The 57,671-nt window shown below is 65.7% G+C and carries 49 protein-coding genes (1 of these 49 cut by a window edge); 38 read left to right on the top strand and 11 right to left on the bottom strand.

Annotated features, from left to right (window positions below; translation table 11 throughout):
• The 6 genes from AC2CQI_RS26570 to AC2CQI_RS26545 all read right to left on the bottom strand — a co-directional run.
• Positions 1 to 765, bottom strand: partial view of a response regulator gene (locus tag AC2CQI_RS26570; RefSeq protein ID WP_484578378.1) — the 5' portion only. The gene continues 1,512 nt to the left of window position 1, outside the view; only the first 765 of its 2,277 coding nucleotides appear in the window; it begins with the start codon at positions 763 to 765; its stop codon lies beyond the left edge, outside the window.
• Positions 762 to 1,421, bottom strand: a complete 660-nt coding sequence (locus AC2CQI_RS26565) for a chemotaxis protein CheW (RefSeq protein WP_484578377.1) — start codon at positions 1,419 to 1,421, stop codon at positions 762 to 764. The genes AC2CQI_RS26570 and AC2CQI_RS26565 overlap by 4 nt, the downstream gene beginning before the upstream one ends.
• A complete protein-coding gene (locus tag AC2CQI_RS26560) occupies positions 1,418 to 2,674 on the bottom strand; it encodes a CheR family methyltransferase (RefSeq protein WP_484578376.1) in 1,257 nt (418 codons plus the stop codon). Before AC2CQI_RS26560 ends, AC2CQI_RS26565 begins: the two co-directional genes overlap by 4 nt.
• Positions 2,671 to 3,186: a chemotaxis protein CheW gene (locus tag AC2CQI_RS26555; protein ID WP_484578375.1), complete on the bottom strand. Its 516-nt coding sequence runs from the start codon at positions 3,184 to 3,186 to the stop codon at positions 2,671 to 2,673. Before AC2CQI_RS26555 ends, AC2CQI_RS26560 begins: the two co-directional genes overlap by 4 nt.
• A 7-nt stretch (positions 3,187 to 3,193) precedes the next feature.
• Positions 3,194 to 4,816: a methyl-accepting chemotaxis protein gene (locus tag AC2CQI_RS26550; protein ID WP_484578374.1), complete on the bottom strand. Its 1,623-nt coding sequence runs from the start codon at positions 4,814 to 4,816 to the stop codon at positions 3,194 to 3,196.
• A gap of 138 nt (positions 4,817 to 4,954) precedes the next feature.
• On the bottom strand, positions 4,955 to 5,638 hold the full coding sequence (locus AC2CQI_RS26545) for a tellurite resistance TerB family protein (protein ID WP_484578373.1): 684 nt from the start codon (positions 5,636 to 5,638) through the stop codon (positions 4,955 to 4,957).
• 371 nt (positions 5,639 to 6,009) lie between these two features.
• Between AC2CQI_RS26545 and AC2CQI_RS26540 the strand changes: the two genes are divergently transcribed.
• From AC2CQI_RS26540 to AC2CQI_RS26475, 14 genes are all read left to right on the top strand, one after another.
• A complete protein-coding gene (locus tag AC2CQI_RS26540) occupies positions 6,010 to 6,405 on the top strand; it encodes a hypothetical protein (RefSeq protein WP_484578372.1) in 396 nt (131 codons plus the stop codon).
• A 114-nt stretch (positions 6,406 to 6,519) separates the two neighbouring features.
• The gene (locus AC2CQI_RS26535; protein WP_484580670.1) at positions 6,520 to 7,386 is read left to right on the top strand and encodes a transporter; all 867 of its coding nucleotides are present in this window, start codon (positions 6,520 to 6,522) and stop codon (positions 7,384 to 7,386) included.
• A gap of 12 nt (positions 7,387 to 7,398) precedes the next feature.
• Positions 7,399 to 8,136: a DUF2092 domain-containing protein gene (locus tag AC2CQI_RS26530; protein ID WP_484578371.1), complete on the top strand. Its 738-nt coding sequence runs from the start codon at positions 7,399 to 7,401 to the stop codon at positions 8,134 to 8,136.
• Between the two features lie 302 nt (positions 8,137 to 8,438).
• The gene (locus AC2CQI_RS26525) at positions 8,439 to 8,696 is read left to right on the top strand and encodes a hypothetical protein (protein WP_484578370.1); all 258 of its coding nucleotides are present in this window, start codon (positions 8,439 to 8,441) and stop codon (positions 8,694 to 8,696) included.
• A 229-nt stretch (positions 8,697 to 8,925) separates the two neighbouring features.
• Positions 8,926 to 9,903, top strand: coding sequence for an AAA family ATPase (locus AC2CQI_RS26520; RefSeq protein WP_484578369.1), 978 nt, complete (start codon positions 8,926 to 8,928; stop codon positions 9,901 to 9,903).
• Between the two features lie 10 nt (positions 9,904 to 9,913).
• Positions 9,914 to 10,864 (top strand): DUF58 domain-containing protein, encoded by a 951-nt coding sequence (locus tag AC2CQI_RS26515; RefSeq protein ID WP_484578368.1) that lies wholly within the window; start codon positions 9,914 to 9,916, stop codon positions 10,862 to 10,864.
• The gene (locus tag AC2CQI_RS26510) at positions 10,861 to 11,340 is read left to right on the top strand and encodes a DUF4381 domain-containing protein (RefSeq protein ID WP_484578367.1); all 480 of its coding nucleotides are present in this window, start codon (positions 10,861 to 10,863) and stop codon (positions 11,338 to 11,340) included. Before AC2CQI_RS26515 ends, AC2CQI_RS26510 begins: the two co-directional genes overlap by 4 nt.
• Positions 11,327 to 12,322 carry a vWA domain-containing protein gene (locus tag AC2CQI_RS26505; RefSeq protein ID WP_484578366.1) on the top strand — a complete coding sequence of 332 codons (996 nt, stop codon included), beginning with the start codon at positions 11,327 to 11,329 and terminating at the stop codon, positions 12,320 to 12,322. Before AC2CQI_RS26510 ends, AC2CQI_RS26505 begins: the two co-directional genes overlap by 14 nt.
• Positions 12,312 to 13,823: a VWA domain-containing protein gene (locus AC2CQI_RS26500; RefSeq protein WP_484578365.1), complete on the top strand. Its 1,512-nt coding sequence runs from the start codon at positions 12,312 to 12,314 to the stop codon at positions 13,821 to 13,823. Before AC2CQI_RS26505 ends, AC2CQI_RS26500 begins: the two co-directional genes overlap by 11 nt.
• A complete protein-coding gene (locus AC2CQI_RS26495; protein ID WP_484578364.1) occupies positions 13,820 to 14,845 on the top strand; it encodes a hypothetical protein in 1,026 nt (341 codons plus the stop codon). Before AC2CQI_RS26500 ends, AC2CQI_RS26495 begins: the two co-directional genes overlap by 4 nt.
• Positions 14,842 to 15,849, top strand: a complete 1,008-nt coding sequence (locus AC2CQI_RS26490; RefSeq protein ID WP_484578363.1) for an HAD family hydrolase — start codon at positions 14,842 to 14,844, stop codon at positions 15,847 to 15,849. Before AC2CQI_RS26495 ends, AC2CQI_RS26490 begins: the two co-directional genes overlap by 4 nt.
• A 69-nt stretch (positions 15,850 to 15,918) precedes the next feature.
• Entirely contained in the window at positions 15,919 to 17,493 is a 1,575-nt protein-coding gene (locus AC2CQI_RS26485) for an arylsulfatase (RefSeq protein WP_484578362.1), read from the top strand.
• Between the two features lie 186 nt (positions 17,494 to 17,679).
• Positions 17,680 to 20,187, top strand: coding sequence for a spermidine synthase (locus AC2CQI_RS26480; protein ID WP_484578361.1), 2,508 nt, complete (start codon positions 17,680 to 17,682; stop codon positions 20,185 to 20,187).
• Positions 20,188 to 20,235: 48 nt separating this feature from the next.
• Positions 20,236 to 22,470, top strand: a complete 2,235-nt coding sequence (locus AC2CQI_RS26475; protein WP_484578360.1) for a tetratricopeptide repeat protein — start codon at positions 20,236 to 20,238, stop codon at positions 22,468 to 22,470.
• Positions 22,471 to 22,625: 155 nt separating this feature from the next.
• Here AC2CQI_RS26475 and AC2CQI_RS26470 read toward each other — a convergent pair whose 3' ends face one another.
• The gene (locus AC2CQI_RS26470) at positions 22,626 to 23,405 is read right to left on the bottom strand and encodes a PAS domain-containing protein (protein ID WP_484580669.1); all 780 of its coding nucleotides are present in this window, start codon (positions 23,403 to 23,405) and stop codon (positions 22,626 to 22,628) included.
• A 447-nt stretch (positions 23,406 to 23,852) separates the two neighbouring features.
• Here AC2CQI_RS26470 and AC2CQI_RS26465 point away from each other — a divergent pair, with 447 nt between their 5' ends.
• The 5 genes from AC2CQI_RS26465 (at position 23,853) to AC2CQI_RS26445 (ending at position 30,453) form a co-directional block, all read left to right on the top strand.
• On the top strand, positions 23,853 to 25,475 hold the full coding sequence (locus tag AC2CQI_RS26465; RefSeq protein WP_075806283.1) for an APC family permease: 1,623 nt from the start codon (positions 23,853 to 23,855) through the stop codon (positions 25,473 to 25,475).
• A gap of 61 nt (positions 25,476 to 25,536) precedes the next feature.
• Complete coding sequence (locus AC2CQI_RS26460; protein ID WP_484578359.1) at positions 25,537 to 26,463, top strand: 4-hydroxyproline epimerase; 927 nt, start codon at positions 25,537 to 25,539, stop codon at positions 26,461 to 26,463.
• Between the two features lie 139 nt (positions 26,464 to 26,602).
• The gene (locus AC2CQI_RS26455; RefSeq protein WP_484578358.1) at positions 26,603 to 27,550 is read left to right on the top strand and encodes a dihydrodipicolinate synthase family protein; all 948 of its coding nucleotides are present in this window, start codon (positions 26,603 to 26,605) and stop codon (positions 27,548 to 27,550) included.
• A 59-nt stretch (positions 27,551 to 27,609) separates the two neighbouring features.
• Positions 27,610 to 29,187, top strand: coding sequence for an aldehyde dehydrogenase (NADP(+)) (locus AC2CQI_RS26450; RefSeq protein ID WP_075806286.1), 1,578 nt, complete (start codon positions 27,610 to 27,612; stop codon positions 29,185 to 29,187).
• 3 nt (positions 29,188 to 29,190) lie between these two features.
• Entirely contained in the window at positions 29,191 to 30,453 is a 1,263-nt protein-coding gene (locus AC2CQI_RS26445) for an NAD(P)/FAD-dependent oxidoreductase (RefSeq protein WP_484578357.1), read from the top strand.
• A 125-nt stretch (positions 30,454 to 30,578) separates the two neighbouring features.
• Here AC2CQI_RS26445 and aphA read toward each other — a convergent pair whose 3' ends face one another.
• Positions 30,579 to 31,220: an acid phosphatase AphA gene (gene aphA / locus AC2CQI_RS26440; protein WP_484578356.1), complete on the bottom strand. Its 642-nt coding sequence runs from the start codon at positions 31,218 to 31,220 to the stop codon at positions 30,579 to 30,581.
• A gap of 266 nt (positions 31,221 to 31,486) precedes the next feature.
• Here aphA and AC2CQI_RS26435 point away from each other — a divergent pair, with 266 nt between their 5' ends.
• The 14 genes from AC2CQI_RS26435 to AC2CQI_RS26370 all read left to right on the top strand — a co-directional run bounded on the left by AC2CQI_RS26435 (position 31,487) and on the right by AC2CQI_RS26370 (position 46,101).
• The gene (locus AC2CQI_RS26435) at positions 31,487 to 31,894 is read left to right on the top strand and encodes an ExbD/TolR family protein (protein ID WP_075806289.1); all 408 of its coding nucleotides are present in this window, start codon (positions 31,487 to 31,489) and stop codon (positions 31,892 to 31,894) included.
• Positions 31,895 to 31,897: 3 nt separating this feature from the next.
• Positions 31,898 to 32,662 (top strand): energy transducer TonB family protein, encoded by a 765-nt coding sequence (locus AC2CQI_RS26430; protein ID WP_484578355.1) that lies wholly within the window; start codon positions 31,898 to 31,900, stop codon positions 32,660 to 32,662.
• A gap of 126 nt (positions 32,663 to 32,788) precedes the next feature.
• On the top strand, positions 32,789 to 35,089 hold the full coding sequence (locus AC2CQI_RS26425) for a TonB-dependent receptor (protein ID WP_484578354.1): 2,301 nt from the start codon (positions 32,789 to 32,791) through the stop codon (positions 35,087 to 35,089).
• 57 nt (positions 35,090 to 35,146) lie between these two features.
• Positions 35,147 to 35,788, top strand: coding sequence for a MotA/TolQ/ExbB proton channel family protein (locus AC2CQI_RS26420; protein WP_484578353.1), 642 nt, complete (start codon positions 35,147 to 35,149; stop codon positions 35,786 to 35,788).
• Positions 35,789 to 35,804: 16 nt separating this feature from the next.
• A complete protein-coding gene (locus tag AC2CQI_RS26415) occupies positions 35,805 to 37,514 on the top strand; it encodes a bifunctional metallophosphatase/5'-nucleotidase (RefSeq protein WP_484578352.1) in 1,710 nt (569 codons plus the stop codon).
• Positions 37,504 to 37,920 (top strand): cytidine deaminase, encoded by a 417-nt coding sequence (locus tag AC2CQI_RS26410; protein ID WP_075804574.1) that lies wholly within the window; start codon positions 37,504 to 37,506, stop codon positions 37,918 to 37,920. Before AC2CQI_RS26415 ends, AC2CQI_RS26410 begins: the two co-directional genes overlap by 11 nt.
• 64 nt (positions 37,921 to 37,984) lie before the next feature.
• Complete coding sequence (locus AC2CQI_RS26405) at positions 37,985 to 39,244, top strand: NupC/NupG family nucleoside CNT transporter (RefSeq protein WP_484578351.1); 1,260 nt, start codon at positions 37,985 to 37,987, stop codon at positions 39,242 to 39,244.
• 32 nt (positions 39,245 to 39,276) lie between these two features.
• Positions 39,277 to 40,053, top strand: coding sequence for a deoxyribose-phosphate aldolase (gene deoC, locus AC2CQI_RS26400; protein ID WP_484578350.1), 777 nt, complete (start codon positions 39,277 to 39,279; stop codon positions 40,051 to 40,053).
• Positions 40,053 to 41,375, top strand: a complete 1,323-nt coding sequence (gene deoA, locus AC2CQI_RS26395) for a thymidine phosphorylase (protein ID WP_484578349.1) — start codon at positions 40,053 to 40,055, stop codon at positions 41,373 to 41,375. Before deoC ends, deoA begins: the two co-directional genes overlap by 1 nt.
• Complete coding sequence (locus AC2CQI_RS26390) at positions 41,372 to 42,580, top strand: phosphopentomutase (protein WP_484578348.1); 1,209 nt, start codon at positions 41,372 to 41,374, stop codon at positions 42,578 to 42,580. Before deoA ends, AC2CQI_RS26390 begins: the two co-directional genes overlap by 4 nt.
• Positions 42,580 to 43,305, top strand: coding sequence for a purine-nucleoside phosphorylase (gene deoD / locus AC2CQI_RS26385; protein ID WP_075804569.1), 726 nt, complete (start codon positions 42,580 to 42,582; stop codon positions 43,303 to 43,305). Before AC2CQI_RS26390 ends, deoD begins: the two co-directional genes overlap by 1 nt.
• Entirely contained in the window at positions 43,295 to 44,269 is a 975-nt protein-coding gene (locus tag AC2CQI_RS26380) for a S1/P1 nuclease (RefSeq protein WP_484578347.1), read from the top strand. Before deoD ends, AC2CQI_RS26380 begins: the two co-directional genes overlap by 11 nt.
• A 9-nt stretch (positions 44,270 to 44,278) precedes the next feature.
• The gene (locus AC2CQI_RS26375; RefSeq protein ID WP_484578346.1) at positions 44,279 to 45,352 is read left to right on the top strand and encodes an endonuclease/exonuclease/phosphatase family protein; all 1,074 of its coding nucleotides are present in this window, start codon (positions 44,279 to 44,281) and stop codon (positions 45,350 to 45,352) included.
• A gap of 128 nt (positions 45,353 to 45,480) precedes the next feature.
• Positions 45,481 to 46,101 (top strand): TetR/AcrR family transcriptional regulator, encoded by a 621-nt coding sequence (locus tag AC2CQI_RS26370; RefSeq protein WP_075804566.1) that lies wholly within the window; start codon positions 45,481 to 45,483, stop codon positions 46,099 to 46,101.
• A gap of 113 nt (positions 46,102 to 46,214) precedes the next feature.
• On the opposite strand, the gene AC2CQI_RS26365 is transcribed toward AC2CQI_RS26370, so the two are convergent.
• Entirely contained in the window at positions 46,215 to 47,126 is a 912-nt protein-coding gene (locus AC2CQI_RS26365; RefSeq protein WP_484578345.1) for a LysR substrate-binding domain-containing protein, read from the bottom strand.
• Positions 47,127 to 47,254: 128 nt separating this feature from the next.
• On the opposite strand from AC2CQI_RS26365, the gene AC2CQI_RS26360 reads away from it, so the two are divergent.
• On the top strand, positions 47,255 to 50,773 hold the full coding sequence (locus AC2CQI_RS26360; protein ID WP_484578344.1) for an indolepyruvate ferredoxin oxidoreductase family protein: 3,519 nt from the start codon (positions 47,255 to 47,257) through the stop codon (positions 50,771 to 50,773).
• Positions 50,774 to 50,892: 119 nt separating this feature from the next.
• On the opposite strand, the gene AC2CQI_RS26355 is transcribed toward AC2CQI_RS26360, so the two are convergent.
• Positions 50,893 to 51,789 (bottom strand): LysR substrate-binding domain-containing protein, encoded by an 897-nt coding sequence (locus AC2CQI_RS26355; protein ID WP_484578343.1) that lies wholly within the window; start codon positions 51,787 to 51,789, stop codon positions 50,893 to 50,895.
• Between the two features lie 96 nt (positions 51,790 to 51,885).
• Between AC2CQI_RS26355 and AC2CQI_RS26350 the strand changes: the two genes are divergently transcribed.
• From AC2CQI_RS26350 to AC2CQI_RS26335, 4 genes are all read left to right on the top strand, one after another.
• On the top strand, positions 51,886 to 53,832 hold the full coding sequence (locus tag AC2CQI_RS26350) for an aconitase family protein (protein ID WP_484578342.1): 1,947 nt from the start codon (positions 51,886 to 51,888) through the stop codon (positions 53,830 to 53,832).
• Positions 53,829 to 54,311 carry a ribonuclease E activity regulator RraA gene (gene rraA / locus AC2CQI_RS26345; protein ID WP_075804561.1) on the top strand — a complete coding sequence of 161 codons (483 nt, stop codon included), beginning with the start codon at positions 53,829 to 53,831 and terminating at the stop codon, positions 54,309 to 54,311. The genes AC2CQI_RS26350 and rraA overlap by 4 nt, the downstream gene beginning before the upstream one ends.
• A 65-nt stretch (positions 54,312 to 54,376) precedes the next feature.
• On the top strand, positions 54,377 to 55,693 hold the full coding sequence (locus AC2CQI_RS26340) for an MFS transporter (protein WP_484578341.1): 1,317 nt from the start codon (positions 54,377 to 54,379) through the stop codon (positions 55,691 to 55,693).
• A 53-nt stretch (positions 55,694 to 55,746) separates the two neighbouring features.
• On the top strand, positions 55,747 to 56,961 hold the full coding sequence (locus AC2CQI_RS26335) for an OprD family porin (protein WP_484578340.1): 1,215 nt from the start codon (positions 55,747 to 55,749) through the stop codon (positions 56,959 to 56,961).
• Between the two features lie 148 nt (positions 56,962 to 57,109).
• Here the strand turns inward: AC2CQI_RS26335 and AC2CQI_RS26330 are convergent, their stop codons facing one another.
• On the bottom strand, positions 57,110 to 57,352 hold the full coding sequence (locus AC2CQI_RS26330; RefSeq protein WP_075804558.1) for a hypothetical protein: 243 nt from the start codon (positions 57,350 to 57,352) through the stop codon (positions 57,110 to 57,112).
• Positions 57,353 to 57,671 lie beyond the last annotated feature (319 nt).

The raw sequence follows: 57,671 nt of genomic DNA, 5'->3' as shown, positions 1-57,671 counted from the left end.
ACCGAGCAGTTGCTGGGTCAGGGCCAGGGCCTCGCGGACGTCATCGCCCTGCTCGCCGGCGTCGAGCTGCGCCTTGAGCCCGTCGAGGGCGCGCAGGCCCTGGCCCTGTACGCGCTTGAGGCGTTGCAGGGTGGCGAGGAACGGCTTGAAGCGCTGGGTTTCCACCAGGGCCTTGCTGGACAGGTCGAGGAGGCTGTTGAGGCGCTCGGCGGTGACCCGCAGGACGCGCTCGCCGCCCTCGGTCGTCTTGTTCTTGCGGGCGGGGCGCGGTTCCGGCTCGGGTTCGGCTTCCGTCTCCTCAAGGACAAGCGGCGCGGCTGCGACGGGCGCGGGCTCGACCACAGGCGGCACGACGGGCGCGGGAGCCGGCGCAGCACCCGGCTGCAACAGATTGGCCACCTGCACCAGGTACGCCTGCACCGCCGCGTCCACCGTGGCATCCCCCGGCGTGGCGATGCGCATCAGCAGGTCGGTACCCTGCAGCAGCGCATCGATATGTTCCGGACGCAAACGCAGGCGTCCTTCCTGGGCTTCCACCAGGCAGTCTTCCATGACATGGGCAACGCTGACCCCGGCATCGATGCCGACGATCCGTGCCGCGCCCTTGAGCGAGTGCGCGGCGCGCATGCAGGCCTCGAGCTGGTCGGCCTGGGTCGGATTGCGCTCCAGCGCCAGCAACCCGGCGCTGAGCACCTGGGTCTGGGCTTCGGCTTCGAGGCTGAACAGCTCCAGCAACGAGGCGTCGCGCATTTGCTCTGGGGTCATGAAAGGCTCCGTTCGACAGCGGACAACACCTGGTCTTCGTCCAGAATTCGCACGCTTCGCCCGCGCCATTGCAGGACCTGGCGGGTGAAGCGGTTTTCATTGCCGGCCTCGCCCTGCAGGCGCAGGTCGAGGGCGTGGATGCCGTCCACCTCGTCCACCGGCAGCACCACCGCACCGCCCTTGGCGGCGAGGATCAGCATGCGTGGCATGACCCGGGCCGAACTGGCTGGCGCCTCGGTCAACTCCAGGCCGAGCAGGTCGCTCAAGGACAGGCACGGCACCAGCGCGCCACGCACATTGGCCACGCCCTGCAGCATCCGGGAGCGCTGGTGCGGCAGCGAATGCACCGGCTGCACCGGCGCCACTTCGGCCAGGCAGCGGGTGGCCAGGGCCAGCCACTCCTCGCCAAGGCGGAACAGCAGCAACGACGGCCCCTGCACCACCTGCTCCTCGACGGCCTCGCGGACATGGGCGTCCTGGGCCAGGGCATAGCGATCCAGCAGGCGCGTGGCCGCTGCGGCATAGACCGCGCAGTTGCGGCAATGCACGTGTTCTTCGAGCAACGGGCAGCTCTTGTCACCGTGCACGCCGATGCGGTTCCAGCAATCGTCGATACGCTCGACATCGCCGGTCAGCACATTGATTTCATCGATCATCGGTCAGCCTCCCGCTCGCGTCGCGCAGCCCGCTCCTGCAAGCGCCGGGCGCCGGCCGTGTCGCCCTGGGAAGCCAGCAGCACCGCCAGGTGAACCAGGGCCTCGGGATGTTGCGGTTCCAAATAGAGCGCCTTGCGGTACTGGCTGATGGCGTCAGCGCTGTCACCGGCGGTATCGCTGAGCAAGCCGAGCCAGTAGAACACCTGGGCCGACGGCTCGAATTGCTGGAGGTAACGCTGGCAGGCGGCGCGGGCTTGCTCGCTGTGGCCGCCGTTGGCCAGCACGGCGATCTGCGCCAGCAACTCGCCGGCCTGCTCGTTGCGGCCGTGCTGCGGGATACGTGGCACCGGCGGCGCGATGCTGCGCCGCGTCGGCGCCGCAGGAGCCGGCGGGCGCACGACCGGGGCCAGCGGCGCAGCCACGGCCACAGCCTTGGGCAGCGCCGGTTTCGCTTCCGGCGCCTGGCGCACATAGGCGAACGACTGCGGGATGCCCAATGGCCGCATGCCCATGCGCGCCAGCAGGCTGCCCTCGGCCGGGCCGATGAACAGCACGCCATCGGCATGGGTCAGGTTCTTCAGGACCTCGAACACCCGTTGCTGGGTCGCCAGGTCGAAATAGATCAGCAGGTTGCGGCAGAACACGAAGTCGTAGCTGCCCTGGCGGCTCGACAGGGTCGGATCGAGCACATTACCCACCTCGAACTGCACCTGGCGCTGCACCCGCCCGTCGAGCAACTGGCCCTCCTCGCTTTCGCTGAAATGCCGCTCGCGAAACGCCTGCTCCGGACCACGGAACGAATTGCGCCCGTACAGCGCGCGCTGGGCGCGGCCGATGGAGTTGGGGCTGATATCCATGGCATCGACCTTGAACGCCTGGGGCAACAGCCCGGCATCGAGCAAGGCCATGGCAATGGAATAGGGCTCCTCGCCGGTGGAACAGGGCAGGCTGAGGATCCGCAGCGGCCGCGTGCCGCCCAGTTCGGCCTGGCGCTTGCGGGCCAGGTCCACCAGCGCGGTGAACGATTCCGGATAACGGAAGAACCAGGTCTCGGGAACGATCACCGCTTCGATCAGCGCCTGCTGTTCGGCATGGGACTGCTGCAAGCGCACCCAGTAATCGTCGAGGTCATTGGCCGACAGCGCCGCACTGCGCTGGGCCAGGGCGCGCTCGACCATCTGCTCGCCGACCGAGGCGACGTCCAGGCCGATGCGTTCCTGCAGGAAGCGGAAGAACCGCCGTTCAATGGTCATGCCAGCACCCCGTCAAGCGGGAACAGCAAGGCACGCACCTCGTCGTTGAGCAGGTCCTGCACGCCGATCCACTGCAACAGGCCCTCGGCATCCTCGCGCACCGGGCCGAGGTACGGCGCGTCGCGATTATCGACGCCATAGGGGCGGAACTCAGCCGGGTCGCAGCGCAGCGTATTGCTCGCCTGCTCAAGGATCAGGCCGAGCAGCAGGTCAGGACGCCGCGGATCGAAACGGTAATGCACCAGCACCAGCCGCGTGCTGGTGCGCTGCGGTGCCGGAGCACCGAAGCTCAGGGCGCTGACATCGATCACCGGCACCAGCGCACCGCGATGGGCCAGCACTCCGGCAACGTAGTCGGGCGTGCGCGCCAGCGGCTTGAGCGGCAGGCGCGGCAGCACCTCGGCGATCTCCCGGGTATCCAGGGCGAAGCGCTCGCCGCCGACGCGGAACACCAGGAACAGACGTCCCTGGCAGCCCGCGTCCTGGCTGCGGCGAGGCGTGGAGTCGGTCATCGCCACGTCAGACTTTGAACCGCGACACACCGCCGCGCAGACCGACCGCCACCTGGCTCAGTTCGTCGATGGCGAAACTGGCCTGGCGCAGCGATTCCACGGTCTGGCTGCTGGCATCGCTGAGCTGGGTCAGGGCGTGGTTGATCTGCTCGGCACCGGTGGCCTGGGCCTGCATGCCGTCGTTGACCATCAGCACCCGCGGCGCCAGGGCCTGGACCTGATGGATGATCTGGCTCAGTTGCTCGCCGACCTGCTGCACCTCGAACATGCCGCGGCGCACTTCCTCGGAGAACTTGTCCATGCCCATCACCCCGGCGGACACCGCCGACTGGATCTCGCGGACCATCTGCTCGATATCGTAGGTGGCCACGGCGGTCTGGTCGGCGAGGCGGCGCACTTCGGTGGCGACCACGGCGAAACCGCGGCCGTACTCGCCGGCCTTTTCGGCCTCGATGGCGGCGTTGAGGGACAACAGGTTGGTCTGGTCGGCGACCTTGACGATGGTCACCACCACCTGGTTGATGTTGCCGGCCTTCTCGTTGAGGATCGCCAGCTTGTTGTTGACCAGGTCGGCCGCGCCCATCACCTGGTGCATGGTTTCTTCCATGCGCGCCAGGCCTTGCTGGCCGGAGCCGGCGAGCACCGAGGCCTGGTCGGCGGCGGTGGTCACTTCGGTCATGGTGCGCACCAGGTCGCGGGAAGTCGCGGCGATTTCCCGCGAGGTGGCGCCAATCTCGGTGGTGGTGGCGGCGGTCTCGGTAGCGGTGGCCTGCTGCTGCTTGGAGGTGGCGGCGATCTCGGTCACCGAGGTGGTCACCTGCACCGAGGAACGCTGGGCCTGGGAGACCAGCCCGGTGAGTTCACTGACCATCTCGTTGAAACCGGTTTCCACAGCGCCGAACTCGTCGTTGCGCTCCAGGTTCATGCGCACGCTGAGGTCGCCGCCGCGCAGGGTTTCCAGGGCGCGGACGATGCGTTGCATGGGCTCGGTGATGACCCGCATCAGCAGCAGGCCGCAGACACCGGCGGCAATCACCGCCAGCAACAGGGAAATCGCCATGCTCAGCTTGGCGGTGTTCACCGCGCTGACGATGTTGTCGGTGGCCTCGTCAGCGTAGCGACGGTTCCAGTCGATCAGGCTGTTGACGGACTTGCGCCCTTCGGCCCAACTCGGCGCGAGGTTTTCCAGGACCAGGCGTTGGGCTTCGGCATAGTCCTTCTTGCCGTAGGCGTTGAGCACGGCGGCCAGGTACTGATGGTATTCGGTGACCATGCCCTCGAACTGGGCGAAGTTGGTGGCGTCCTGCGAGTCGTTCATGGTCTTGCGGTAGTTGGCCATCTGCTGCTGCAGACGGTCGTCATAGCTCTTGTACAGGGCCATGTCGGCATCGGTCAGGTCGCGATGATTGCTCATGCCGACCAGTTGCTGGGTGAGGATGAAACTGTCGACCCAGGCACTGCGGATCATCGAGCTGTAGTAGACCCCGGGCATGCTGTCGGCACGCACCGCCTGCTCGCTGTCCTCGATGGCGATCAAGCGCGAATAGGCGGCGACCACCATCAGCAACATGATGGCGATGATCACGGCGAAACTTGCCAGGATCCGTTGGCGCAGTGTCCAGTTCTTCACAATCAGCCCTCGAGCGTTGTACGCGGCAGGAAAAATGGGCTGATTATAGCCTAGGGCCTACGTACCTATGGGGCTGATCCTACAGGGTTGATTGGGCAAATAGACGACAACCAATGGCCATTTGCCCATTTTATTGACTCAGGTCGCACGAACCTGACGTTCCAGCTCCACCTTGAGCGCCGGATCGAGGCGCAACTGCTTTGCCAGTTCATCGAGATAGGCGCGCTCCATGAAGTGTTCCTCGTCCACCAGCATCACGCTGGCCAGGTACATTTCCGCAGCCATTTCCGGGGTGGAGGCGGCACGGGCGACTTCGGCAGGGTCCAGCGGCTTGTTGAGTTCGGCGTGCAGCCAGTGCTGCAGGTCGCGGTCGTTGCCGGAGAGCCTGACGAACTCGCCCTCGATCAGCTCGCGCTCGCGCTCATCGACATGGCCATCGGCGCGGGCGGCAGCGACCAGGGCCTTGAGGATCGCCTGGCTGTGCTGCTCGACCTGGGCCGGCGGCAGGCGGTCGAGGGTCTGCGGCTCGCCTTGCGGGGCGGACGCCTGCTTGGCCTGCCAGTTGCCATAGGCCTTGTAGGCCAGCACGCCAAGCGCTGCCAGGCCGCCGTAGGTCAGGGCCTTGCCGCCATACTTGCGGGCTTTCTTGCTGCCCATCAGCAAGCCCAACGCGCCGGCGGCAGCGGCGCCACCGCCAGCACCGGACAGCAGGCTGCCGAGCCCGCCGCCGCTTTTCTGCGTACCTGACGCGCTGCCGGTCTGCTTCTGCAGCAGTTCCTGACCGGACTTGAACAGTTGATCGAGCAAACCACGGGTATTCATTGCAGCGCTCCTTGGAGGATCGATGTAGGAAAAATCCACTACTGGATAAGAGACGCATGCTACTCGCGGGTTTCAGCAGGGCTCGGTGAAAATCTATTTCCGATGATGACAAGGATCAACTTTTCACGCTCGAAAGTTTGATATTCGCGCTCGCTCAATTGCACACAAGCAAAAACCAAAACAATGAAACTGCTCACACTTTAGAACTTGCCCACTGCATAAAAACGACTACTACAGCTTGGTTACAGCATTTCGCTTTAAATAGGCAACGCACTTATAGCGAATCCTGATAAGCACACTTTTGTATTAATCAAGACGCTCGACTATGGTCTCAGCTGTCTCGAAATAGTGTTCTTTGAAAGGAGTCGAAGATGAAGACAACCCTCGGGAGTTGCGTCGCCGGACTGGCCTTCCTGGTGCTGGCCGGTTGCACCAGCATCGACGCCCGCACCACCGAATATGTCGGCGCCCCCCACGCCGCGCCCACTTCCGCCGCTCAGGTCCAGGTCCTGCGCACGGAGCCGACCCGCCCTCACGTGCGCCTTGGCGAGGTCATCGTCGACGCCAGTATCGAACCGCCACCGCCCATTGCCGACGTCGAGCAGAAGTTGCGCGAGCAGGCCGCCAGTATTGGCGGGGATGCTGCCGTGGTGGTCTATGACCGGATTCAACCGGTCGCCACCTATGTCGAAGGACCGTTGTGGAACCGCGATATTCGTAATGTCGACGGGCGCAAACTCAAGGCAGTGGTCATCAAGTACCAATAAGAAGTACCAATAGGCCCGCTCAGGTTAATGACAGCGCGCGAAGTGCATTCGCCGATGATTTGAAACTGCAAGGAACAGCGTATGGGGATTCGTCGATCTTTCCTGGCCCTGCCCATGGCGCTAGGCATCGCCTGCCCAGCCCTGGCCGATAACGCCCGCGACTGGCAGAACACGCCGATCGACCTGAACATGGTCTTCGGCTACTACAACCGGGTCGACACCAACACCCCGATCGATACCACCCTGCCCATCGACGGCCTGTCGCTGAATGCCGATGTGTACCTGTTCCGCTATGCCCGCAGCTTCGCCATCGACGGGCGCAACAGTGCGATCCAGCTGATCCAGCCGTATGCCGACGTTTCCGCATCCTTCGATGACGCACGCTTCTTCGACGGCACCAAGCACAACGGCGGCATGGGCGACACCCAGGTGGTCTTCGCCCACAACTTCTTCGGCGGCCCGGCCCTGACCGCCGAGGAATTCGCCACATGGACCCCGGAAACCTTCATGAGCGGCGCCCTGTGGGTGACCCTGCCCAACGGCGACTACGACAAGGACCGGGTGATCAATATCGGCGCCAACCGTTGGGTGGTGAAACCGGAGATCGCCTTCGGCCACCCCATCGGCCCGACCTGGCTGGAGATCAACGGCTACGTCTCGCTATACGGCGACAACGACGATTACCTCGGCGACAGCAAGCTGGAACAGAAGCCGCTGTACGCCCTCGAAGGGCACTACAGCTACAGCGTCAACCGGGCGCTGTGGGTGTCCTTCGATGCCACCTACAGCACCGGTGGCGAAACCCGGGTAGACGGTGTGGACCAGGACAACAAGCAATCCAACACCCTGCTCGGCGCCAGCCTCGGCTTCATGCTTTCGCCGCAGTTCGGCGGGCTGGTGGCCTACACCGACACCGTCTCGGAGCGCACCGGCTCGCCGGATGTGAACACCTGGACCCTGCGCCTGCAATACGTCTGGTAAGGAGGTACGCCGATGAAGCTGCGTCATGCTGCCTTGAGCCTGCTGATCCTGTCCGGCCTTGCCCAGGCGGCGGACGAGCGCGACCCGGCGGCCCTCGCGGCCCTGTCCGCCATGGGCAGCTATTTGCAAGGCTTGCCCAGCTTCAGCCTGAGCACCCGCAGCGAAACCGACCAGCAACTGGAGAGCGGCCAGACCGTCGCCTTCCAGCACCACACCCAAGTCCTGGCGGTGCGCCCGGACAAGCTCTACGTCAACGTCGACCGGGGCGGCAGCAGCCGGCGCTTCTTCTATGACGGCAAGGACTTCGTGCTCTACGACCAGCACCTGAACTACTACACCCGGGAAGCGGCGCCGGACAGCATCGGCAAGCTGCTCGACCTGCTCGGCGAGCGTTACGGTATCGAACTGCCGCTGGCCGACCTGTTCCGCTGGAGTGCCGCGACGGCCGACGAAGTCGGCATCAGCGCGGCCTACAGCATCGGCAAGGAACATCTCGATGGGCAGAGCTGCGTGCATTACGCCTATCGCCAGCCACAGATCGACTGGCAACTCTGGGTGCGCGAAGGCGCCCAGCCGCTGCCCTGCCGCCTGGTGATCACCCGGCGTGACGATGCCGAGCGGCCACGGCACAGCGTCAGCTTCGCCTGGGACCTGACGTCGCCGATCAAGGCCGACGCCTTCACCTTCGTGCCACCGGCCAAGGCCCTGCCGGTGCCGCTGGTGCAACTGGATGCGGGGGAACGGCCATGAAGCGGACGCGCTCGATCTTCAGCCTCGGCCTGCTGGCCTGCCTCGTAGTGCCCGCGGTTGCGGAAGCCTGGCAGTTGCGTGGCGGAGGCGGCGGACGCAGCTTCGTAGTGCCGCATCACATGGGCGGGGGTGGCTTCCAGAGGCCGGCGTACCAACCCAGCTATCACCCGCAGCCGCAGCCCATGCCACGCCCGCAGCCGGGGCCGCATCCGCAGCCGCAGCCAGGGCCTGGCCCGCATCCGCAGCCGGGGCCAGGCCCTCACCCAGGACCGGGGCCGCATCCGGGTCCCGGGCCTGGCCCGATGCCGCCTCCCCCACCACCGCCGCCACCACCGCCGCCGCCTCATGACGACTGGTACAACCCCTGGGCGACCGCCGCGGTAATCGGGGCAACCACGGCGGCGGCCATCGCCATCGGCACCCAAGTCAGTTCGGTCCCGCCGGACTGCGTTTCGGTGGTGGCCAATGGCGTGGCCTACCAACACTGCGGCGCCACCTGGTACCGGCCGCAATACGTGGGCAACAGCATCAGCTTCGTGGTGGTGGCTTCGCCATGGTGAACCTCAAGAACACCCGAGACCCTGTAGGAGCTGGCTTGCCTGCGATGGACCGCGCAGCGGTCCCAAAACCATCCAGCACGAATACCTGCCCTGAGCAGGCTTGGATTCTCAGCGCCGGCAAGACTGCATTTATCCAGAGACACGGCGTGGCAGGTTTTGGGACCGCTGCGCGGTCCATCGCAGGCAAGCCAGCTCCTACAAGGATCGCCGCAAACCGGAGGACGATTTAATGACCGCCCTCACCGACCTCAAGGCCCTGCACGCCGCCATCGCCCGCTCCGTCCTCGGCCAGGACGCGGTCATCCATCAGGTCCTGGTCGGCCTGCTGGCCAACGGTCATGTCCTCCTCGAAAGCCTTCCCGGCCTGGCCAAGACCCGCACGGTCAAGGCCCTGGCCCGTCACCTGGATGCGCGCATGAGCCGCATCCAGTTCACCCCCGACCTGCTGCCCTCGGACATCACCGGCGCCGAAGTCCTGCAACAGGCCGACGGCCGCAACCAGATCCGCTTCCAGCCCGGCCCGCTGTTCGGCAACCTGATCCTCGCCGACGAGATCAACCGCGCCCCGGCCAAGGTCCAGGCCGCCCTGCTCGAAGCCATGGAGGAACGCCAGATCACCGTGGCCGGCAGCAGTCACGCCCTGCCCGAGCTGTTCATGGTGATCGCCACCCAGAACCCCATCGAACAGGAAGGCACCTACCCGCTGCCGGAAGCGCAGATGGACCGCTTCCTGCTCAAGGTCCTGCTCGACTACCCGACCCCGGACAGCGAAAGCCAGGTCCTGCAGATGCTGCGCACGGAAGAAACCGCCCCGCCCGGCAACAGCGCCGGCGACCGCTTTACCCTGCCCCAGGACACGATCTTCCAGGCCCGTCGGGAAATCGCCGAAATCCAAGTCGCCCCGGCCATCGACCGCTACCTGGTGGACCTGCTCGACGCCACCCGCCACCCCGAACGCTACGACAGCGACCTGGCCCGCTGGCTGCAACTGGGCAGCAGCCCACGCGGTGGCATCGCCCTGGATCGTTGCGCCCGCGCCGAGGCCTGGTGGCAGGGCCAGGACTTCGTAACCCCGGACCATGTGCGCGCCATGCTGCACCCGGTCCTGCGCCATCGCCTGCAACTGAGCTACGACGCCATCGCTGACGGGATCAACGCCGAAGCGGTGCTCGAGCGCCTGCTGGCCAAGGTTGCCATTCCGGCATGAGGAGCGAGCGATGGGGCCCCCACAGCAGTCCGCCGACGGACATGTCTATGTCTCACTAGCCCAACTGATGGCCTTGGAGTTCGCTGCCCGCGGCCTCAGCTTCAACCCTCGCCAGCCCCGCGCCAGCCTGCTCTCCGGCAACCATGCCTCACGCCTGCGCGGGCGCGGCCTGGACTTCGATGAACTGCGCCGCTACCAGCCCGGCGACGACCTGCGCCATCTCGATTGCAAGGCCAGCCTGCGCAGCGGCACGCCCATCGTGCGCACCTGGACCGAGGAACGCGACCGCCCTTTGCTGCTGGTGCTGGACCAGCGCATGTCGATGTTCTTCGGCTCCCGGGTCAGCTTCAAGTCCGCCATTGCCGCCGAGCTGGCCGCACTCTGCGCGTGGATAGCGCTCAAGGGGGGCGACCGGGTCGGCGCGGTGATCTTCGACGACCAGGACTGCCAGTGCACCGCCCCCCTGCGCAGCCGCGCCCGGGCCCAGGCAATCTGTACGAGCGCGGTGAAGTTCAACCAGCGCCTGGCCGCCGACGTCCCGGCCGGCGACTCCGCGCACACGCTGGACGACGCCCTGCGCCGCTGCCTGCAAGTGGCCCGCCACGATCATCTGGTGTGCCTGATCAGTGACTTCGCCGGCGCCGGCGACAATACGCTCAAGCAGTTACGCCAACTGCGCGCGCACAACGATGTACTGGCCTTGCAGGTCTACGACCCGTTGGCCCTCGACCTGCCGGAACGCGGACGCTTGGTGATCAGCCAGGGCCAGTTGCAGGTCGCGCTGGCCATGGAACGCCAGCGTATCCGCCAACCGCTGAGCGACTTTCTCGGCGGGCGCCTCAAGGAGGTCGCGCAGTTGCTGCGGCGCAGCCAGGTGCCACTGATGATGTTCAGCACTGCGCTATCCGCCAGCGCGCAGTTGCGTCTGGAACTGGGCCGCCTGCAGGAGCTGCAGCCATGACCCGCCAGGTGCCGGATATTGAACAACTGCGTGAGATCGCCCTGCCCGCCCCGGTCAGCTACTGGCCACAGACCTGGGGCTGGGCGGCACTGCTGATCCTGCTGCTGGCCGCCTTGCTGGTGTGGGCCTTGCGCGCCTGGCGGCGCTGGCAGAAAAACCGTTATCGCCGCGAAGCCCTGCGCCAGCTCGACGCCCTGGAACGACGCCTGGACGACCCGCAAGCCCTGCGCGACCTGCCCGAACTGCTCAAGCGCGTGGCCCTGTCCATGCCCGGCGGCCTTGCCGCGGCGCCGCTGCAGGACCGCCAATGGCAAGCCTTCCTGGTCGCCCATGCCAGCGCGCCCCTGCCGGAGGATTTCGCCCGGCGCCTGGCGCAACTCGCCTACGCCCCGCAAGCACAACTGCAGGCCATGGACGCCCGCGAATTGCTGCGTCATAGCCGCACCTGGGTGGAGCAGCATCATGTGGCAGCTTGACTACCCCTGGCTGCTGCTCCTGCTGCCCCTGCCGCTGCTCGGCTACCGCCGTCTGCCGCCCTGGCAGGAAGCCCGCAGTGCCGTGCGCATGCCGTTCTTCGACGAGATCAGCCAGGCCACCGGCCAGCGCCCCGACCTGCCCGGCACCCGCCATGACCACTGGCAGCTCGCCCTGCATATCGTCGTCTGGTGCCTGCTGTGCCTCGCCGTGGCACGGCCGGTCAAGGTCGAGCCGCCGATCGAGCACCAGCAACCGGTACGCGACCTGATGCTGGCCATCGATATCTCCCAGTCCATGGACACGGTCGATATGCCCGGCACGGACGGCAAGCCGGTCTCGCGTATCAGCGCGGTCAAGGCGGTGGTCGCCGACTTTATCCGCCAACGTAAACAGGACCGCCTCGGCCTGGTGGTGTTCGGCAGCGGCGCCTTCGCCCAGGCGCCGCTGACCCTGGACCACGCCAGCCTGTCGCTTCTGCTGGCGCAGACCGAGGTCGGCATGGCCGGCCCCAATACCGCCATCGGCGATGCCATCGGTTTGAGCCTGAAGATCCTGGAGCAGGCCAACGAGCCGGAGAAAGTGCTGATCCTGCTCACCGACGGCAACGACACCAGCAGCGCCATCACCCCGGCCCATGCGGCGGAAATCGCCGCCGAACGTGGCGTGATGATCCACACCATCGGCATCGGCGATCCCCAGGCCCAGGCCGAAGCGCGGGTGGACCTGAGCACCCTGCAACAACTGGCCGCCAGTACCGGCGGCCGCTTCTTCCGCGCCAGCGACCGTGCCGCACTGGGCGAGGTGTACCACACCCTCGACGCGATCACCCCGCATGCCGTGAAGACCCTCAGCCACCAACCCAAGACCGAACTGTTCTGGCTGCCGCTGGGCGCCGCACTGCTGCTGTTCCTGCTCTTCCATCTACTGGCGCTGGCGGCCGCGCGCTGGAACGAACGGGAGGTGCCGGCCCATGGACATTGAGCTGGATGCCCTGCACTTCCTGCGCCCCGCCTGGTTGTGGCTGCTACTGCCGGCCTCGCTGTTGGCGCTGTTCTGGCGCCGTCAGCAGCACCAGCGCCTGCATAGCGTGCGCATCGCGCCACACCTGCTGCGCTACCTGCGCCTCGATGGCCAGCAGGCCAGAGGCGTGAAGCCGGTACACCTGGCCTGCGCCCTGCTGGTCCTCGGCGCCCTGGCCATGGCCGGTCCCACCTGGCAGCAGGACCGTCCGGACTTCCTCGACGACCGCGCCCCCATGCTCCTCGCCCTCGATCTGTCCGCGTCCATGGACAGCGCCGACATCCCGCCGTCGCGCCTGGAAGCCGCCCGGCACAAACTGCACAGCCTGATCGAACGCCGTCGCGGGGCCGCCACCGGGCTGATCGCCTATGCCGGCAGCGCCCACCTGGTCATGCCGGCGACCCGCGATCCGGCCCTGCTCGACGGCTATCTGCAAGCCCTGTCCAGCTCACTGATCCAGCGACCGGGCAAGGATGTCGCCGGGGTGCTGGAGGTCAGCCGGCAACTGCTGGCCGCAGAAAACGCCCCGGCCACTTTGGTGCTGGTCACCGATGGCGCCGACAGCAGCCAGTTCACAGCCCTGAAGGTGCCGCCGTCCCTGCAGGTGCTGATCCTCGCGGTGGGCAGTGCCGACGGCCAGCCCGGCGGGCTCGACACCCGCGCCCTCGAAGGGCTGGGCAAGGCGCTGGACGCGCCGCTGGGCAGCCTGACCGCCAACGACGACGACCTCGACTGGGTCGAAGCTCACGCCCGCCAGCATTTCCAGGCCGCCCCGGCAGACGGCGCGGCGCTGCACTGGAAGGACGCCGGTTATTGGCTGTGCTGGCCGCTGCTGCTGATCGCCTTCTTCTGCGTGCGCCGAGGCTGGAGCCTGAACTGGAGCGCGGCCTTGTTGCTGGGACTGCTGCTGAATGCCCCGGACAGCCGCGCCAGCGCCCTGGTGGATGCCTTCCTGACGCCCGACCAGCAAGGTCGCCTGGCCTTCGACCAGCATCACTACCCCGCCGCCGCCAGGCACTTCCAGGACCTGTACTGGAAAGGCATCGCCGCCTACAACGCCGCCGACTACGACCTGGCCCTGAGCAGCTTCGCCCGCCTGCGCACGGCGCCCGCGTACTTCTACATCGGCAATATCCAGGCCCGGCGCTTCAAGTTCGACCCGGCCATCGCCGCCTATCGCCAGGCCCTGGCCCTGCAAGCCGATTTCCCCGAGGCACGGGACAACCTGGCGCTGGTCCTGGCCCTGCAGAAGGACGCCGAATCGGCGGCGGACAACGCCCCCGAGGTCAAAGCCGACCAGATCGCCTTCGACAAACCCGCCAGCAAGGGCGCGAGCAAGGACGTCCAGACCCCGCAAGCCGCCTCGGATGCCCTCTGGCTGGACAACCTCAGCACCTCGCCTGCGCAGTTCCTGCAACGCAAGTTCGCCCTGCAGGATGCTGCGGCCAAGGAGGGACAATGAGACGGTTCGCGCTGCTCCTGCTTCTCTTCCTCGGCCCTGCTGGCGCCGCACCGCAGCTACGGGTACAGGCGCAGTTGCCGGACGGCAACCAGGCCGTGGTCGGCCAGACCGTGCCGTTGCAGGTGGATGTGCTGACCGACAGCTGGTTCACCAGCGCGCCGCAACTGCCCGGGCTGGCCCTGCCGGGGGTCGTGGTCACGCCACCAGACGAGCGCGCCCAGCACCTGACCCTGAACCTCGACGGCACGCCCTTCTTCGGCATGCGCTACACCTGGCGCCTGACCCTGCGCCAGCCCGGCGAAGTGCAGATTCCCGCCCTCGTCATCAGCGCGCAGCCAGGCGATGCCGTCGCCCTGCTGAGCGCCCGCAGCCAGCCGCTGCAACTCAGGGTGGACTGGCCCCAGGCCGCAGGACGCAACCTGCTGGTCGCCAGCGATGTGCAATTGAGCCAGACACTGGGCTCGCTCGAAGGCCTCAAGGTCGGTGACAGCCTGGTGCGCAGCGTCACCCTGCGCGCCACCGACAGCCTGGCCCTGCTGCTGCCGGTCACGCCCCTGGCCGAGGTCCGGGGCCTCAGTCGCTTCGTGAAAACACCGCAACTGAGCTCGCCCGACGACCTCAGCGGCCAGCGCATCGACAGCGCCAGCTACCGCATCGAGCATCCGGGCACATTCCATCTGCCGGCCATCGAGGTGCAGTGGTGGAGCAGCCGCGATCACCGCCTGCACAGCGCACAGGTGCCCGCCGTGGACTTTTCCGCCGTTGCGGCGCCAGCGGCGGCCCCGGCGTTTTCGGTCAGCGAAGACCTCCAACGCCTGGGCCGCGAAAGCCGCTTGCACCTGTCTCGACATTGGCTTGCGGCGCTGACGCTGGCGCTCATGGGCGGCACCCTCGGCTATCTGGTCCACCGCCATGGCGCCTGGCTGCGCGAGCAGTGGCGGCAGTGGCGACAACGCCCCCCCGCACGCGTGCGCTACGGACTGCGCCCACTCAATCCCACGCCACACAGGACGTCACCATGAACCGCACTCTCCGTTGCCGCTGGCTACTGCTGGCCTTGTTGCTGCTGTACTGGCCCGTTCAGGCCGACGCCCTGCCCTCCTGGAACGACAGCGCGCCCAAGGCAGCGCTGCAATCCTTCGTCGATGAAGTCACGCGCAACGACTCGCCGCAGTTCGTCCCGGTGGCCCAGCGCATCGCCGTGTTCGACAACGACGGCACGTTGTGGAGCGAGCAGCCGGCGTATTTCCAGGTGCTGTTCGCCTTCGATGAGGTGCGCCGCATGGCTGCGCAGCATCCCGAGTGGAAAACCACCCAGCCGTTCCGCGCGGTGCTGGAGAACAACCAGCAGGCGCTGGCGGCCGCAGGCATGGACGGCCTGATGAAGATCATCGCCGCCACCCATACCGGGATGAGCAGCGAAGTGTTCGAGGAACGGGCCCGGGCCTGGTTCGAGCGGGCCCGCCACCCCAGGACCGGCAAGCCCTACAACCAGATGATCTACCAGCCGATGCTGGAGCTGATGGACTACCTGCGCGAGCAGCAATTCAAGGTGTACATCGTCTCCGGCGGCGACAGCGGCTTCATGCGCGCCTTTACCGAACAGGTCTACGGCGTGCCGCCGGAACAGGTGATCGGCTCCCTCTTCGTGACCGAATTCACCCGGGTGGACGGCAAGCCGACGCTGCTGCGCACGGCAAGGCTGGCGCACAACGACGATGGTTCGGGCAAGCCGGAAAGCATCGACGCGATCATTGGCCGTCGCCCCCTGCTCGCGTTCGGCAACTCCGACGGTGACCTGCAAATGCTCCAGTGGACCGCCGCCGGCCCTGGCCCGCGTTTCATGGGCCTGGTGCATCACACCGATGCCCGGCGCGAGTGGGCCTACGACCGCCAGTCGCCAGTCGGCCGGCTCGACAAGGCCCTGGACGAAGCCCGCCAGCGCGGCTGGACGGTGGTCGACATGGCCGCCGACTGGCGCCGGATCTTTCCCTTCGACAACCCAAGCAAGGAGCCAACCCCTTAACCACGAAGCAAAGCGGTACTCATGGGCCGGAAAGCACCCGGCCTCAACGACGAAATGGAGGTAGATCGGATGACACGCTTACGCAGATGGGCACCACGGCTCGCCCTGCTGGCGGCCTTCGCCAGTGCCGGCGCGGGCGCCGCGGACAAGCCCAATATCCTGGTAATCTTCGGCGACGATATCGGCCAGACCAATATCAGCGCCTATTCCCTCGGGGTGGTGGGCTACCAGACCCCGAACATCGACCGCATCGCCAAGGAAGGGATGCTGTTCACCGATTACTACGCGGAGAACAGCTGCACCGCCGGGCGTTCCAGCTTCATCACCGGGCAGACGCCGCTGCGCACCGGCCTGTCCAAGGTCGGTGCGCCGGGAGCCTCGGTGGGCCTGCAGGACCGCGACATCACCATTGCCCAGGCGCTCAAGGGCCAGGGCTATGCCACCGGGCAGTTCGGCAAGAACCACCTCGGCGACAAGGATGAATACCTGCCGACCAAGCACGGCTTCGACGAATTCTTCGGCAACCTGTATCACCTCAATGCCGAGGAAGAACCGGAGCGGCCGTACTGGCCCAAGGACGCCAACGATCCGTACGTGAAGAACTTCAGCCCGCGCGGCGTGCTGCATGCCTTCGCCGACGGCAAGATCGAGGACACCGGGGCCCTGACCACCAAGCGCATGGAAACCATCGACGACGAAACCACCGCCGGTGCCCAGGAGTTCATCAAGAAATCGGTGGAGGCCGGCAAGCCGTTCTTCGTCTGGATGAACACCACGCGCATGCACGTCTACACCCACGTGCGCGACTCGATGAAGGGCCAGAGCGGCATGCCCGGCAACGAGTACGCCGACGGCATGCTCGAGCATGACGGCGACGTCGGCAAGCTGCTGAAGACCCTCGACGACCTGAAGATCACCGAGAACACCATCGTGGTCTACACCACCGACAACGGGCCGAACCAGTTCTCCTGGCCGGACGCGGCGACCACGCCGTTCCGCAGCGAGAAGGACTCCAACTGGGAAGGTGCTTTCCGGGTGCCGGCGATGGTGCGCTGGCCGGGCAAGATCAAGGAGGGCACGGTGTCCAACGAGATGTTCTCCGGGCTTGACTGGTTCCCGACCCTGCTGGCGGCGGCCGGGGTGACGGACGTCAAGGAGAGCCTGCTCAAGGGCTGGTCGCCGACGGCCGGTGGCAAGAGCTTCAAGGTCCACCTCGACGGCTACAACCAGTTGCCCTACCTCACCGGCCAGCAGCCCAAGGGCGCACGGGACGAGTTCTTCTACTTCAACGACGACGGCGACCTGGTGGCGATGCGCTGGGGCAACTGGAAGGCGGTGTTCTGCGAACAGCGCCAGCCGGGCGGGTTCCAGGTCTGGCAGGACCCGATGGTGTGCCTGCGGGTGCCGAAGATCTTCAACCTGAGGATGGACCCGTATGAACGTGCGGACATCGTCTCCGACCAGTACAACGACTGGCTGGTGAAGAACTCCTACCTCACGGCGATCGCCACCATGAAGGCCAGCGAGTTCCTCATGACCTTCGTCGACTACCCACCGAGCCAGCACCCGGCGAGCTTCAGCATCGACCAGGTGAGAAAGCAGGTGGATGCGAAGATCGAGGAGAAGATGAAGCAAGCCAAATAGCGCAGTTGCCACGCGCCCTGTAGGAGCGTGGCTTGTCGGGCCGCCGAACCGCCGCGAAGGACCGCGGAGCGGTCCCAAATGCCCAGTGTCAGCGCCATTTTGGGAGCGCTTCGCACTCCTTCGCGGGCAAGCCACGCTCCTACAGGGAAACGGAATTAATCGATAATCACGGATGCCCTTGACACGATGCCGACAGCCACCGCCAAGACCGCCCGCCTCACCCGCGCCACCCGCGCCGCCCTGCCCCTGGCCTCGACCCTGTTGGTGGTGTCCGGGGCAGCGGCGCTGATCTATCAGGTCCTGTGGATCAAGCAACTGTCCCTGGTGGTGGGCGTCGAGGTACACGCTATCAGTGCCGGGATCAGCGCCTTCTTCGCCGGGCTCGCGCTGGGCGGCTGGTGGCTGGGCCGGCGCGCCGATCGCGTGTTGCGCCCGGTGCGCCTGTATGCCCTGCTCGAACTGGCCGTGGCCGTGCTCGGCGTGGCCGCGACCCTGGCGCTCGGCGCCAGCGCCGGCCTGTTCGCCCGCCTGCAGACGCTGGTCGGCCCCCTCGCCTGGCTGTTGCCGTTCGCGTTGGTGGGCATACCTGCCTTTCTTATGGGCGGCACCCTGCCGGTGCTGGTCCGTGCCCTGACCAGCGATACCGCCGTGGTTGGGCGCGCCGGTGGCCAGCTTTACGCGGCCAATACCGCCGGCGCCATTCTCGGCACCCTGCTTGCCGCCTTCTTCCTGTTGCCTCACCTGGGCGTTCTGGGCAGCGCCAAGGCCGCCGCGCTGGGCAATCTTCTGGCTGCCGCCGGTGCCCTGTGGTGGTTGCGGGAGACGACCACGGCGCCGCTCGCCGAAGCGCAAACCGCCACCCCGCGCAGCCGTGATTCACGCCTGGCCCTGGCGTTGTACGCCGTCGCCGGCGGTGTGGCGCTGGGCTACGAGGTGATCTGGTCCCAGGCCATCGTGCCCTTCATGAGCACCCGCGCCTTCGCTTTTGCCGTGGTCCTGGCCAGCTATCTGGCCGGGTTGATGCTGGGCAGTGCGCTGATTGCCCGGCGTGTCCACACATTGCGCGATCCCTGGGCCTGCTTCGCCCTGCTGATCGCGGCCGCCGGGTTGCTGGCGCTGGGAGAAATCGCCGGCCTCGGGCGCTGGCTGGTCAGCCTGCAAACCCAGGCCGAGGCTCTGGTACTGAGTCTCGGCGGCAGCGCCCTGAGCGGCATGAGCGCACGCTTCGCCGTGGCCGCGCTGAGCATCGTCCTGCTGCCCACCACCCTGCTGGGCGCAGCGTTTCCCCTGGCCCTGCACCTGGCCAGCGAGCGCGGGCATGTGGGCCGCGACGTGGGCTCGGTGGTGGCCCTGAATACCCTGGGCGGCATCGTCGGGGTGACGCTGACGGGCTTCGTGCTGGTGCCGCTCTTCGGCCTGGTCCGCAGCCTCGGCTTGCTGGCGATACTGGCCGGCCTGATTGCGCTGGTGGCGGTGTCTGCCACCCAGGGCGTGGCGCGCACGTCACGCGCGGCAGTCTTCGCTATCGCCCTGGCCAGCCTCGTTCTCGCCGTGCTGACCCCGCCGCAGCGCCTGGCTGATTTGCTTCCCGGTGCGCGCAACGGTTCGCTGGTGTTCTACGAGGAAGGTCGCGGCGGCACCGTCGCCGTGGTCGAACAGGAGAAACGCCAGGGCAGCTTCCGCCGCCTGTATATCCAGGGTGTTTCCAATACCGGCGATGCCATGCCGTCGCTGCGCTACATGCGCCTGCAGGCCCTGCTGCCCTTGCTGATCCACAACGGCGAGCCCCGCTCGGCACTGGTCATTGGCCTGGGTACCGGGATCACCGCGGGTGCCCTGCTGCGCTATCCAGGGCTGGAGCAGCGGGTGGTGGCCGAACTGTTACCTGCCGTGGTCAAGGCGGCGCCGCTGTTCCAGGGCAATTACGGCGCCATTGCCGACCCGCGTCTGGACCTGCGCCTGCGCGACGGCCGTCGCGAACTGCTGGCCAGCCCACAGACCTACGACCTGATTACCCTGGAGCCGCCACCGCCTTCCGCCGCCGGGGTGGTCAACCTGTATTCCCGGGACTTCTACCGGCTCGCCGCCGCACGCCTGAACCAACAGGGCATCGTCGCCCAGTGGCTGCCGCTGCCGACCCAGAACGAAGACGACAGTCGCGCCCTGGTGCGCAGCTTCCTCGATGTCTTCCCCCATGCCTCGCTGTGGACCAGCGAGTTCCACGAGATGCTGCTGGTCGGTTCGCTGCAGCCGCTGCACCTGGACGCGGCGCGCATCAGCGAACGCCTGCAACAGCCCGAAGTCCGCGACAGCCTGGCCGCCGTGGGCGTCGATTCGCCGGCCGCGCTGCTGGCGACCTGGGTCACCGATCGCCATGGCCTGGAGCGCTTCGCCGCCGATGCCGAGGCGGTGACCGACGACCGTCCCCGCATCGAGTACGCGCCCTGGGTGCGCAGCGATGAAATCGTCCGCGTGCTGCCCGCGCTACTGGCGCTGAGTACACCGATCCCGTTGGAAAACGCCGACAGCCTGTTGAAGCTCCAGGTCGCCGATCAGCGCCGGCGCCTGCTGCGTTTCTACGAAGTGGGCCTGACCGCCTACCGTGGCCAGCGCGAACGCTGGGCCCGGCAAGTGCCGGAAGTGCTTCGGGAGGACCCGGGAAATCCGTATTATCGCTGGTTCCTGGGCTTATAACCCTGAGTCACGCACACGCCCCATTAGAAGAAAAATACGGAAAACCGCATGCCGAAAAAGCCTGATGTGGTCTCGTCTCCACGCCGCCGGAGCGCGCTCTGGCCGGCGCTGGCGGGGCTGTCGCTGCTGGTCGTGGTGGGTGCCTGGTTCGCCCTGGATCGAGGGCCGGCGCCGCTGCCGGTAGCGACGCCGAAGCCCGTGCCGGTGGCAGAATCCAAGCCGCTGCGCCCTGCCCCGCAATTGGTGGACGAGGGCCAGTGCCAGGGCTGCCACAGCCAGCAGGTCGAGCACTGGAAAGGTTCCCACCATCAACTGGCGATGCAGGCGGCCAGCGAGGCCACCGTGCTGGGCAACTTCGCCGATATCACCTTCAAGAGCGATCGCGAGACCACCCGCTTCTTCAAGCGCGACGGTGGTTTCTGGGTCAATACGCCAGGCGCCGACGGCAAGCCGAAGGACTTCCCGGTGGCCTACGCCTTCGGTATCGAACCCTTGCAGCAATACCTGATCGATACCGGTGCCGGACACTTGCAGGCGCTCGGCGTGGCCTGGGATACCGAGAAGAAACAGTGGTTCCACCTGTACCCGGGCCAGGGCGTCGATTTCAGGAATCCACTGCACTGGAGCTCGCCGCAGCAGAACGCCAACTTCATGTGCGTGGAGTGCCACACCACCGGCTTCAAGCGCAATTTCAGCGCCGCCGACAACCGTTTCTCCAGCCAGTGGCACAGCCTCGGCGTCGGCTGCCAGGCCTGCCATGGCCCGGCCTCGGATCACCTGGAATGGGCGACGAAAAAGACCCCGCTGGACCACGCCGGCTTCCAGCAAAGCCTGCTCGGCGGCGACAACCTCAAGGAAGTGGAAACCTGCGCCCGCTGCCATGCGCGTCGCGCACCGCTGGACGATGGCTATGACAACAGCCACCGGCTGATGGATGACTTCCTGCCCAGCCGCCTGACCCGCGAACTGTACGAGCTCGACGGCAAGATCAAGGACGAGGTGTTCGAGTACGGTTCGTTCACCCAGAGCAAGATGTTCGCCAAGGGCGTGCGTTGCAGTAATTGCCATGAGCCCCACAGTACCAAGCTGCGGGCCGAGGGCAACGGGGTCTGCCTGCAATGCCACAACCCGGCGGGCAAGACCGGCGTGGCCGGGGTCGATGGCAGTGGTCTCAAGGCCAGGGACTACCAGACGCCGGAGCACTACAAGGATGTGCCGGGGCAGTCGGGCTCGCAGTGCGTGGATTGCCATATGCCGGGCAAGTTCTACATGGTCAACGACTGGCGGCATGACCATGGCTTCACCATCCCGGCAGCGGCATGGGCGTTGCTGGGCGACAGCCCGACCCAGCGCTACACACAGAGTCTCGAAGCCCTGCGCAGCGGCAAGCCCGGCGCGGCGGCGGCGCTGTTCGAGCAATTGCAACGCAATGACCTGCCGGCGATTCGGCGTGCCACGCTGCTGGCCGAGTTGCCCAACTATCCGAGCCAGCGCGCCCTTGATCTGGCTTCAAGGGATCTGCGCAACGACGGGCCGCAGGTCCGGGTGGCGGCCGTGGAAGCCCTGGCCGCGCTGCTGCCCGCCGAACAGCGGATGCAGCCGCTGGCACCACTGCTCAAGGACCCGATCCGCGCGGTCCGCACCGCCACCGCCTACGCCCTGCTGCCGGCACGCAATGCCGGGCTGGGCGCCGACTTCGACAAGGCCCTGGGCGAATACGAACAGGTGCAGTTGAGCCTGCTGGAGCGGGCTGAGGCCAACGTCAACCTGGCGATGCTCTACCGCGCGACCGGGCGGGTCGATCAGGTCGAACCCTATCTGCGCGCGGCGCTGCTGCGCGACGAAGGCTTCGATCCGGCGCGGGTGGCGCTGATGCAATGGCTGGATGGGCGGGGGCAGCAGGCCGAGGCGCGGCAGTTGCTGGATGACGGGCTGGCGCGGCATCCCGATTCGGCGTTGCTGCAGCACGCCAAGGGGCTGGCGCTGGTGCGTGCCGGGCAGCGGGACGCAGCGCTGAAGGCCCTGCGCAAGGCGGTGGCGCTGGCGCCGGAGAATGCCGGGTTCGGCTATGTGCTGGCGGTGGCGCTGCATGACCAGGGTCAGCGTGGCGCGGCGCTGGAGCAATTGTCGAAGAGCCTGGAACAGCAGCCGTACAACCGCGAGGTGCGGCTGGCGTTGATGCACTACTTGCAACAGGCGGGTGAGGTGGACAAGGCCAATGGGCTGATCGAGGCGTTGCGGGCGATCAATCCGGAGGATCCGATGTTGCGGCCGAGGTCGTGAGTTGTTGGTGTCGCTGATGGCCTCATCGCTGGCAAGCCAGCTCCCACAGGGTCGGCGGCGCATGCGATCCCTGTGGGAGCTGGCTTGCCAGCGATGGGGCCAGACCAGGCACCATCCATGTCACTGCGAGGAACCTTGACCGAGAGCGCGACGCCTCAATCCCCCAACCCCATCGCCCGCCGATACTGCTTCGGGGTAAACCCGGTCAACTGCTTGAACTGCCGGGTAAACGCACTGTGGTCGGTATATCCGCACTGCAACGCCACCTCGGTGATCGGCAGCCCCGTCAGCAATAACCGATGCGCATGCTCCAGGCGCACCTTGTGGATCATCTGCCGGGGCGTGAGGTGGAACACCCGCTTGCAGTAGCGCTCCAGTTGCGCGACGGAAATCCCGGCAATGCGGGTCAGTTCGCTCAGAGGCACCGGACGATGGAAGTTGCTGCGGATGTATTCGTCCACCGCGCCCAGCCGCTCATAGCCCGGATGCCCGGAACTGGCCGATTGCAGGTCGACCGAGACCCCCGCCAGGCCAATGATCTCTCCCACCCGGTTGAACAACGGCCGCTTGTGGGTCAGGCACCAACCCGGCTCCCGCGAGCCATACAAGTGCAGTTCCAGTTGATCTTCCAGCACCCGCCCCTCTTCCAGCACCCGGCGATCCTGGTCGGTATATCCGGGCCCGAACTGCGCCGGAAAGACTTCGGCACTGGTCTTGCCCAATATCGGTTTCAAACTTTTCAGACCACAGCGCTGCACCAGCGCCGCATTGGCCAATAAATAACGGGCCTGCACGTCCTTGATAAAAATCGTGGCATTGGGAATGGCATCGAACAACGGTAATAAGAACGCCAGCCCTGATAACAATTCTTCGATGTTATTGGGCCGGTGCTGCTCGTTGCCCTGGCACAGGATGGCGAATGCATTGGGGTTCACGGGGGCCTCCGGTTCCTGACCGACTGGTAAAAATCCGCTCGCACTGCAAGCCGGCCACCAGCTTGCCGCAGCTGAAGCGACGTGTCGAGCACCGCGCCAGACCTTATGGGACGTGGCCTGCAACGCTTCAGAAATTTCCGAAGAACCTTGTCGAAATTTCCTAACTATGCCGATTTCGTCATGCCTGCTGGAGAAAACCATCAAGCGCCGGGGCGTCGATGAGTTCACTGTATCGGCATTGCCTGAGTCGTCGAATTGCTGTGGCGGATGTCGGGCAAGGCATTGCCGGCGCAGCGCAGTTGCGTCGGCGGGCACGCGGCGAAGTGCTGGAGAAGTGTGTCTCCATCCACCAGGCGCCATGACTCCCGAACAGGGATTCTCAACAAGAAAGAACAGCAACACCGACATTCATTCTGCCTATCCAATAACCCACAAGAAGGCGACCCCATGTCAGGCAAGTTCAAGAAACAACTTTCATTGATAGACCTCACCTTTATCGGACTCGGCGCCATCTTCGGCTCCGGCTGGCTGTTCGCCGCCAGCCATGTGTCCGCCATCGCCGGTCCCGCCGGGATCTTCTCCTGGCTGCTCGGCGGCTTCGCCGTGCTGCTGCTGGGCATCGTCTACTGCGAGCTGGGCGCGGCCTTGCCCCGGGCCGGTGGCGTGGTGCGCTACCCGGTGTATTCCCACGGCCCGCTGCTCGGCTACCTGATGGGCTTCATCACCCTGATCGCCTTCTCCAGCCTGGTCGCCATCGAGGTAGTCGCCGCCCGCCAGTACGCCGCAGCCTGGTTTCCCGACCTGACCAAGGCCGGTTCCAGCGACCCGACCCTGCTCGGCTGGCTGGTGCAGTTCGGCCTGCTGTGCCTGTTCTTCGTGCTGAACTACAACAGCGTGAAGACCTTCGCCAAGTCCAACAACCTGGTCAGCGTGTTCAAGTTCATCGTGCCGTTGCTGGTGATAGGCGTGCTGTTCACCTTCTTCAAGCCGGACAACTTCACCTCCCACGGCTTCGCCCCGTTCGGCCTGTCCGGCGTGGAAATGGCGGTGTCGGCCGGCGGTATCATCTTCGCCTACCTGGGCCTGACCCCGATCATCTCGGTGGCCTCGGAAGTGAAGAACCCGCAACGCACCATCCCCATCGCCCTGATCCTCTCGGTGCTGCTGTCCACCGCCATCTACGCCCTGCTGCAGATCGCCTTCCTCGGCGGCGTGCCCACCGAGATGCTGGCCAACGGCTGGGCCGGGGTGACCAAGGAACTGGCCCTGCCGTATCGCGATATCGCCATCGCCCTGGGCGTCGGCTGGCTGGCCTGGCTGGTGGTGGCCGACGCGGTGATCTCGCCGAGCGGCTGCGGCAACATCTACATGAACGCCACCCCGCGCGTGGTCTATGGCTGGGCCCGCACCGGGACCTTCTTCAGCATCTTCACCCGTATCGACGAGAAATCCGGCATCCCGCGTCCGGCGCTGTGGCTGACCTTCGGCCTGTCGGTGTTCTGGACCCTGCCGTTCCCGTCCTGGGAAGCGCTGATCAACGTGGTCTCCGCCGCGCTGATCCTCAGCTACGCCGTGGCCCCGGTCACCGTCGCCGCCCTGCGCCGCAACGCCCCTGAGCTGGTGCGCCCGTTCAAGGTGAAGCGCATGGGCCTGCTCGGCCCGCTGTCGTTCATCATCGCGGCGCTGATCGTCTACTGGTCCGGCTGGAAAACCGTGTCCTGGCTGCTCAGCCTGCAGATCCTGATGTTCGTCATCTACCTGCTGTGCGGGCGCTTCGTCCCGACCATGCACCTGACCCTGGCCCAGCAAGTGCGCTCCTCGGCCTGGCTGATCGGCTTCTACGCCGTGACCATCCTGCTCTCCTGGCTGGGCAGCTTCGGCGGGATCGGGGTCATCACCCATCCGTTCGATACCGTGGTCGTCGCCCTCAGTGCCCTGGGCATCTACTACTGGGGTGCAGCGACCGGCGTGCCGGCGCACCTGGTGCAACTGGATGCCGAGGACCTCGAAAGCGAAGCCGAACCCCAGCACGTGCCGCACCCGCGCGGCGCCCGTACCCAGATGTCCTGAGCGCGGCGCCTGCTCAACGCTGCGTGAACCACCACAACCACTTCAAGAAGGGGACAGCTTCATGAAACGGATCCATGTGATCGACTCCCACACCGGCGGCGAACCCACGCGTCTGGTCCTCAAGGGCTTCCCTGAGATCACCGGCGCGAGCATGGCGCAGAAACGCGACACGCTGCGCGAACAGCACGATGAATGGCGCCGCGCCTGCCTGCTGGAACCACGGGGCAACGACGTACTGGTCGGCGCGCTGTACTGCGCGCCGGTCTCGGCGGACGCCACCTGTGGAGTGATCTTCTTCAACAATGCCGGCTACCTCGGCATGTGCGGCCACGGCACCATCGGCCTGGTCAACTCGCTGCAGCATCTGGGCCTGATCCAGCCGGGCGAGCACCGGATCGACACGCCAGTGGGAACAGTCAGCGCCACCCTGCATGAGGATGGCCGGGTCACCGTGGGCAACGTGCCGTCGTACCGCTACCGCCAGCAGGTGGAAGTGGCGGTGCCGGGCTACGGCAGCTTCCTCGGCGATGTCGCCTGGGGCGGCAACTGGTTCTTCCTGGTTTCCGAGCATGGCCAGGCGCTGCGCCTGGACAACGTCGAGCGCCTGAGCGACCTGACCTGGAAGATGCTGCGGGCCCTGGAAGCGCAGGGCATCACCGGCGAAGACGGCGCGCCGATCGACCATATCGAACTGTTCGCCGACGACGCCGAGGCCGACAGCCGCAACTTCGTGATGTGCCCGGGCAAGGCCTACGACCGCTCGCCCTGCGGCACCGGCACCAGCGCCAAGCTGGCCTGCCTGGCGGCCGACGGCAAGTTGCAGGCCGGGCAGACCTGGATCCAGGCGAGCATCACCGGCAGCCGCTTCGAAGGACGCTTCGAACAGGACGGCGAGCGGATTCGCCCGTTCATCACCGGACAAGCCTTCATGACCGCCGACAGCACCTTGCTGATCGATGACGCGGATGCGTTTGCCTGGGGTATCTGAGTTGCCCTTTTGATCGCAATCGCTGGCAAGCCAGCTCCCACAGGTCCAGCAGCGCACACAAGACCCTGTGGGAGCTGGCTTGCCAGCGATGAGGCCCTCAAGCCCACCCCCTAACTGAAAAAACCAAAGGACCACCACCATGACCAGCAACATCTTCACCGGTACCATCCCCGCCCTGATGACCCCTTGCACCCAGGACCGCAAGCCCGACTTCGACGCCCTGGTGCGCAAGGCCAAGGAACTGATCGAGACCGGCATGAGCGCCGTGGTCTATTGCGGCTCCATGGGCGACTGGCCGCTGCTGACCGAGGCCGAGCGCCAGGAAGGCGTGGCCCGCCTGGTCGCCGCCGGCGTGCCGACCATCGTCGGCACCGGCGCCGTCAACAGCCGGGAAGCGGTGTCCCATGCCGCCCACGCCGCCCGGGTCGGCGCCCACGGCCTGATGGTCATCCCCCGGGTACTGTCGCGCGGCGCCTCGCCGGCCGCCCAGGAAGCTCACTTCGCCGCCATCCTCGACGCCGCGCCGAACCTGCCGGCCGTGATCTACAACAGCCCGTACTACGGCTTCGCCACCCGCGCCGAACTGTTCTTCAAGCTGCGCCGCAAGTACACCAGCCTGATCGGCTTCAAGGAATTCGGCGGTGCCGCCGACATGCGCTATGCCGCCGAGCACATCACCTCCCAGGATGAGAACGTGGTCCTGATGGCCGGTGTCGACACCCAGGTGGTCCACGGCTTCGTCAACTGCGGCGCCACCGGCGCCATCACCGGGATCGGCAACGCCCTGCCGCGGGAAATCCTCCTGCTGGTCGAGCTGAGCAAAAAAGCCGCCAAGGGCGACGCCGCTGCGCGCAGCCGCGCGCTGGAGCTGTCCGAGGCCCTGCAGGTGCTGTCGTCCTTCGACGAAGGCTGCGACCTGGTGCTGTATTACAAGTACCTGATGGTCCTCAACGGCGACCTGGAATACACCCTGCACTTCAACGAAACCGACGTGCTCAGCGACGCCCAGCGCAATTATGCGAAGACCCAGTACGACCTGTTCCGCCAGTGGTTCGCCACCTGGTCGAGCGCGCACAACCTGGTCTGATCCCCGCTGTTTTGCCGGCGGCACGCCGCCGGCCCCGAATTCTTTTTCCAGGAGGCGCCATGACCCTGACAGGCAAAATGCTCATCGGCCAACAGGCCGTAACCGGTAGCCGCGAAGCCATCCGTGCGGTCGACCCGAGCACCAACCAAGCGCTGGATCCGGTCTATCCGGGCGGCACCCTCGTGCAGGTGGAACAGGCCTGCGCCCTGGCCTGGGCAGCCTTCGACCGGTTCCGCGAAACCTCGCTGGAAGCCCGCGCGCGCTTCCTCGAAGCCATCGCCGAGCAGATCGAAGCCCTCGGCGATACCCTGATCGACCGCGCCGTGGCCGAAAGCGGCCTGCCGCGCGCGCGCATCCAGGGCGAACGCGGTCGCACCTGCGGCCAGTTGCGCACCTTCGCCCGCACAGTGCGCGCCGGTGAATGGCTCGACGTGCGCGTCGACAACGCCCAGCCACAACGCCAGCCCCTGCCCCGCGCCGACCTGCGCCAGCGCCAGGTGCCGCTGGGCCCGGTGGCGGTGTTCGGCGCCAGCAACTTCCCCCTGGCCTTCTCCGTGGCCGGCGGCGATACCGCCTCGGCCCTGGCCGCCGGCTGCCCGGTGGTGGTCAAGGCCCACGGCGCCCACCCCGGCACCAGCGAACTGGTTGGCCAGGCCGTGGCCCGCGCGGTGCAATTGTGCGACCTGCCGGAAGGGGTGTTCTCCCTGCTCTACGGCTCCGGCCGTGAAGTGGGCATCGCCCTGGTCTGCGACGAACGCATCAAGGCCGTCGGTTTCACCGGCTCGCGCAGCGGCGGCATCGCCCTGTGCCAGGCGGCGCAGGCCCGCTCCGAGCCGATCCCGGTGTACGCCGAAATGAGCTCGATCAACCCGGTGTTCCTCTTCCCGGCAGCCCTGGGCGCCCGCGGCGAAGCGCTGGCGCAAGGCTTCGTCGCCTCGCTGAACCAGGGCGCCGGACAATTCTGCACCAACCCCGGGCTGGTCATCGCCCGCCAGGGGCCGGACCTTGACCGCTTCATCGCCAATGCCGCCCAGCACATCTGGCAGAGCCCGGCACAGACCATGCTCACCCCGGGCATCTACAGCGCCTACCGCAACGGCATCGAAACACTGGCGGCCAACCCGAACGCCGAAACTGCTGCCGCCGGCAAGCCCAGCGACGGCCCGAACCAGTGCCAGACCCATCTGTTCGTCAGCACCGCGCGGGACTTTCTCGGCGACCCGAGCCTGCAGGCCGAAGTCTTCGGCGCGTCCTCGCTGGTGGTCACCTGCGAGGACGAGGCCGAGATCCGCGAGGTCGCCGAGCACCTGGAAGGCCAGTTGACCGCCACCCTGCACCTGGATGATGCCGACCTCGACCAGGCCCGCGCCCTGCTTCCGGTGCTGGAGCGCAAGGCCGGACGCCTGCTGGTCAACGGCTGGCCGACCGGGGTGGAAGTCTGCGATGCGATGGTCCATGGCGGTCCGTTCCCGGCCACCACCGACCCGCGTAGCACCTCGGTGGGTACTGCGGCGATCCAGCGCTTCCTGCGCCCGGTGTGCTACCAGGACTTCCCCGACAGCCTGCTGCCGACGGCCCTGCAACACGGCAACCCGCTGCACCTGCGGCGGCTGCTCGATGGCCAGAGAGAAGCCTGAAACATGCTCACGACCTTCCCTTCCAGTGACCTGGATATCGCCGTGATCGGCGCCGGCATCGTCGGCGTCGCCTGTGCCCTGCAGTTGGCAAGACAAGGGCAACGCGTGGTGCTGCTGGACCGCCAGGCACCGGGCATGGGCGCCTCGTTCGGCAATGCCGGGCACCTGGCCACCGAGCAGGTGTTTCCCATCGCCGACCTGTCGATCCTCAAGCGCTTGCCGGCGATGCTGATGGACCCCATGGGCCCGCTGCGCCTGGACTGGAAATACCTGCCCAGGGCCATGCCGTGGTTCGTCCGCCTGTTGCTCAACCTGCGTTCGAATCCGTTTCGCCGCAGCGTGGCCGGGATTCGCGCGCTGAACGAGGCCAGCCTCGGCGCCTGGCGGCGCGTGCTGGGTTCGCTGGGGCGCAGTGAAATGCTGCAGGAGGACGGCTCGCTGCTGGTCTACGAAAAACCGGAATCCGCGCCGGCCCTCGACGCCCTGCAAGCGCGCATGCTGGCGCAGAACGTTCCGGTGCAACGCTGGCAGGCGGATGCCGTGCGCCAGGCGGCGCCGCAACTGAGCGAGCATTTGCAGGGCGGACTGTTCTTCCCGGCCACCGGGCATTTTCTCGATCCGCATGAGGCGGTGACGGCGTTGTACGACGCGGCGCTGGCCGCGGGTGTGCGCTTCGTTCAGCGGGAGGTGCAGGGTGCGCGGTTGAAGGCCGACAGCGTCACCCTCGCCACCGACCAGGGCGAGCTGGATGTGCCACGGGTACTGGTCACCTGCGGCGCGCATTCGGCGCGATTGACCGAGGCGCTGACCGGCACGCGAGTGCCGCTGGATACCGAGCGTGGCTATCACCTGATGCTGCCCCATGAGCACCGGCGTTTGCCGTTCGCGGTCACCTCGCTGGAGCGCAAGTTCATCATGACGCCGATGTCCGGAGGCTTGCGCCTGGCGGGTACGGTGGAGTTCGCCGGGCTGGAGCGGCCGGCGAACATGGCCCGGGCCTGGCAGTTGCAGAAGCTCAGCAAGGGGCTGTTCAAGCAGGAACTGGATGCCCGCGATGCCACGCCGTGGATGGGCTTCAGGCCATCGCTGCCGGACTCGTTGCCGGTGATCGACCGGGTCTGTGACGGGCGGGTGCTGTTGGCCTTCGGGCACCAGCACCTGGGGCTGACCCAGGCGGCGGTGACGGCGGAGATGATCGGTGGCTTGATGGGGTCTGGGGTGGAGGGATTGCCTGACCTCGAGCCCTACCGACTGGATCGTTTCTGAGGTGTTCTTGAGGGCCTCATCGCTGGCAAGCCAGCTCCCACAGGTTTCGCGGCGCACACAGAACCTGTGGGAGCTGGCTTGCCAGCGATAGGGCCATCAGCAACAACAGTGATCTGCTGCCTGACTCAGTGCATCGAATCCCGCAAAACCTCCTCCCCCAACCCGCCATTCACCGGCAGCGGCAAATTGGTCGAATTGCTAGCCCGCATCACCCGCACCGGCCTGGCCCCCGCTTCCCTGGCCGAACTGATATCGGTATCCGAATCCCCGTAATACACCTTCAGCCCCAGCTCACGGATAAACCGCGCCTTCTCCGGCCCGGAAGTGAACACCACCGGCTGCATGTCCTTGATGGCGAAGGTCTGCTGCAGGATCGCAGTCAGTTGCTCGCCCTCGGTCCTGGGCCGCGCCGTAATGAAATACACCTTGTCCCCGCGCCGCTGATGCTCGGCGATCAACGCCCGCGCCACATCCTTGGGAATCGAGTAGCGATCACACCCGGCATTGGTCTCGGTCCAGAACGTCATATTCTTCAGGTAGTCATTGCTGCCCGGCGAATACTTCTGCTGGCCCTCGTAGAAGCATGGGCTGGAATACAGCACGGTGTCGTCGATATCGAAACCCACCGCCATCGGCGCTTCCCTGGCCAGCGAAGCGGAAAGCTGCTCGACGCTGATCCAGTGCACCTCGGGCTGCTGCGCCGGGCGCGAACAACCCAGCAGGGAAACGGCCAGCACGGCCGCCAGGGTGTAACGGGAAATACCCACGGAAACCTCCAGACTGAAAGACGCGAACCTTCATACCTGACAGCAATGTCAATTATGTTTCAGCCTCTGACCGCCCAGTCACCTACTGACGAAACCCTTGATTAATCGGCAGCACACCAGTGCACCCCTGGAATTTCATCTGGCATTTCGCCACTTAATCAAAATGTAACTTTCTGCCCATAGTTTGTTCCTGACATCAGTGACAGCTTTCGGAAATTCCGTGACGGGGCTCTCACAATCCAGGAAATCGTGGGAGAGCCACCGCAATGCGCAGTTGGGAAGAACCGAAGAAAAAACGCCTGCACATCGAGATCATTCCGATGATCGACGTGATGATGTTCCTGCTGGTGTTTTTCGTGCTGATCAGCCTGAACGTGATTCCGGCGCTGGGCATCAAGACCCAGTTGCCCGGCGCCGCCCATGCCCAGCAACTCAAGCCGCAGAACAAGGCGGTGATCACCCTGGGCCTGAACGACCGCCTGCAACTGGACGGCCAGGACCTGCCTGAAGACGAAATGGTCCGTCAGCTCAAATCCCTGGAGAACAGCAGCGAGAAGCTGGTGATCATCCTCAACAGCGACCAGGACGTGGAAGTGGGTCGGCTCGTGGCAGTGATGGACCTGCTCAAGAGCAATGGCTTCTCTTCCGTCTCCATCGCTACGCGCAAGTTGTAAGTCATGTCGGCCCTGTTCAAATCGCGAAAATTCCTCGCGTGCCTGCCGGCGATCTGTTTGTTGGCGGTGGCCGTTCAGAGCGCCTTGAAGGCGGAGCTGAAGATCACCCCGAAGTACGACGAAAGCACTGTCGAGGTGGCGTTGATCGATCCGGCTGATCTGCAGCCGGAACCGCCACCTCCCCCGCCTCCACCACCGGAACCCGAGCCCGAGCCCGTCCCCCTACCGGAACCGGACCCGGAGCCAGTGGTTGAGATACCGGAGCCGCCGCCCAAGCCCAAGCCACCTGCGCCGAAGCCGCCGCCTCCGAAACCCAAGCCACAAGTCGTGGCAAAACCGGCGCCCACCCCAGCGCCACCCCAGCCGGTCACCCCACCGGCAGCGAGCAAGCCGGCCCCTGCGCCGGTCGCCGCGAAGCCCGCACCGCCACCACCCCCGGCGGCCCCCGCGGTCAACGTGGCCGCACTGGAGAGCGGCTATATCGCCGCCCTGCATGCGGAGCTGGAGAAGTACAAGCAATACCCGCGGGGCCGCGAGGCCTCGCTGCAACGCCCGGAAGGCAACGTCGTGGTCTGGCTGTTGATCGACCGGGGAGGACGCGTGCTCGACTCAGGGATCGAGAAGAAGGCGACGAACATGCTGCTGAACAAGGCAGCGCAAACCAGTTTGCGCCGGATCGAGCAAGTAAGGCCTTTCCCCGATGCGGTTTTCGAGGGCAGGGATAAGTACCGTTTTATCGCGACGCTTGTTTACAACATAGAAAACTAGGTTCCACCGAAGTTGCCCACCGACACCCCGCCCCTGGTGTCGCGTGGGCGGCTGCCCGCGAGAACCTGGAACACCGGTCTTCGACAAAAAACTTAATCGCACATTTCTAATTGGGAGGGACGCTCGGTGAAACTCGATAAGCTGTTCGTCATGATGTTGGCTGTAGGTTGCGGCAGTTGGACGGCTTCGGCCCTGGCAGAAGATTCCGTGGATATCGGTCACGTCAAGGTGACCGGCCAGACCGTCGGCAACGGCCAGATGGTCCAGGAGGAAGCCGCCAAGTCACGCTCCACCGTGACCAAGGAAGCCCTGGACAAGATGTCGCCGACCGGCAACGGCATCGACAAGTTGAAGTACACCCCCGGCATCAACGTTTCCAGCGACGACAGCAGCGGCCTGTCCGGTTTCAACTTCACCATGCGCGGGATGAAGTCCGACCAGATCGGCATGACCATGGACGGCATCCCGATCAACGACTCGGGCAACTACGAGGTCTACCCGAACCTGCTCGGCGACCCGGAAAACCTCGAGGAAGTTTTCGTCACCCAGGGTTCCTCCGAACTGGACGCCCCGCATATCGGTTCCAGCGGCGGCAACATCGGCCTGGTCTCGGTGAAACCGACCAAGGACGCCGGCGCGTTCTTCAAGCAGACCATCGGCAGCAATAACCTGACCAAGACTTTCGTCCGTCTCAATACCGGCGAATACAACGGCCTGAGCAACTACATTTCCGCGTCGAAAACCAACAGCGACAAGTGGAAAGGCAAGGGCGACCTGGATGCCGAGAAGTTTGAACTGAACAGCCTGTTCAAGTTCGGCGAAGGCAACTCGATCCAGGGCATCGTCAAGTACCACAAGCAGGAAAACTACAACTACGTTTCCCCGAGTCTGGCGCAGTACAAGTCGGACCACGACTACGACTTCCCCAACGAGCCGACCTACAACCCGACCACGGGCAAGCTGACCACCGCCAGCTACAAGACCAGCGTCAACCCGTTCGAGACCGTGACCGCCTCGGTGACCAGCCGCTGGCAACTGCGCGACGACCTGCAACTGACCGTCGCCCCGTACTACTACTGGGCCAACGGCGGCAGCTACCGTGCCTTCGGTTCGCCGGCCACCCTCACCCGCACCACCAACAGCTCCGGCAACTACGACCTGAGCAACCTGAAGACCACCGCCCAGTACAACGCCGACGGTGATCCGGTCAGCGGCCGCTACTACCGTCCGTCCTGGACCGAAACCTGGCGTCCGGGCGTCAACACCAAGCTGACCTGGGCCTTCAACGACGAGCACACCATCGACTTCGGCTATTGGTACGAGCGCGCCCGCCAGCGCCAGACCCAGCCGTTCGTATCCCTCGAAGCCGACGGCAGCCCGACGGACATCTGGGCCAACTACGAAGGCTCCAACCAGGCGCGCGACGCTAACGGCAACGTGATCCAGGGCCGCAACTACTTCACCATCACCCCGGTGCACAAGCTGTTCGTCCAGGACACCTGGAGCGCCACCCCTGACCTGACCCTGACGGCGGGCCTTGCCTACGAGCACTCCCAGCGTGACGGCGACATGAAGGCCAGCCTCTACGACACCCCGGAGAAGCGCAACAAGACCTACCGCGAATTCCTCCCGAGCTTCAACGCGCGCTACCAGATCAACGAAGAGAACCAGGCGTTCTACAACGTCACCCGCAACATGCGCACGCCGCCGAACTACGTGCTCTACAACACCGGCGACTCGATCAGCCTCAAGCCCGAGCTGAGCTGGAACCAGGAACTCGGCTGGCGCTATGCGACCGACGACATGGCCCTGTCGGCCACCCTGTTCTACCTCAAGTTCAAGGATCGCCAGGTCTCCAGCCGTGACGAAGTCACCGGTGACTACCTGATGCTCAACGTCGGTGAAGTCGAGAACCGCGGTGTCGAGCTGGAGTTCAGCGGCCTGCTGCCGCACAACTTCAACTACTACGCCTCGTACACCTACACCGAAGCCGAGCAGCAGAACGACACGCTCTACTACGGCGTCAACGTACCGACCAAGGGCAAGCAGATCGCCGGCGTGCCGAAGAACATGTTCAACCTGAGCCTGGGCTACGACGACGGGCGCTTCTACGGCAACGTCATCGGCAAGTTCGTCGACAACCAGTACGGCGACCTGACCAACGACCAGAGCATCCCGCACTACACCACCGTGGACATGAACGTCGGCTACCGCCTGCCGGTGAACAAGAACTACATGAAGGACGCCACCGTGCGCCTGTCGCTGAACAACGTGTTCAACCGCCAGTACCTCTCCGGCGTGCAGACCACGGTGTTCAACTCGGTGCGCTACAACGGCAGCGGTTCCGCCTTCGCCGGCGCGCAAACGCCGTACTACACCATCGGCGAAGAGCAGACCGTCGCGCTCTCCGTGGAAGCCAACTTCTAAACCCTGCCCCGTGGCCGACCTCGCGTCGGTCACGGGCACGCCTTGAGGTCACCCAGCATGAACATGGACCTGCTTCACGACATCACCTTCTACATCATGTACGGCTCTGCCGCCCTGGCCGCCTTCGTGGTGGTCGAGCGGGGAATCTTCTTCGCCTACAACCTGCGCAAGGCCCGTGGCCTGGAAAGCGCCCTGCACAAGAAAGTCCGCCACTTCGACGAACTGCCCGCCGAGCTGCGCCAGCGCGACAGCCTGCCCCTCGACCTGCTGCGCCAGCTGTTCGACGGCCGTAGCCAGGTGCACTCGCACAACGAACTGGAAGACCTTGGCCAGGCCATCTACATCTCCATGCGCGGCAAGCTGTCCCATGGCCTGTGGATCCTCGAAGCCGTGGTTGCCGGCGCGCCGCTGCTCGGCCTGCTGGGCACCATCCTCGGCATCATCGACACCTTCAAGGCCCTTGCCGAAGCCGGCGTTTCCGACCCGGGCGAAGTCTCCCGCGGCATCGGTACCGCGCTATACGCCACGGCCCTGGGTATCGCCATCGCCCTGGTCGGCCTGGTGTTCAACAACCACCTGCAGGACCGCCTGGAACTGATCAACGACCACCTGAAGATGCTGCTCCTGCGTGCCGGCATGGGGACTCCGTTCGCCAGCAAACCGGTCGCCGCCACCGCCACCAACCTGCAAACCGCCTGACGGGCCGGGGTTCTTCATGTCGTCTTTCGCGCTACGCCCTTTGTCCCTGCTGCTGGCCGCGACGCTCCTGGCCAGCGGCTGCCAGAAAGCCGCCGAGCCGGTGCAGGTGAACATCGCCGCCCTCAACGACTTCCACGGCAACCTGCTGGCCAGTCCGTTCCAGTACCAGGACGCCGCCGGTGCAGAGGTCAAGCTCAAGGCCGGCGGCCTTGGCCCGCTCAGCGGCGCCCTGGCCGAACTGCGCAAGCAGGACCCGCAACTGCTGCTGATCGGCGCGGGCGACATGGTCGGTGGCAGCCCGCCGATTTCCTCGATGTGGGCCGATGAGCCGAGCCTCGAGGCACTCAACCTGCTCGGCCTGAAATTCTCCGTGGTCGGCAACCATGAGCTGGACCACGGCCAGGGCGAGCTGCTGCGCCAGGTCAATGGCGGCTGCCAGTCCGAGCGCGCCGACAAGGCCTGCCAGTTCGACAAGGACTTCAAGGGCGCCGGCTTCCCCTATATCTCCGCCAACCTGATGGACAAGCAGAGCGGCAAACCGGTGTTCGCCGGCTACCGCATCGAGCAGGCCCATGGCGCGAAGATCGCCTTCGTCGGCGCGACCCTGCGCAACGTCGGCAGCTATGTCAGCGCCAAGAGCATGGAAGGCCTGACCACCGTCGACGAAGCCGACGCGATCAATGCCCTGCTCCCCGAGCTGAAAAAGCAGAACGTCGACGCGGTCGTCGCAGTGATCCACCAGGGCGGCAAGACCAGCGAGCGCTTCGACCAGCAGGACTGCAGCCAGCTCAGCGGCGATGTGGTCGAAGTGGCCACGCGTCTCGACCCGCAGATCAAGGTGGTGGTCACCGCCCACACCCACGAAGGCTACCTGTGCCGCCTCGGCGACAAGCTGGTGACCCAGGGCGCCTCCTTCGGCCGCCTGCTGACCCAACTAACCCTGACCGTGGACACCGACAAGCACCAGTTGCTCGACGTGAAGGCCCACAACCTGGTGATCGACGCGCAGCGCTACAGCGCCAGCCCGGACGTCGCCCCGCTGCTGGCGGAAGTCGAAAGCCGCAGCCAGGCCCTGCTAGGCAAGCCGATCGCCCGCCTCGCCGCCCGCGAAGTACTGCGCACCGTCAACGAGGCCGGCGAATCGCCGATGGGCGACCTCATCGCCGACTCGCAACTGGCCGCCACCCGCGCCCTCGGCGCGCAGATCGCCCTGATGAACCAGGGCGGCATGCGCATGGACATCACCCTCGACGAGGGCCAGGAGCAGGTCAACTACGGCCAGGTCGCCACGGTGCAGCCGTTCAACAACAGCCTGACCCTGCTGACCCTGACCGGCGCGCAACTGCGCGAGCTGCTGGAACAGCAATGGCAGGACGGCGGCATGGGCTTCTACCCGCTGCAACCGTCTGCCTCCCTCACCTACCGCTATGACGACAGCCGCCCGAAAGGCCAGCGGGTGATCGCCGACAGCCTGCTGGTCGATGACCAGCCGGTGCAGGACGCCCAGGACTACCGCCTGGCCCTGAACAGCTTCCTCGCCGAAGGTGGCGACAACTTCAGCGTGCTCAAGCAGGCCCGCGACCGCCTCGACACCGGGATCAACGACCTCGAATCGATGATCACCTACCTCCAGGAACGCGACCGCGCAGGCCAGCCCGTGGGCTTCGCCGAGGCGCAGCAACGCATCCAGAAAATCAGCCCGGAGGTCGCGAGCAATGCACCCTGAAGACTGGCAAGCCCTGCACGACCGCCTGCTGCCGGAGGCCATTGCCGCCGCCGCCAGCGCCTGGTGCCCGCACTCGGAATTCCCGGTGGGCGCTGCCCTGCTCACCGCCGACGACCGCGTCATCCGTGGCTGTAACGTGGAGAACGTATCGTTCGGCCTGACCAACTGCGCCGAGCGCAGCGCGCTGTTCAGCGCCATCAGTCAGGGCCTGGCCGCCGGCAGCTTCAAGGGGATGCTGGTGTATGCGCCCAAGGTCCCGGTGATCTCGCCGTGCGGTGCCTGCCGCCAGGTGATGCTGGAACTGATGGCGCTGGACTGCCCGGTGATCTGCGTCGGCCATGACCCGGCCGCGACCCGTCACTGGACCGTCGGCAAGCTGCTGCCTGGCGCCTTCTGCGAATTTTGATGGCAAACGCCCGACCGACCGGAGACGTCGGCGGGCCTGAGCGACTTTTTCCGGGGAATCATCGATGGGCTTCATCGGTATCGTGGTGTTGTTGCTGTTGGCGGTAGCGTTGTCGAGCAACCGCAAGGCCATTCGTTTGCGTACCGTCGGCGCGGCCTTCGCCGTGCAGGCCGGGCTGGGTGCCTTCGCCCTCTACGTGCCCTGGGGGCAAGCCACCCTGGCCGGGATTTCCGACTCGGTGGGCTCCTTGCAGGGCTACGCCAACCAGGGCATCGACTTCATCTTCGGCGGCCTGAGCAGCGCCAGGATGTTCGAGATGTTCGGCAATGGCGGCTTCGTCTTCGCCATCCGCGTGCTGCCGCTGATCGTGTTCTTCAGCAGCTTTATCGCGGTGCTTTACTACCTGGGGATCATGAACCTGGTGATCCGCGTGATCGGCGGCGGCCTGCAGCGCCTGCTCGGCACCAGCCGCACCGAGGCGATGTCGGCCACGGCGAATATCTTCGTCGGGCAGACCGAAGCGCCCATGGTCATCCGCCCCTTCGTCCGCCGCCTGACCCGCTCCGAGCTGTTCGCGGTGATGGCCGGCGGCATGGCCTCGGTGGCCGGTTCGGTGCTGATCGGCTATGCCAGCCTCGGCGTCGAACTCAAGTACCTGATCGCCGCCAGCTTCATGGCCGCCCCCGGCGGGCTGCTGATGGCCAAGCTGATGGAGCCGGAAACCGAAAAAACCCATGACGACCCCGACGACCTGCCGGACGAACCGGGCAGCAAGCCGGCCAACGTCATCGACGCGGCCGCACTCGGGGCTTCGGCCGGCCTGCACCTGGCACTCAACGTCGGCGCCATGCTGCTGACCTTCATCGCCCTGATCGCCCTGCTCAACGGCCTGCTGGGCTGGACCGGCAGCTGGTTCGGCTTCGGCCAACTGACCCTGCAAATGCTCCTCGGTTATCTGCTGGCTCCGCTAGCCTTCGTGTTGGGCGTGCCCTGGCACGAAGCAATCACGGCCGGCGGGCTGATCGGGGAAAAACTGGTGCTCAACGAATTCGTCGCCTATGTCGATTTCGCCAACCACCTGGAACCGGTGCAGGCGGCGGCCAAGGGCGTGACGGTCCTCTCGGCGCAGACCCAGGCGATCATCACCTTTGCCCTGTGCGGCTTCGCCAACCTCTCCTCGATTGGCATCCAGCTCGGCGGCCTGGGGCTGATGGCGCCGAACCGCCGGGCCGAAATCGCCCGCCTCGGGCTCAAGGCGGTGATCGCGGGCACGCTGTCCAACCTGATGAGCGCGGCACTCGCCGGGGTTTTCCTGGCGCTTTGAAACTGAATCCACTGAATTCGCGTGAACCCGATATGACAGACCAACAAGCAACACTCGCGCGCAAGCTGATTGCGCTGCTGGACCTGACGTCCCTGAATGACGATGACACCGACGGGCGCATCGTCGAGCTGTGCCAGCGGGCCATGACCGCCGCCGGCCCGACCGCCGCGGTGTGCGTCTATCCGCGCTTCGTCGCCCTGGCCCGACGCACCCTCGATGAGCTCGGCGGGCAGACCGTGGCGGTTGCCACCGTGACCAACTTCTCCGCCGGCACTGCGCCACTGGACGAGGTGCTGGAACAGACCCGCCAGGCCCTGGCCGACGGTGCCGACGAGATCGACGTGGTCTACCCCTACCGCGCCCTGCTGGCCGGCGATGCCGACAGCGGCTTCGCCCTGGTCCGTGCCTGCAAGGCCCTGTGCGCCGACCGCGCGCTGCTCAAGGTGATCCTGGAAACCGGCGAACTGGCCGACCCGGCCTTGATCCGCCAGGCCAGCCTGGATGCCATCGAGGCCGGTGCCGATTTCATCAAGACCAGCACCGGCAAGGTGGCGGTCAATGCCACCGCCGAGGCGGCGCGGATCATGCTCGAATGCATCGCCTCCAGCGGCATGAACGTCGGCCTGAAGCCGGCCGGCGGCATGAAGACCCTGGCCGATGCGCAGGTCTACCTGGAGCTGGCCGAACAGCTCAATGGCAGCCAGTGGATCTCCCCACGCCATCTGCGTCTCGGCGCCTCCAGCCTGCTCGGCGATCTGCTGGCGCATGCCGGCGTCGATAGCGCAAACGTTGGCGGAGGGTCGTACTGATGACCTGGCTCCCACAGGAAGTGATCCGCCGCAAGCGCGACGGCAAGGTGCTCGACGATGCGGATATCCGCCGCTTCGTCAGCGGCATCACCGACTTCAGCATCAGCGAGGGCCAGGCCGCCGCCTTTGCCATGGCCGTGCTGCTCAAGGGCATGACCGTCGATGAACGCATCGCCCTGGCCTCGGCCATGCGCGACTCCGGCCGAGTATTGAGCTGGAACCTGCCCGGCCCGGTGGTGGACAAGCATTCCACCGGCGGCATCGGCGACCTGGTCAGCCTGCCCCTGGCCCCGCTGCTGGCGGCCTGCGGCTGCTACGTGCCGATGATCTCCGGGCGCGGCCTCGGGCATACCGGCGGCACCCTCGACAAGCTCGACAGCATCCCCGGCTACGACAGCCAGCCGGACATGGCGAAACTGCGCGAAGTAGTCGCCAGCGTCGGCTGCGCCATCATCGGCCAGACCAACGACCTGGCCCCGGCAGACAAGCGCCTGTACGCGATCCGCGATGTCACCGGCACGGTGGAATCCATCGACCTGATCATCGCCTCGATCCTCAGCAAGAAGCTGGCGGCCGGGCTGGATGTGCTGCTGATCGACGTGAAGGTCGGCAACGGTGCGTTCATGGCCCAGGCCAGCGATGCGGCGGCGCTGGCGGAAAGCATCGTTGCGGTGGCTAACGGTGCCGGCGTGCGCACCCGTGCGCTGATCACCGATATGAGCCAGCCCCTGGCGCGCTCGGCGGGCAATGCCCTGGAAGTGGAAGAAGCCATCGCCCTGCTGCGCGGCGATGTGCGCAGCCAGCGTCTGTGGGACGTGACCCTGGCCCTGGCGGAACAGACCCTGCTCTGCGCCGGCCTGGCCAGCAGCGTCGAACTGGCCCGCGAACAACTGCTGCATGCCTGGCAGAGCGGTGCGGCCTTGCAGCGTTTTTCGCGGATGGTCGAGGCGCTGGGTGGCCCGGCGGATCTGGTGGAGCGTCCGAAGCGGTATCTGGCCGCAGCGCCGGTGGTGATTCCGGTCCCGGCGCCGCAGGCCGGCATCGTGCAAAGCATCGATACCCGCGCCATCGGCCTGGCCGTGGTCGGCCTGGGTGGCGGGCGCAGCAATCCGCAGGACCCGATCGACCCGTCGGTGGGCCTGAGCGAGCTGTGCTTCCCCGGCGAAGCGGTGGGTTCGAACAAGCCGCTGGCGCTGGTGCATGCCCGCAACCTGGAACAGGCCGAGCGTGCGGCCGCCGCCGTGCAGGCTGCCTACACCATCGCCACCCTTCCCTATGAAGCACCGGCGCTGATTTCCGGCCTGTGCCTGGAGCCGTCATGAAACGTGCGCTGCTGCTGGTCCTCGACTCCTTCGGCATTGGCGCCAGCGCCGATGCCGAACGCTTCGGCGATGCCGGGGCCAACACCCTGCTGCATATCGCCGAGGCCCGGGCCCACGAGGGCAAGCCGTTGCAGTTGCCCAACCTGGCGCGGCTCGGATTGGGTCATGCGGCAGCGCTCAGCGGCGGGGCCTTCCCGCCGGGTTTCAGTGCCGAAGCGGAAGTGGACGGTGCCTGGGGTTATGCCCGGGAGCTGTCCAGCGGCAAGGACACGCCGTCCGGTCATTGGGAAATGGCCGGGGTGCCGGTGCTGTTCGACTGGGGCTATTTCTCCGCGCTGGAACACAGCTTCCCGCCAGCCCTGCTCGATGCCCTGATCGAGCGCGGCCAGTTGCCGGGCATCCTCGGCAACTGCCATGCCTCGGGCACCACCATCATCGAGCAACTGGGCGAGGAACATCTGCGCAGCGGCAAGCCGATCGTCTACACCTCGGCCGACAGCGTGCTGCAGATCGCCGCCCATGAAACCCACTTCGGCCTCGACCGCCTGTACGCCCTGTGCGAGCTGGCCCGGGAGCTGTGCGATCCGTACAACATCGGCCGGGTCATCGCCCGGCCGTTCGTGGGCGAGGGCGCCGCGAGTTTCCGCCGCACCGGCAACCGCCACGACTACTCCGTGCCGCCACCGGCCCCGACCCTGCTCGAGCGCCTGTGCGAGGCCGGCGGGCAGGTGTTCGCCGTGGGCAAGATCGGCGACATCTTCGCCCACCAGGGCATCAGCCGGCTGTACAAGGGCGACGGCAACGACGCCCTGTTCGACGCCACCTTGCAGGCCCTGGACGAAGCCCCGGACAACACCCTGGTATTCAGCAACTTCGTCGACTTCGACATGCTCTACGGCCATCGCCGGGACATCGCCGGCTATGCCGCCGCCCTCGAAGCCTTCGACGGCCGCCTGCCCGAGCTACTGGCACGTATGCAGGCGGGCGACCTGCTGATCCTCGCCGCCGACCACGGCTGCGACCCCAGCGCCGCCGGCAGCGACCACACCCGTGAACATATCCCGGTCCTCGCCTGGGGCAACGGCGTGCGCGCCGGCAGCCTTGGCGAGCGGGACAGCTTCGCCGATATCGGCCAGACCCTGGCGCAGTTCTTCGCCCTGCCCGCCTGTACCCATGGCCGTTCGTTCCTGGAAGGAGACGCCTGATGCCTACGCCCCATATCGCCGCCCAGCCGGGCGATTTCGCTGAAACGGTACTGATGCCCGGTGATCCGCTGCGCGCGAAAATGATCGCCGACACCTACCTGAGCGATGTCCGTCAGGTCAACGGCATCCGCAACATGCTCGGCTACACCGGCCTCTACCGCGACCAGCGCATCTCGGTGATGGGCTCGGGCATGGGCATCCCCTCGGTGTCGATCTACGCCCACGAGCTGTTCAGCCAGTACGGTGTCGAGCGCATCGTCCGGGTCGGCAGTTGCGGTGCGGTGCAGGCGCGGATCGGCGTGCGCGACCTGGTGCTCGGCATGGGTGCCAGCACCGATTCGGCGGTGAACCGCAAGCGCCTCAACGGCTTCGACTTCGCCGCCATCGCCGACTACCGCCTGCTGGAAAAGGTCGTGCGCGCCGCCGATGCCGCAGGCCAGGCGGTACACGTGGGCAATGTCTTTTCCGCCGACCTGTTCTACGAGCCTGATCCCACGCTGTTCGAGCGCATGACCCGCATGGGCATCCTCGCCGTGGAAATGGAGGCTGCCGGCCTTTACGGCGTGGCCGCCGAACTGGGCAAGCAGGCGCTGACGGTGCTCACCGTCAGCGACCACATCCTCACCGGCGAAGCCCTGACGGCCGAACAACGGCAACTGGACTTCCACGCCATGATGCAACTGACCCTCGATGCCCTCCATGGAGAACCTGCAAGTGACTGTTAGCAAATCCCTACGCAATGGCCTGGTGCTCGTCGCCGGTCTGTGGGCTGGCCAGGTGTTCGCCTGGGGCCAGCAAGGCACCGCCCTGGTCGGTGAACTGACCCAGCGCCAACTGACCCCGGAAGCCAAGGCCGAAGCCATGCGTCTTCTCGGCCTGATCAAGCAGGACGACTTCGCCGTGGTCGCCAACTGGGCCGGCAACCTGGACAAGAATCCGCAGACCAAGGAGCTGTGGGAGAAGACCAGGAACCAGCGCCTGGTGATCTACAAGGCCGACGACTGCACCTTCCAGTTGCCCCGCGACTGCCCCGGTGGCGCCTGCTCGGTGGCGGCCATCGAGCAGAACAGCAAGGCCCTCGCTGACCCCAAGGCACCCAACCAGACCCGCCTGATGGCCCTGCTGTTTCTGATCCACCACAGCAGCGACGCCAGCTCGCCGCTGAACAACAGCTTCAAGGACGACAAGGGCGGCTACGACTTCCCGGTCACTGCCGGCGGCAAGGCCTACAACCTGCGCCAGGTGTGGGATGACTTCCTGCTCGGCTCGGCCAGGCTCGATGTAAAAGCCTACGCCGACAAGCTGCAGGCCAGCCTGCCCGCCGCCGACTCCGCCGACCCGGCGCAATGGTCGCAACAGGCTTGCCGCATCGTGCGTGACGACAGCATCTACCCGCAGAAGGCCGAGAAAAAGCGCAAGTTGCCGACCCACCGCGCCCAGGGCGACGACGAGGATGACGGCGGTATCGACTATGCGGCCAAGGCCATCGAGTACAACCGCACCGGCAAGGAATACAGCCGTGGCGACAAGCTGATGAACGAGAAGGCCCCGAGCGGGGGCAGTGGCGGGATCGACGCCAAGTACATGAGCACCTTCGTGCCGGTGGCCGAGCAGCAGGTGCAACTGGCTTCGGTGCGCCTGGCCAAACTGCTGAATGCGGCGCTGGTCGCCGGTCGTCCTGCCTCCTGAGACCCTGTCATGACCCGACTTCAACTGCCCCTGCTGCTCGCCCTGGGCCTGGCCGGCTGCGCCTCCACGCCGGCTCCCGAGCAGCGTGTTTCACTGATGACCTACAACGTCGAGAACCTCTTCGACACCCGGCATGACGAGGGCAAGGAGGACTACGCCTACCTGCCCCTGAGCCTGAAGCAGGCGCATCCGGAATGGCTGGCGACCTGCGCGAAGATCACGGTCAAGCCCTGGCGCGAGGAGTGCGAGAACAACGACTGGACCGACGCCCGGCTCAAGGAAAAACTCACCCGCCTGGCCTCGGTGATCGAGCAGGTCGATGCCGGTCGCGGGCCGGACATCCTGATGCTGGATGAAGTGGAAAACCGCAATGTGGTGGAGCAGCTCAACAGCCGCCTCGACAAGTCTGGCTACCAGACCCGGGTGCTGCTGGAAGGCTGGGACGAGCGCGGCATCGACACGGCGGTACTCAGCCGCCTGCCGCAATGGGGCGAGCCGATCCTGCATCGCGTGCCGTACAAAAACGAGAACGGTGACGACTCGGACAAGACCGGCAAGACCCGCGGCATCCTCGAAGTGCGCCTGCTCCTGCCGGACGGGCAGAAGGCCTCGGTGTTCGCCGTGCACCTGCCTTCCGGTGGCGGGCCGGGTTATCTGCGGCGCCAGGCGGTGGACTATCTGGCCGAGCTGAAAAAGCAGTTGCCGGCGGATGTACTGCCGATCGTCGGCGGCGATTTCAATATCAATGCCGCTGAAGAGGTGAAGCACCGCTACATCGCCGACAACCTCGCCAGCACCTGGAGCGTGTCGCACCTGATCGGCTGTGGCAAGTGCCAGGGCAGCTACTACTATCACCGCGAGCGGCAGTGGTCGTTCTTCGACATCCTGCTGTTCCCCCAGGAAATGAGCGGCAACGGCTTCAATGGCTGGAAGGTCGACAGTGCAAGTATTCGCACGCCGAAGGCGAGCCCGTACCAGGTCAACAAATGGGGTTCGCCGGCGCGTTTCGAAGGCGGTAAATACCCGGAGGGCGTGTCCGACCACTGGCCGATGTACGCGGAAATCTATCGACGTGCGCCTTGAGGGATGACTACGCTCAAGACCGGTCGTGCCTGATAGCGACATGATGGCCAATACGCGCCAAGGGATGTGGCGCCTGTCCATTGATCGAGCGTCTGAAACTGAACTATTTACCCCTGGTCGGGAATGGAATGAGTAACCACAAGATCAACATTCGTCGCAAGAACGTCGAAAAAATCCTCCTGGCTGCCGAGCAGGTCTTCGCCGAGCAGGGGCATGCGGGCACGTCCATGTCCGACATCGCCAAGCGCGCCGACCTGCCGCGTTCCAACCTGCACTACTACTTCACCACCAAGGACGAGTTGTACCGCGAGGTGCTGGTCAACCTGCTCAGCGTCTGGGAGAAGGAAGGCGCGTGCTTTGCCCACTTCGATGACCCGCGGGTGGTGCTGACCAGCTACGTGCGCGAAAAGATGACCCACTCGCGCACCCGGCCCCATGGTTCGAAGTTGTGGGCCAACGAGATCATGCATGGTGCGCCGTTGTTCCGCGACATTCTCGATGAGCACCTGTTTGCCGGGGCCAAGTACAAGGAAAACAAGATCCGCCAATGGGTGGAGGAAAAGCGCATCAAGCCGATCGAACCGTCGGCCCTGCTGTACATGATCTGGGCCTCGACCCAGCACTATGCGGATTTCGATTACCAGGTACGGGCGTTGAACGGGCATCAACCGTTGAGTGATGAGCAGTTCGAGCAGGCGGTGCAGACGATTACGGCGGTGGTGTTGCGGGGGATTGGGTTGGAGCCCTGAGAGGATGGGTTGTTCTCTCGGGCCCTATCGCTGGCAAGCCAGCTCCCACAGTGTCCGTGGCGCTGCCGAACCCTGTGGGAGCTGGCTTGCCAGCGATGAGGCCCGAAAGCCCACTACACATGCGTCGCCGAAATCAGAAACTGCTGAAACGCCCGCGCCGCCTCCGGCATCTCCCGCTGCCCCTGCCAGATCAACCCCAGCTCCATCGGCGGCACGTTCCCCGCCACCGGCCGCGCCTCGATGCGCTTGCCCTCCAGCGACCAGGGCCGGTAGATCATGTCCGAGAGAATGGTCACCCCGAACCCATGGGCCACCAGCCCGCGCAACGCCTCCACCGAGGTCGTGCGAAACGCCACCCGCGGCTCCAGCCCCGCCGCCTGCCAATAGCGCATCGCCGAACGCTCCCCCTCGTCCATCGTCGCGATCAGGTACGCATGCCCGGCGATATCCGCCAGGGTCACGCTCTCCAGCGCCATCAGCGGGTGATCACTGGCCAGCCATAACTGCCGCCGCGAGCGCATCAGCACATGCCGCTCGAACGGCTGCGCCGCATCGACGTTGGACAGGATGGTCAGCCCCAAATCCAGCTCGCCACTGGCCACCCCGCGCTCGATCCCCTGCCGGTCCATGTCGATCAGGTCGATCTCCACCTGCGGGTAACTGCGCTTGAAGCGCGCCAGCAAAGTCGGAAGGAAATACCCCAGCACGGTGTACGACGCCCCGACCCGCGCCGTGCCCGCCAGGCTGTCGCGCTGGAACAGCGGCTGGGCCACGGCGTCCTGCAGGGTGTCGAGGATGTGCCGGGCATGCTGGTAGAACTTGTGCCCTTCGGCCGTGAGGCTCACCCCATGGGGCAGGCGCTCGAACAGGCGCACGCCAAGCATGTCCTCCAGCTGGCTGACCGCCGCGGTGATCGCCGACTGCGACACATGCACGGTCAGCGCCGCCTGGGAAAACTGGCCCAACTCCGCCGCCGCGACAAAGTAGCGGAGCTGGCGCATGGAGATATCGTTGCGAGTGGACATTTGTTTTTCTGATACCTGTTCGCATTTTTTATGAATTTACGATAACCCGGCCGCCTTCATAGACTCCAGCGCAAATCAGCGCACCGCCTCCACGGTCGCCTGAACAACAAGAAACTGGAGGATTGGCCATGAGTACCGTGCTTCCCACGCTGGACGACAAATACACCCAGGCAACCGGCAAGGTGCTGATGACCGGCGTCCAGGCGCTGGTGCGGCTGCCGCTGATGCAGCGCCAGCGCGACCTTGCCGCCGGCCTGAACACCGCCGGCTTCATTTCCGGCTACCGCGGCTCGCCCCTCGGCGGCTTCGACCAGGCGCTGTGGAAAGCCCGCGAGCATCTGCAGACGCAGAAGGTGAAATTCCATCCCGGCCTCAACGAGGACCTCGCCGCCACCTCGCTGTGGGGCACCCAACAGGTGAACCTGTTCGAGGGCGCCAGCTACGACGGCGTGTTCGGCATCTGGTACGGCAAGGGCCCGGGCGTGGACCGCTGCGGCGATGTGTTCCGCCATGCCAATGCCGCCGGCACCTCGCAGTTCGGCGGCGTGCTGGCGATTGCCGGCGACGACCATGGCGCCCGCTCCTCCTCCCTGCCACACCAGACCGAACACATCTTCAAGGCGGTGATGATGCCGGTGCTGGCACCGTCCGGCGTGCAGGAATACCTCGACTACGGCCTGCACGGCTTTGCCATGTCGCGCTATTCCGGCTGCTGGGTGGCGATGAAGGCGGTGGCCGATACCGTGGAAAGCGGCGCCGTGGTGGATATCGACCTGAACCGGGTGCAGCCGCTGATCCCCGACTTCCCGCTGCCCGAAGGCGGCCTGAATATCCGCTGGCCCGACCCGCCCCTGGCCCAGGAACAACGCCTGCTGGAACACAAGCTCTACGCAGCCGCCGCTTATGCCCGGGCCAATGGCCTGGACCGTATCGTCATGGATTCGCCCAAGGCGCGGATCGGCATCGTCACCTCGGGCAAGTCCTACCTGGACGTGTGCCAGGCCCTGAAGATCCTCGGCATCGACGACACCCGTGCCGCGCAGATCGGTTTGCGGGTGTACAAGGTCGGCATGGTCTGGCCGCTGGATGCCGAGGGCGTGCGCCAGTTCGCCGAGGGCCTGGACGAGATCGTGGTGGTGGAAGAGAAGCGCCATATGCTCGAGTACCAGCTCAAGGAAGAGCTGTACAACTGGCGCGCGGACGTGCGCCCGCGCATCGTCGGCAAGTTCGACGACAAGGGCGAATGGACCCGGCCGCACACCGACTGGCTGCTACCGGCCACCAGCGACCTGACCCCGGCACAGATCGCCCGGGCCCTGGCCAAGCGCATCCTCGGCCATCACCAGAGCGGTGAGTTGCAGGTATGCCTGGCGGTGCTGGACGCCCAGCTTTCGGCCCAGCAACGCTTCGACACCCTGATGGACCGCGTGCCGCACTACTGCTCCGGCTGCCCGCACAACAGCTCGACCCAGGTTCCGGAAGGCAGCCGCGCGCTGGCCGGGATCGGCTGCCACTACATGGCGGCGTGGATCTACCCGCAGACCAAGACCTTCAGCCAGATGGGCGGCGAAGGCGTGGCCTGGATCGGCCAGGCGCCGTTCACCGAAACGCCCCACGTGTTCGCCAACCTCGGCGACGGCACCTACTTCCACTCCGGGCTGCTGGCAATCCGCGCGTCGGTCGCGGCCAAGGTCAACATCACCTACAAGATCCTCTACAACGACGCCGTGGCCATGACCGGCGGGCAGCCGGTGGACGGCACCCTGACGGTGCCGCAGATCTCCCGACAACTGGCTGCCGAAGGGGTCGGACGCATTGTCGTGGTCACCGACGACACCACGCGCTATGCGCAGATCACCGACCTCGCGGCCGGCGTACCGGTACTGCGTCGCGACAGAATGGACGATGTACAGAAGGAGCTTCGCGAGTTCGCCGGCGTCTCGGCGATCATCTACGACCAGACCTGCGCCGCGGAGAAACGCCGCCGTCGCAAGCGCGGCAAGTTCCCCGACCCGGCCCGCCGGGTGCTGATCAACGAAGCGGTGTGCGAGGGCTGTGGCGATTGCAGCAGCAAGTCCAACTGCATGTCGGTAACCAGCGTCGAGACCGAGTTCGGCAACAAGCGCGCCATCGACCAGTCCTCGTGCAACAAGGACTTCACCTGCCTCAACGGCTTCTGCCCGAGCTTCGTCACCGTTGAGGGCGGCAGCCTGCGCAAGCCCAAGGCACTGGCGCAGAATGATGATTGGGCTCTGCCGACGCCGACGCTGGCCAGCCTGGAGCAACCGTGCAGCATCCTGATCACCGGGGTCGGCGGTACCGGCGTGGTGACCATCGGCGCGCTGCTGGGCATGGCCGCTTTCATCGAGGGCAAAGGCACGCTCAATCTGGACATGGCCGGGATGGCGCAGAAAGGCGGCGCCGTGTGGTCGCATATCCGTATCGCCCGGCGCCAGGAAGAGCTGCATGCACCGCGGATTGCCGAGGGCGAAGCCAACCTGCTGCTGGGTTGCGACCTGGTGGTCAGCGCCAATGCCGAGACCCTGTCGAAGCTGCGCCAGGGCGTGACCCATGCCCTGGTCAACAGCGAGGAAAGCCTGACCAGCGCCTTCGTGCGCAACTTCGCCCGGCAGGCGGAAACCGGAGATCTGCAGCGGCATCCGGATACGCAGTTCCCGACCGCCGGAATGAACGGGCAGATCCGCGAGGCGGTGGGCGAAGGCCAGGCCGAGTTCATCGATGCCAGTCGTTTGGCGACGGCGTTGATGGGGGATTCGATCGCGACCAACACCTTCATGCTCGGCTTCGCCTGCCAGAAAGGCTGGCTGCCGGTAGGCGAGGCAGCGCTGTTGCAGGCCATCGAGATCAATGGCGCGGCGGTGCCGTTCAACAAGGCGGCGTTTCTCTGGGGCCGAAGAGCGGCGGTGGATCTGGCGCGGGTCCGGCAGTTGCTGCGCAAGGCGACCGGGCCGGCGTTGTCGCAGAGCCTCGACCAGGTGGTAGCGCGGCGGGTGGAGCAGCTTGTCGAGTATCAGGATGCGGCTTTTGCGCAACGCTACAAGGCACGGGTGGAGCGCTTTATCGCTGCCGAGACAAAGCTGCGTGGTGCTCCCGGTTCATTGTCCGAGGCGGTGGCGCGGCATTACTTCAAGGTGCTGGCGATCAAGGATGAGTACGAGGTGGCACGGTTGTTTACCCAGGGCGATTTCCTGAAGAAGGTCGAGGAGACGTTCGAGGGCGATTACCGGCTCAACTTCCACCTGGCGCCACCGGTGTTCAACAAGGGCAAGAAGGCCAGTTACGGGCCGTGGATGATGAAGGGCTTCAAGGTGCTGGCGAAGGTGCGGCGGATCCGCAATACCTGGCTCGATCCGTTTGCCCGGACCCACGAGCGCAAGGTCGAGCTGGAATGGCTGCGCGCTTACGAGGCACTGCTGGATGAAGTGGAGCACGGGCTGCGGGCGGACAATCTGGAACTGGCGGTGGAGCTCGCGCGGTTGCCGGATGCGGTGCGGGGGTATGGGCCGGTGAAGGACCGCTACCTGGGGAATGCGGGGCAGGAGAAGGAGCGGTTGCTGGATGAATGGCGTAATGGGCCGCGGTTTCATGAGGTCGGTGCGCAGAGGATTCAGGTGACTCAGGTCTGAAGCTGCTGTGTTGCTAATGGCCTCATCGCTGGCAAGCCAGCTCCCACAGTGTCCGTGGCGCTGCTGAACCCTGTGGGAGCTGGCTTGCCAGCGATGAGGCCATCAGCAGCAACATCAAATCAAGCCAGGAAATCCAGGAACCCCCTGCACACCGCCGACAAATACCCCTCCCCCCGACTGACAATCTGGAACCGCCTCACCGCCCATTCATCCGCCAACGGCACACACACCAACCCGGCGCCCTCGGGCTGCAAGCTCACCGCCCGCCGCGGAATCACCGCAATCCCCAGGTCCGCCTGCACCATCCGGCACACCGCATCGAAACTCTGCAGGTGAATCCCGTAGCGAATGCTCTTGCGCGCTGCCCGCGCGGCCTTGTCGAGCATGCGGTACAGCGGGCTGTCGCGGTGCAGCGCGATATGCCCATACCCCAGCGTCTCGGCGAACTGCACCCGCTCCAGCCCCGCCAGCGCATGCCCGGCCGGGACGATCAGCACCAGTTGGTCCGAACGATATTCCTGCACCCGCAAGCCCTTGTCCGCCAGCCCGGTCAGGTCCGCGCCAATCCCCAGGTCGGCCTGGTTCCCCAGCACGTCATCACCCACCTGCTCGCTGGTGCGCTCCTGCAGTTCGATGGCGATATTCGGATGGGCCCGCTGGAACCGGCTCAGGTCCTCGGGCAAAAACTGAATGATGCTCGAACGGTTGGCGCTGATACGGATATGCCCGCGATCGCCACTGGCGAACTGCGACAGGTCGGCACTCATCCGCGCCAGCTCCTCCAGCACATGCCGGGCATGCCCGAGCAGGCAGATCCCCGCCGGGGTCGGCTCGATGCCCTTCTGGTGCCGGTACAGCAAGGGCGCGCCAACCGCCTCTTCCAGCTCGCCAATGCGCTTGCTCACCGCCGACGGCACCATGCTTTCGCGCTCGGCGGCGCGGGCGATGCTGCCTTCGTCGCAGGCGGCGATAAACAGCTTCAGCGAGGTCGGATCGAAGCGCCAGAGGGTTTGCATGGAGGGTCCCGATATTTGGTGATGGCGGCCGTGAATATTCATCACTACAGCCCCTGCTGCACAGTTCCTAACATGCAGGGCGTTGAGGAGATAACTATGACTACAAGAAAAATTCAATTCGCCGGCCGTTTTCTTTTCCTGTCCTGCAGCCATCAGGCCGTCAGCGACCAGCTCGGCGGGCGCGACCTGGCCCTCGCCGACGCCCTGCCGCTGCGCGACAACATCTCCACCGACGAGATCACCCCGGTGGTGATCATGATGACCTACGACTCGCGCCTGGGCGCCTACCCCTACGTCGGTTTCAAGACCGAAGGCCAACTGCCCATCGGCAACGACGCGGTGAAAAACGGCGGCTTCGAGATCACCGTGGCCGGCAAGCGCTACGGCAAGGGTTCGTCCCGCGAGTCGAGCCCGCTGGCGGAGAAGTCCGCCGGTATCCGCCTGATCATCGCCGAGAGCTTCGAGCGCATCTACCGGCAGAACTGCGACAACATCGGCATCTACACCTCCACCGACTTCTCCCTGATCGAGCGCATCCGCGACGGCGAAGCCATCGACCTGGAAGAGTTCCTCACCGGCCGCGATGCGGTGACCCAGGAAGTGATCCGCGCCGGCGGCCTGCTGGCCTACAGCAAGCTGCACCTGCCGCGCCAGCCGGAGAAAGTCTTCAACCCGCTACCGACGCACCGGCCCCTGACCCTGGTGGAAAAGATCATCGAACGCCGCCGCGTCGCTCCCGCCGGCGAAGTCGCACGCGGCGACGGCCTGTTCCTCTCTGCCGACTGGCGCTTCAGCCACGACTACTTCACCGGCATGTGCGCGCACTTCATGCACGAAGCCTTCGGTGAACACCTGGAGCTGGCCCGCCCCCACGAAATCATCGCCTTCCAGGACCACCTGATCCTCGCCAACCAGAGCTACCCGCATATCCGCGACAACCTGCTGGCAGCGGTCGGCGGCCTGGCCTCGGCCCATGACGAATTCGTCCGCCGCTACCCGGTGGTGGCCCATGGCGCACTGAAGGGCGAGAGCGGTTCGGAAGGCATCTGCCACGCGCTGATGAGCGAGCTCCATGCCCTGCCCGGCCAGGTAGTGGTCGGCACCGACTCCCACTCGCCGCACTCCGGCGCCCTTGGCTGCCTGGCCTTCGGCGCCGGGGCCACGGATATCGCCAACAGCTGGGCCACCGGCTTCATCCGCTGCCGCATGCCGGAAACCATCAAGGTGGAGCTGACCGGCCGGTTGCGCGCTGATGTCACCGCCAAGGACATCGTCCTCGAACTGCTGCGCAGCGAGCCGATCCGCCAGGGCCAGGCCATCGGCGCGGTGTTCGAGTACTGCGGCGAAGCGGTGCGCGCACTGTCGGTCGACGAGCGGGCGACCCTGACCAATATGGTCGCCGAGCTGGGCGGCTTTACCGGGATCGTCGCGCCGGACCGCAAGGTGGTGGAGTTCCTGCGTGAACGGCGCGGCATCGAGATCGAGCTGGAGGACTGGCTGTTCAGCGATGCCGACGCCGAGTACAAGGAACGCATCGTCATCGACTGCTCCCGCCTGTCGCCGCTGGTGGCGGCGCCGGGTGACCCGGGCAACGGCATGGCCCTCGCCGATCTGGACGGCCCGGTGGCCGTGGATATCGCCTATGGCGGCTCCTGCACCGCCGGCAAGCGCGAGGATTTCGACTATTACCACGAGGTGCTGGACTGGGGCTTGAAGCGCGGCCTGAAGGTGGCCGACCACACCCGCCTGTACCTGCAATTCGGCACCCTGGCGGTGCGTGACTACTGCCGTGAACAGGGCTACCTGGAGACCTTCCAGCAGGTCGGCGTCGAGCTGATCATGCCCGGCTGCGGCGCCTGCGCGAACTGCGGGCCGGGGTCCTCGACCCGGGCCGAGCAGGTCACCATCAGCGCGATCAACCGCAACTTCCCCGGTCGCTCCGGACCGGGCCAGGTCTGGCTCGGCAGCCCCTACACCGTGGCCGCCAGCGCCCTGCTCGGCCGCCTTGCCAGCTTCGCCGAGCTGCAGGCGGAGGTGGCATGAACACCGCCGATCTCTGCGACCACTATGGCGCCGAACTGCGCATCCTGCCGGGCGACTGGCAGTGGTTCGGCGCGCGGCGGCAGTTCAGCGGGCCGGTGGTGACACTCTACGCCCTCGGCTGCAATGGCGAGATCCGCCAGAAGCTGGCCGAGCCCGGCGCCGGGCGCGTGCTGGTGATCGAAGCCGGTGGCGACCCCGGCGCCCTGCTGGGTGATCGCCTTGGCGCCCTGGCCCTGGCCAATGGCTGGGCCGGGGTGCTGATCAACGGTAATGTCCGCGACCGCCATGCGCTGGCCAGCCTCGAACTGGGCATCCTCGCCCTCGGCTCCTGGCCACAGCGCTCGCATAACCGTGAGGGCGGCAAGCTCGATGTGCCCCTGTTGCTGGGCGGCGTGTCCGTCGAACCCGGGGACTGGCTGTACGCCGATGAGGACGGCGTGCTGCTGGCCCGACAGGAGCTTGCCCTGCCGAAACGCTGAAAACCGATGGCTGCTGCGCGCAGCACCCTGACTCTCCGACAACTACAACAATGGAGAAATACACCATGGCCACCCTGACCCAGAGTGCCACCGACGGCGCTCGCGACCTGCAGGAACTGCTGCTGTATCGCCGCGTCGCCTGGCGCATCCTGCCGCTGACGATCATCTGCTTCCTGTTCTCGTATTTCGACCGCATCAACATCAGCTTCGCCAAGACCCAGATGCAGGCCGAGCTGGGCCTGAGCGACGCGGCCTACGGCTTTGCCGCGAGCATCTTCTTCTTCGGCTACGTGCTCTTCGAAGTGCCCAGCAGCTACGGCCTGAAACGCTACGGCGCGCCCAGCTGGATCTGCCGGATCATGGTCTCCTGGGGCCTGGCCACCGCCGCCCTGGTGTTCGCCTACAACGAATACACCCTGTACTTCCTGCGCTTTTTGATCGGCGTGATGGAAGCCGGGTTCGGGCCGGCGCTGCTGTTCTATCTCGCCTGCTGGTTCCCGAAGAAGAACCTCGCCAGCATGAACGGCCTGTGGTTCCTCTCCATCCCGCTGTCGGGGATGCTCGGTGCACCGGTGTCGGGCTTTATCCTCGAATACATGAACGGCTTCCTCGGCCTGGCCGGCTGGCACTGGCTGTTCGTGCTCTCGGGGCTGCCCTGCGCGCTGCTCGGGGTGATCGTGCTGTTCCGTCTCGACCGCGATATCCAGTCGGCGAAATGGCTGAACCAACAGGAGAAGGACATTCTCCAGCGCAACCTCGACAACGACCGCAAGGAGAGCAAGCCGATCCATGCCTCGCTGCTCAAGGTGATCTTCACCCGCGAGGTGGCGATCCTCTCGGTGATCTACTTCATGATCAAGCTCACCGGCTACGGGCTGAATTTCTGGATGCCGCACCTGATCAGTTCGGCCGGGGTGAAGAACCAGCTGGCGGTGGGCTTCCTCACCGCCCTGCCCTACCTGGTCGCGGCCGTCGGCATGATCATCGTCACCCGCCGTTCCGACGCCTCGGGCGAACGGCGCAAGTACCTGTGGCAATGCATGGCGGTGGGTGCCGTCGGCTACTTCGCCGCGTGCTTCTTCAATGATCACTATGTGCTGCTGACCAGCTTCCTGATTCTCGCCACAGCCGGCGTGTTCATCGCCATCCCGATCTTCTGGACCATTCCCCAGCAGGCCTTCGCCGGGCTGGCGATTGCCGGTGGCATCGCGGCGATCAATACCGTCGGGCAGTTGAGCGGCATGGTCGCGCCGTTGCTGGTGGGCTACATCAATGACCTGACCGGCAACACCTACATGGGCATGCTCGCCCTGGCGCCGTTCTGCCTGATGTGCGTCGCTGTGATTCTCTGGGGCCTGCCGAAAGAGCGGGTGGCCAAATGAGGCTCGGGCATGGTGTTGTGCTGCTTGGTATGGGGCTGGGGTCGGGCCAGGTCATGGCGGATTTCGTCGGGGATACCAAGGCGGGGCTGGAGGTACGCAACTTCTATTTCAGCCGGGATTTCCGCAATCCCGAGGCGACCCAGTCGAAGCGGGAGGAATGGGCCCAGGGCTTCGTGCTCAAGGTGCAGTCGGGGTATACCGAGGGCACGGTGGGATTCGGTCTGGATGCGCTGGGGCTGCTCGGGCTCAAGCTGGATTCCAGCGCGGACCGCGCCGGGACCGGGCTGTTACCGAGGAATGCCGACCGGCGTGCGGCGGATGATTTCTCCACCTTCGCGCCCACGGCCAAGGTACGCCTGGGCAACAGCGAACTGCGCATCGGTGCGCTGACACCGACCCTTCCATTGCTGGCGGCCAACTACAGTCGCCTGTTGCCGCAGGTGTTCAATGGCGGGTTGCTGACGTCCACGGATATCGACAATCTCACGCTGACCCTGGGCCGCATCGATCAGGTGAAGTACCGGGACTCTTCGGACTTCGAGGACCTGGCGATCAGCAGCATGTCCGGCGGGTTCTCCAGCGCTGCGCGCAGTGACGGGATGGATTACGCAGGGGCGGATTACAAGCTCGATGCAGTGTCCCTGAGTTACCACTATGCGCGGCTCGACGATATCTACCGGCGGGATTATGCCGGGGTGCAGTTCAGTCAGCCGCTCGGGGGCGGCAAGGTGTTTGGCGAGGTGCGCTACTTCGTTGCTCGCGATGAGGGACGGGCCTTGGCGGGTGAGGTGGATAACCGCACGGTGAGTTCGAATGTCGGCTACAAGATCGGCGGACACGGATTCAGTGGCGGGTATCAGAAGGGCTCGGGGGATACGGCGTTTGCCTATCTCAATGGCAGCGACACCTACCTGTTCAGCGAGATGCTGGTCAGCACCTTTGCCCTGCAGAACGAGCGGGTCTGGCATCTGAGGTATGACTATGACTTCGCGGCGCTCGGGGTGCCGGGGCTGACCTTCAACCTGCGCTATGTGAAGGGGGACGAGGTGGACCCGGAGCATATTCGCACCAGTCGTGGCGCGGCGCTGCGGGCTGGCGGGGAGGATGGCAAGGAATGGGAGCGGGCTACGGACCTGACTTATACGGTGCAGGGGGGGCCGTTGAAGAACCTGTCGCTGAGGTGGAGGAATGCCACCAACCGGTCGAATTATGCGGACAGTGCGGATGAGAACCGGGTGATCCTGAGCTACCAGATCAAGTTCCTCTAACTGCCGAAACACCCTCCAGGTAGGAGCGTGGCTTGCCCGCGAAGGACCGCGCTAGCGGTCCCAAAATCTCACTGACCACACCATTTTGGGACCGCTACGCGGTCCTTCGCGGGCAAGCCACGCTCCTACAGAGGTACGCGGCGATCTGTCAGACCTGAACGCTCAAGGTCGAAGCCGCCACCGCCACCGTCATCATCGCCTTGCTGATCTTCAGGTCGAGCAACGCATAGTTGAGCATTTCCAGGTGGTGTTCCATCGGTGGAGCCGGCAGGAGGGACACGTTGCTGAGGGCCTTGTCGAGGTGGTCCAGTGCATGCTGCATGGCTTCCTCGCGGGTCAGGCCGGGTGTGGTGTAGAGGGCGTAGGGTGGATCAGGAACGATTTTTTTCATGGTTTCGGGGTCCGGTTATTTAAGGATCGAAAAACCACGATTCGCTGCTAAACGAAGGGTGGCGACTGTACGCGGGTTAGCAGACCGGGCCCAGAACCCCATTTACCCGGCGCGCCCGAAGGCGCCCACACGTACAGCCGCCATAAAATGGTGGCTCATGGGGGTTTTCTGGGAAACACGGACTGCTAAATCCGGTCATTGCGCTAACAACGACCGACGCAGACTAGGCACCCTTTCCACCCTACGCAACCAAAAAACGGGCCGGGGAGTATGCTTGGGAAATTGCCTACAAGAAAGTCGGAAATCGAGGAAGTTATCA

The sequence above is a fragment of the Pseudomonas sp. P2S-1 genome (genome assembly GCF_057197725.1).
Note: the sequence above shows the minus strand (reverse complement) of the source record. Positions and strands in the feature narration are given on the sequence as shown.

Bases quoted from the DNA above. Each gene is read 5' to 3' on its own strand.
- AC2CQI_RS26565 (WP_484578377.1), bottom strand. From the start codon at position 1,421: ATGATCGATGAAATCAATGTGCTGACCGGCGATGTCGAGCGTATCGAC.
- AC2CQI_RS26560 (WP_484578376.1), bottom strand. From the start codon at position 2,674: ATGACCATTGAACGGCGGTTCTTCCGCTTCCTGCAGGAACGCATCGGC.
- AC2CQI_RS26555 (WP_484578375.1), bottom strand. From the start codon at position 3,186: ATGACCGACTCCACGCCTCGCCGCAGCCAGGACGCGGGCTGCCAGGGA.
- AC2CQI_RS26545 (WP_484578373.1), bottom strand. From the start codon at position 5,638: ATGAATACCCGTGGTTTGCTCGATCAACTGTTCAAGTCCGGTCAGGAA.
- AC2CQI_RS26540 (WP_484578372.1), top strand. From the start codon at position 6,010: ATGAAGACAACCCTCGGGAGTTGCGTCGCCGGACTGGCCTTCCTGGTG.
- AC2CQI_RS26535 (WP_484580670.1), top strand. From the start codon at position 6,520: ATGGCGCTAGGCATCGCCTGCCCAGCCCTGGCCGATAACGCCCGCGAC.
- AC2CQI_RS26530 (WP_484578371.1), top strand. From the start codon at position 7,399: ATGAAGCTGCGTCATGCTGCCTTGAGCCTGCTGATCCTGTCCGGCCTT.
- AC2CQI_RS26525 (WP_484578370.1), top strand. From the start codon at position 8,439: ATGCCGCCTCCCCCACCACCGCCGCCACCACCGCCGCCGCCTCATGAC.
- AC2CQI_RS26520 (WP_484578369.1), top strand. From the start codon at position 8,926: ATGACCGCCCTCACCGACCTCAAGGCCCTGCACGCCGCCATCGCCCGC.
- AC2CQI_RS26515 (WP_484578368.1), top strand. From the start codon at position 9,914: ATGGGGCCCCCACAGCAGTCCGCCGACGGACATGTCTATGTCTCACTA.
- AC2CQI_RS26510 (WP_484578367.1), top strand. From the start codon at position 10,861: ATGACCCGCCAGGTGCCGGATATTGAACAACTGCGTGAGATCGCCCTG.
- AC2CQI_RS26505 (WP_484578366.1), top strand. From the start codon at position 11,327: ATGTGGCAGCTTGACTACCCCTGGCTGCTGCTCCTGCTGCCCCTGCCG.
- AC2CQI_RS26500 (WP_484578365.1), top strand. From the start codon at position 12,312: ATGGACATTGAGCTGGATGCCCTGCACTTCCTGCGCCCCGCCTGGTTG.
- AC2CQI_RS26495 (WP_484578364.1), top strand. From the start codon at position 13,820: ATGAGACGGTTCGCGCTGCTCCTGCTTCTCTTCCTCGGCCCTGCTGGC.
- AC2CQI_RS26490 (WP_484578363.1), top strand. From the start codon at position 14,842: ATGAACCGCACTCTCCGTTGCCGCTGGCTACTGCTGGCCTTGTTGCTG.
- AC2CQI_RS26485 (WP_484578362.1), top strand. From the start codon at position 15,919: ATGACACGCTTACGCAGATGGGCACCACGGCTCGCCCTGCTGGCGGCC.
- AC2CQI_RS26480 (WP_484578361.1), top strand. From the start codon at position 17,680: ATGCCGACAGCCACCGCCAAGACCGCCCGCCTCACCCGCGCCACCCGC.
- AC2CQI_RS26475 (WP_484578360.1), top strand. From the start codon at position 20,236: ATGCCGAAAAAGCCTGATGTGGTCTCGTCTCCACGCCGCCGGAGCGCG.
- AC2CQI_RS26465 (WP_075806283.1), top strand. From the start codon at position 23,853: ATGTCAGGCAAGTTCAAGAAACAACTTTCATTGATAGACCTCACCTTT.
- AC2CQI_RS26460 (WP_484578359.1), top strand. From the start codon at position 25,537: ATGAAACGGATCCATGTGATCGACTCCCACACCGGCGGCGAACCCACG.
- AC2CQI_RS26455 (WP_484578358.1), top strand. From the start codon at position 26,603: ATGACCAGCAACATCTTCACCGGTACCATCCCCGCCCTGATGACCCCT.
- AC2CQI_RS26450 (WP_075806286.1), top strand. From the start codon at position 27,610: ATGACCCTGACAGGCAAAATGCTCATCGGCCAACAGGCCGTAACCGGT.
- AC2CQI_RS26445 (WP_484578357.1), top strand. From the start codon at position 29,191: ATGCTCACGACCTTCCCTTCCAGTGACCTGGATATCGCCGTGATCGGC.
- AC2CQI_RS26435 (WP_075806289.1), top strand. From the start codon at position 31,487: ATGCGCAGTTGGGAAGAACCGAAGAAAAAACGCCTGCACATCGAGATC.
- AC2CQI_RS26430 (WP_484578355.1), top strand. From the start codon at position 31,898: ATGTCGGCCCTGTTCAAATCGCGAAAATTCCTCGCGTGCCTGCCGGCG.
- AC2CQI_RS26420 (WP_484578353.1), top strand. From the start codon at position 35,147: ATGAACATGGACCTGCTTCACGACATCACCTTCTACATCATGTACGGC.
- AC2CQI_RS26415 (WP_484578352.1), top strand. From the start codon at position 35,805: ATGTCGTCTTTCGCGCTACGCCCTTTGTCCCTGCTGCTGGCCGCGACG.
- AC2CQI_RS26410 (WP_075804574.1), top strand. From the start codon at position 37,504: ATGCACCCTGAAGACTGGCAAGCCCTGCACGACCGCCTGCTGCCGGAG.
- AC2CQI_RS26405 (WP_484578351.1), top strand. From the start codon at position 37,985: ATGGGCTTCATCGGTATCGTGGTGTTGTTGCTGTTGGCGGTAGCGTTG.
- deoC (WP_484578350.1), top strand. From the start codon at position 39,277: ATGACAGACCAACAAGCAACACTCGCGCGCAAGCTGATTGCGCTGCTG.
- deoA (WP_484578349.1), top strand. From the start codon at position 40,053: ATGACCTGGCTCCCACAGGAAGTGATCCGCCGCAAGCGCGACGGCAAG.
- AC2CQI_RS26390 (WP_484578348.1), top strand. From the start codon at position 41,372: ATGAAACGTGCGCTGCTGCTGGTCCTCGACTCCTTCGGCATTGGCGCC.
- deoD (WP_075804569.1), top strand. From the start codon at position 42,580: ATGCCTACGCCCCATATCGCCGCCCAGCCGGGCGATTTCGCTGAAACG.
- AC2CQI_RS26375 (WP_484578346.1), top strand. From the start codon at position 44,279: ATGACCCGACTTCAACTGCCCCTGCTGCTCGCCCTGGGCCTGGCCGGC.
- AC2CQI_RS26370 (WP_075804566.1), top strand. From the start codon at position 45,481: ATGAGTAACCACAAGATCAACATTCGTCGCAAGAACGTCGAAAAAATC.
- AC2CQI_RS26365 (WP_484578345.1), bottom strand. From the start codon at position 47,126: ATGTCCACTCGCAACGATATCTCCATGCGCCAGCTCCGCTACTTTGTC.
- AC2CQI_RS26360 (WP_484578344.1), top strand. From the start codon at position 47,255: ATGAGTACCGTGCTTCCCACGCTGGACGACAAATACACCCAGGCAACC.
- AC2CQI_RS26355 (WP_484578343.1), bottom strand. From the start codon at position 51,789: ATGCAAACCCTCTGGCGCTTCGATCCGACCTCGCTGAAGCTGTTTATC.
- AC2CQI_RS26350 (WP_484578342.1), top strand. From the start codon at position 51,886: ATGACTACAAGAAAAATTCAATTCGCCGGCCGTTTTCTTTTCCTGTCC.
- rraA (WP_075804561.1), top strand. From the start codon at position 53,829: ATGAACACCGCCGATCTCTGCGACCACTATGGCGCCGAACTGCGCATC.
- AC2CQI_RS26340 (WP_484578341.1), top strand. From the start codon at position 54,377: ATGGCCACCCTGACCCAGAGTGCCACCGACGGCGCTCGCGACCTGCAG.
- AC2CQI_RS26335 (WP_484578340.1), top strand. From the start codon at position 55,747: ATGGCGGATTTCGTCGGGGATACCAAGGCGGGGCTGGAGGTACGCAAC.
- AC2CQI_RS26330 (WP_075804558.1), bottom strand. From the start codon at position 57,352: ATGAAAAAAATCGTTCCTGATCCACCCTACGCCCTCTACACCACACCC.